Origin of the sequence: Curtobacterium pusillum (assembly GCF_007680845.1) — a bacterium.
In the GTDB taxonomy this organism is placed as follows: Bacteria; Actinomycetota; Actinomycetes; order Actinomycetales; family Microbacteriaceae; genus Curtobacterium; species Curtobacterium pusillum_B.
The window spans coordinates 1-56390 of the sequence record NZ_VEIY01000003.1; the positions used below are offsets into that span (position 1 = coordinate 1).

Annotated in this window: 56 protein-coding genes and 1 tRNA gene (1 of these 57 running past the window's edge); 26 read left to right on the plus strand and 31 right to left on the minus strand. The window is 72.0% G+C overall.

Annotation, left to right across the window (positions count from 1 at the left end):
* On the minus strand, nucleotides 1-272 hold a 272-nt coding region (gene cydB, locus FS825_RS07640), incomplete at its 3' end, for a cytochrome d ubiquinol oxidase subunit II (protein ID WP_144711892.1).
* Between the two features lies 1 nt (nucleotide 273).
* Entirely contained in the window at nucleotides 274-1686 is a 1413-nt protein-coding gene (locus tag FS825_RS07645) for a cytochrome ubiquinol oxidase subunit I (RefSeq protein WP_144711893.1), read from the minus strand.
* Nucleotides 1687-2030: 344 nt separating this feature from the next.
* Between FS825_RS07645 and FS825_RS07650 the strand changes: the two genes are divergently transcribed.
* From FS825_RS07650 to FS825_RS07670, 5 genes are all read left to right on the plus strand, one after another.
* Nucleotides 2031-4574, plus strand: coding sequence for a phosphoketolase family protein (locus FS825_RS07650; protein ID WP_144711894.1), 2544 nt, complete (start codon nucleotides 2031-2033; stop codon nucleotides 4572-4574).
* Nucleotides 4575-4606: 32 nt separating this feature from the next.
* Nucleotides 4607-5662 carry a 2,3-butanediol dehydrogenase gene (locus FS825_RS07655; RefSeq protein WP_144711895.1) on the plus strand — a complete coding sequence of 352 codons (1056 nt, stop codon included), beginning with the start codon at nucleotides 4607-4609 and terminating at the stop codon, nucleotides 5660-5662.
* 184 nt (nucleotides 5663-5846) lie between these two features.
* Nucleotides 5847-8138 (plus strand): formate C-acetyltransferase, encoded by a 2292-nt coding sequence (pflB, locus tag FS825_RS07660; RefSeq protein WP_144711896.1) that lies wholly within the window; start codon nucleotides 5847-5849, stop codon nucleotides 8136-8138.
* Nucleotides 8131-8925 (plus strand): pyruvate formate-lyase-activating protein, encoded by a 795-nt coding sequence (gene pflA / locus FS825_RS07665; RefSeq protein WP_144711897.1) that lies wholly within the window; start codon nucleotides 8131-8133, stop codon nucleotides 8923-8925. Before pflB ends, pflA begins: the two co-directional genes overlap by 8 nt.
* A 117-nt stretch (nucleotides 8926-9042) precedes the next feature.
* A complete protein-coding gene (locus FS825_RS07670) occupies nucleotides 9043-9636 on the plus strand; it encodes a DoxX family protein (RefSeq protein ID WP_260981087.1) in 594 nt (197 codons plus the stop codon).
* 64 nt (nucleotides 9637-9700) lie between these two features.
* Here FS825_RS07670 and FS825_RS07675 read toward each other — a convergent pair whose 3' ends face one another.
* The 4 genes from FS825_RS07675 to FS825_RS07690 all read right to left on the minus strand — a co-directional run bounded on the left by FS825_RS07675 (nucleotide 9701) and on the right by FS825_RS07690 (nucleotide 14015).
* Nucleotides 9701-10342, minus strand: a complete 642-nt coding sequence (locus FS825_RS07675) for a response regulator (protein ID WP_144711898.1) — start codon at nucleotides 10340-10342, stop codon at nucleotides 9701-9703.
* Nucleotides 10339-12051 carry a sensor histidine kinase gene (locus tag FS825_RS07680; protein ID WP_144711899.1) on the minus strand — a complete coding sequence of 571 codons (1713 nt, stop codon included), beginning with the start codon at nucleotides 12049-12051 and terminating at the stop codon, nucleotides 10339-10341. The genes FS825_RS07675 and FS825_RS07680 overlap by 4 nt, the downstream gene beginning before the upstream one ends.
* Nucleotides 12052-12280: 229 nt before the next feature.
* On the minus strand, nucleotides 12281-13141 hold the full coding sequence (locus FS825_RS07685) for a universal stress protein (RefSeq protein ID WP_186377127.1): 861 nt from the start codon (nucleotides 13139-13141) through the stop codon (nucleotides 12281-12283).
* Nucleotide 13142: 1 nt separating this feature from the next.
* Complete coding sequence (locus FS825_RS07690; protein WP_144711901.1) at nucleotides 13143-14015, minus strand: universal stress protein; 873 nt, start codon at nucleotides 14013-14015, stop codon at nucleotides 13143-13145.
* A gap of 258 nt (nucleotides 14016-14273) precedes the next feature.
* Here FS825_RS07690 and FS825_RS07695 point away from each other — a divergent pair, with 258 nt between their 5' ends.
* The 3 genes from FS825_RS07695 (at nucleotide 14274) to FS825_RS18920 (ending at nucleotide 16514) form a co-directional block, all read left to right on the plus strand.
* Nucleotides 14274-15065 (plus strand): universal stress protein, encoded by a 792-nt coding sequence (locus FS825_RS07695; protein ID WP_144711902.1) that lies wholly within the window; start codon nucleotides 14274-14276, stop codon nucleotides 15063-15065.
* A 342-nt stretch (nucleotides 15066-15407) separates the two neighbouring features.
* Nucleotides 15408-16259 carry a universal stress protein gene (locus FS825_RS07700; protein WP_186377128.1) on the plus strand — a complete coding sequence of 284 codons (852 nt, stop codon included), beginning with the start codon at nucleotides 15408-15410 and terminating at the stop codon, nucleotides 16257-16259.
* Nucleotides 16260-16388: 129 nt separating this feature from the next.
* Nucleotides 16389-16514 (plus strand): hypothetical protein, encoded by a 126-nt coding sequence (locus FS825_RS18920; RefSeq protein ID WP_260981088.1) that lies wholly within the window; start codon nucleotides 16389-16391, stop codon nucleotides 16512-16514.
* 17 nt (nucleotides 16515-16531) lie between these two features.
* On the opposite strand, the gene FS825_RS07705 is transcribed toward FS825_RS18920, so the two are convergent.
* The gene (locus FS825_RS07705; protein WP_144711904.1) at nucleotides 16532-17242 is read right to left on the minus strand and encodes a hypothetical protein; all 711 of its coding nucleotides are present in this window, start codon (nucleotides 17240-17242) and stop codon (nucleotides 16532-16534) included.
* 394 nt (nucleotides 17243-17636) lie between these two features.
* Between FS825_RS07705 and FS825_RS07710 the strand changes: the two genes are divergently transcribed.
* The 5 genes from FS825_RS07710 to FS825_RS07730 all read left to right on the plus strand — a co-directional run bounded on the left by FS825_RS07710 (nucleotide 17637) and on the right by FS825_RS07730 (nucleotide 22084).
* On the plus strand, nucleotides 17637-18203 hold the full coding sequence (locus tag FS825_RS07710; RefSeq protein ID WP_144711905.1) for a hypothetical protein: 567 nt from the start codon (nucleotides 17637-17639) through the stop codon (nucleotides 18201-18203).
* Between the two features lie 83 nt (nucleotides 18204-18286).
* Nucleotides 18287-18802: a hypothetical protein gene (locus FS825_RS07715; RefSeq protein WP_144711906.1), complete on the plus strand. Its 516-nt coding sequence runs from the start codon at nucleotides 18287-18289 to the stop codon at nucleotides 18800-18802.
* Nucleotides 18803-19132: 330 nt separating this feature from the next.
* Nucleotides 19133-20044, plus strand: coding sequence for a beta-1,6-N-acetylglucosaminyltransferase (locus FS825_RS07720; RefSeq protein WP_186377129.1), 912 nt, complete (start codon nucleotides 19133-19135; stop codon nucleotides 20042-20044).
* A gap of 121 nt (nucleotides 20045-20165) precedes the next feature.
* Entirely contained in the window at nucleotides 20166-21485 is a 1320-nt protein-coding gene (locus tag FS825_RS07725) for a metal-dependent hydrolase family protein (protein WP_144711908.1), read from the plus strand.
* Nucleotides 21486-21496: 11 nt separating this feature from the next.
* Entirely contained in the window at nucleotides 21497-22084 is a 588-nt protein-coding gene (locus FS825_RS07730; protein ID WP_144711909.1) for a carboxymuconolactone decarboxylase family protein, read from the plus strand.
* Nucleotides 22085-22091: 7 nt separating this feature from the next.
* Here the strand turns inward: FS825_RS07730 and FS825_RS07735 are convergent, their stop codons facing one another.
* On the minus strand, nucleotides 22092-22544 hold the full coding sequence (locus FS825_RS07735; protein WP_144711910.1) for a DinB family protein: 453 nt from the start codon (nucleotides 22542-22544) through the stop codon (nucleotides 22092-22094).
* Entirely contained in the window at nucleotides 22541-22762 is a 222-nt protein-coding gene (locus FS825_RS07740; RefSeq protein ID WP_144711911.1) for a hypothetical protein, read from the minus strand. The genes FS825_RS07735 and FS825_RS07740 overlap by 4 nt, the downstream gene beginning before the upstream one ends.
* A 42-nt stretch (nucleotides 22763-22804) precedes the next feature.
* On the opposite strand from FS825_RS07740, the gene FS825_RS07745 reads away from it, so the two are divergent.
* A tRNA-Gly gene (locus FS825_RS07745) sits at nucleotides 22805-22876 on the plus strand.
* 240 nt (nucleotides 22877-23116) lie between these two features.
* Here the strand turns inward: FS825_RS07745 and FS825_RS07750 are convergent.
* The 3 genes from FS825_RS07750 to FS825_RS07760 are packed head-to-tail and all read right to left on the minus strand — an operon-like array spanning nucleotide 23117 to nucleotide 24764.
* Nucleotides 23117-23371 (minus strand): DUF6510 family protein, encoded by a 255-nt coding sequence (locus tag FS825_RS07750; protein WP_144711912.1) that lies wholly within the window; start codon nucleotides 23369-23371, stop codon nucleotides 23117-23119.
* Complete coding sequence (locus tag FS825_RS07755; protein ID WP_144711913.1) at nucleotides 23368-24174, minus strand: FAD-binding oxidoreductase; 807 nt, start codon at nucleotides 24172-24174, stop codon at nucleotides 23368-23370. The genes FS825_RS07750 and FS825_RS07755 overlap by 4 nt, the downstream gene beginning before the upstream one ends.
* The gene (locus FS825_RS07760; RefSeq protein ID WP_144711914.1) at nucleotides 24171-24764 is read right to left on the minus strand and encodes a molybdopterin-dependent oxidoreductase; all 594 of its coding nucleotides are present in this window, start codon (nucleotides 24762-24764) and stop codon (nucleotides 24171-24173) included. Before FS825_RS07760 ends, FS825_RS07755 begins: the two co-directional genes overlap by 4 nt.
* A gap of 123 nt (nucleotides 24765-24887) precedes the next feature.
* Between FS825_RS07760 and FS825_RS07765 the strand changes: the two genes are divergently transcribed.
* The 3 genes from FS825_RS07765 (at nucleotide 24888) to phoA (ending at nucleotide 27781) form a co-directional block, all read left to right on the plus strand.
* A complete protein-coding gene (locus FS825_RS07765; RefSeq protein ID WP_144711915.1) occupies nucleotides 24888-25310 on the plus strand; it encodes an SIP domain-containing protein in 423 nt (140 codons plus the stop codon).
* An 80-nt stretch (nucleotides 25311-25390) separates the two neighbouring features.
* On the plus strand, nucleotides 25391-25894 hold the full coding sequence (locus FS825_RS07770) for a Dps family protein (protein WP_144711916.1): 504 nt from the start codon (nucleotides 25391-25393) through the stop codon (nucleotides 25892-25894).
* Nucleotides 25895-26089: 195 nt separating this feature from the next.
* On the plus strand, nucleotides 26090-27781 hold the full coding sequence (gene phoA, locus FS825_RS07775) for an alkaline phosphatase (RefSeq protein WP_144711917.1): 1692 nt from the start codon (nucleotides 26090-26092) through the stop codon (nucleotides 27779-27781).
* A gap of 42 nt (nucleotides 27782-27823) precedes the next feature.
* Here phoA and FS825_RS07780 read toward each other — a convergent pair whose 3' ends face one another.
* The 6 genes from FS825_RS07780 to FS825_RS07805 all read right to left on the minus strand — a co-directional run bounded on the left by FS825_RS07780 (nucleotide 27824) and on the right by FS825_RS07805 (nucleotide 34340).
* On the minus strand, nucleotides 27824-28486 hold the full coding sequence (locus tag FS825_RS07780; protein ID WP_144711918.1) for a response regulator: 663 nt from the start codon (nucleotides 28484-28486) through the stop codon (nucleotides 27824-27826).
* Entirely contained in the window at nucleotides 28483-29691 is a 1209-nt protein-coding gene (locus tag FS825_RS07785) for a sensor histidine kinase (protein WP_144711919.1), read from the minus strand. The genes FS825_RS07780 and FS825_RS07785 overlap by 4 nt, the downstream gene beginning before the upstream one ends.
* Nucleotides 29688-30398, minus strand: a complete 711-nt coding sequence (locus FS825_RS07790) for a DedA family protein (RefSeq protein ID WP_186377130.1) — start codon at nucleotides 30396-30398, stop codon at nucleotides 29688-29690. Before FS825_RS07790 ends, FS825_RS07785 begins: the two co-directional genes overlap by 4 nt.
* A gap of 92 nt (nucleotides 30399-30490) precedes the next feature.
* Nucleotides 30491-31303: a glycosyltransferase family 2 protein gene (locus FS825_RS07795; protein WP_260981089.1), complete on the minus strand. Its 813-nt coding sequence runs from the start codon at nucleotides 31301-31303 to the stop codon at nucleotides 30491-30493.
* A gap of 71 nt (nucleotides 31304-31374) precedes the next feature.
* A complete protein-coding gene (rfaE2, locus tag FS825_RS07800) occupies nucleotides 31375-32868 on the minus strand; it encodes a D-glycero-beta-D-manno-heptose 1-phosphate adenylyltransferase (RefSeq protein WP_144711922.1) in 1494 nt (497 codons plus the stop codon).
* A complete protein-coding gene (locus tag FS825_RS07805) occupies nucleotides 32865-34340 on the minus strand; it encodes an aldehyde dehydrogenase family protein (protein WP_144712488.1) in 1476 nt (491 codons plus the stop codon). The genes rfaE2 and FS825_RS07805 overlap by 4 nt, the downstream gene beginning before the upstream one ends.
* Nucleotides 34341-34475: 135 nt before the next feature.
* Here FS825_RS07805 and FS825_RS07810 point away from each other — a divergent pair, with 135 nt between their 5' ends.
* Nucleotides 34476-35564 carry a glycosyltransferase family 9 protein gene (locus FS825_RS07810; RefSeq protein ID WP_144711924.1) on the plus strand — a complete coding sequence of 363 codons (1089 nt, stop codon included), beginning with the start codon at nucleotides 34476-34478 and terminating at the stop codon, nucleotides 35562-35564.
* Between the two features lie 95 nt (nucleotides 35565-35659).
* Here FS825_RS07810 and FS825_RS07815 read toward each other — a convergent pair whose 3' ends face one another.
* The 7 genes from FS825_RS07815 to FS825_RS18590 all read right to left on the minus strand — a co-directional run bounded on the left by FS825_RS07815 (nucleotide 35660) and on the right by FS825_RS18590 (nucleotide 42618).
* Nucleotides 35660-36364, minus strand: coding sequence for an SDR family oxidoreductase (locus FS825_RS07815; RefSeq protein WP_144711926.1), 705 nt, complete (start codon nucleotides 36362-36364; stop codon nucleotides 35660-35662).
* A gap of 44 nt (nucleotides 36365-36408) precedes the next feature.
* The gene (locus tag FS825_RS07820) at nucleotides 36409-37905 is read right to left on the minus strand and encodes a PfkB family carbohydrate kinase (RefSeq protein WP_144711928.1); all 1497 of its coding nucleotides are present in this window, start codon (nucleotides 37903-37905) and stop codon (nucleotides 36409-36411) included.
* Nucleotides 37902-38534 (minus strand): D-sedoheptulose-7-phosphate isomerase, encoded by a 633-nt coding sequence (locus tag FS825_RS07825; RefSeq protein ID WP_144711930.1) that lies wholly within the window; start codon nucleotides 38532-38534, stop codon nucleotides 37902-37904. The genes FS825_RS07820 and FS825_RS07825 overlap by 4 nt, the downstream gene beginning before the upstream one ends.
* Complete coding sequence (locus FS825_RS07830; RefSeq protein ID WP_144711932.1) at nucleotides 38531-39919, minus strand: glycosyltransferase; 1389 nt, start codon at nucleotides 39917-39919, stop codon at nucleotides 38531-38533. The genes FS825_RS07825 and FS825_RS07830 overlap by 4 nt, the downstream gene beginning before the upstream one ends.
* Nucleotides 39916-40917, minus strand: coding sequence for a glycosyltransferase (locus tag FS825_RS07835; RefSeq protein ID WP_144711934.1), 1002 nt, complete (start codon nucleotides 40915-40917; stop codon nucleotides 39916-39918). Before FS825_RS07835 ends, FS825_RS07830 begins: the two co-directional genes overlap by 4 nt.
* A 67-nt stretch (nucleotides 40918-40984) precedes the next feature.
* Nucleotides 40985-42055, minus strand: coding sequence for a glycosyltransferase family 9 protein (locus tag FS825_RS07840; RefSeq protein ID WP_186377131.1), 1071 nt, complete (start codon nucleotides 42053-42055; stop codon nucleotides 40985-40987).
* A gap of 11 nt (nucleotides 42056-42066) precedes the next feature.
* Entirely contained in the window at nucleotides 42067-42618 is a 552-nt protein-coding gene (locus FS825_RS18590; RefSeq protein ID WP_186377132.1) for an HAD-IIIA family hydrolase, read from the minus strand.
* Between the two features lie 100 nt (nucleotides 42619-42718).
* Here FS825_RS18590 and FS825_RS07845 point away from each other — a divergent pair, with 100 nt between their 5' ends.
* The 3 genes from FS825_RS07845 (at nucleotide 42719) to FS825_RS07855 (ending at nucleotide 45266) form a co-directional block, all read left to right on the plus strand.
* Nucleotides 42719-43741, plus strand: a complete 1023-nt coding sequence (locus FS825_RS07845) for a glycosyltransferase family 9 protein (RefSeq protein WP_144711936.1) — start codon at nucleotides 42719-42721, stop codon at nucleotides 43739-43741.
* Between the two features lie 50 nt (nucleotides 43742-43791).
* Nucleotides 43792-44148, plus strand: coding sequence for a PRC-barrel domain-containing protein (locus tag FS825_RS07850; protein WP_144711938.1), 357 nt, complete (start codon nucleotides 43792-43794; stop codon nucleotides 44146-44148).
* 101 nt (nucleotides 44149-44249) lie between these two features.
* Entirely contained in the window at nucleotides 44250-45266 is a 1017-nt protein-coding gene (locus tag FS825_RS07855; protein WP_144711940.1) for an SGNH/GDSL hydrolase family protein, read from the plus strand.
* A gap of 18 nt (nucleotides 45267-45284) precedes the next feature.
* On the opposite strand, the gene FS825_RS07860 is transcribed toward FS825_RS07855, so the two are convergent.
* Together FS825_RS07860 and FS825_RS07865 are read right to left on the minus strand one after the other, a co-directional pair.
* Nucleotides 45285-46127, minus strand: coding sequence for a universal stress protein (locus FS825_RS07860; protein WP_144711942.1), 843 nt, complete (start codon nucleotides 46125-46127; stop codon nucleotides 45285-45287).
* Nucleotides 46128-46191: 64 nt separating this feature from the next.
* Nucleotides 46192-47034, minus strand: coding sequence for an alpha/beta fold hydrolase (locus FS825_RS07865; protein WP_144711944.1), 843 nt, complete (start codon nucleotides 47032-47034; stop codon nucleotides 46192-46194).
* A gap of 22 nt (nucleotides 47035-47056) precedes the next feature.
* On the opposite strand from FS825_RS07865, the gene FS825_RS07870 reads away from it, so the two are divergent.
* On the plus strand, nucleotides 47057-47518 hold the full coding sequence (locus tag FS825_RS07870; protein ID WP_144711946.1) for an NUDIX hydrolase: 462 nt from the start codon (nucleotides 47057-47059) through the stop codon (nucleotides 47516-47518).
* A gap of 115 nt (nucleotides 47519-47633) precedes the next feature.
* On the plus strand, nucleotides 47634-49688 hold the full coding sequence (locus tag FS825_RS07875) for a carboxypeptidase-like regulatory domain-containing protein (RefSeq protein ID WP_144711948.1): 2055 nt from the start codon (nucleotides 47634-47636) through the stop codon (nucleotides 49686-49688).
* A 644-nt stretch (nucleotides 49689-50332) separates the two neighbouring features.
* Here FS825_RS07875 and FS825_RS07880 read toward each other — a convergent pair.
* Together FS825_RS07880 and FS825_RS07885 are read right to left on the minus strand one after the other, a co-directional pair.
* On the minus strand, nucleotides 50333-51697 hold the full coding sequence (locus FS825_RS07880; RefSeq protein ID WP_144711950.1) for an MFS transporter: 1365 nt from the start codon (nucleotides 51695-51697) through the stop codon (nucleotides 50333-50335).
* Between the two features lie 235 nt (nucleotides 51698-51932).
* A complete protein-coding gene (locus tag FS825_RS07885) occupies nucleotides 51933-52898 on the minus strand; it encodes a hypothetical protein (protein ID WP_144711952.1) in 966 nt (321 codons plus the stop codon).
* 90 nt (nucleotides 52899-52988) lie between these two features.
* On the opposite strand from FS825_RS07885, the gene FS825_RS07890 reads away from it, so the two are divergent.
* Complete coding sequence (locus FS825_RS07890; RefSeq protein WP_144711954.1) at nucleotides 52989-53192, plus strand: hypothetical protein; 204 nt, start codon at nucleotides 52989-52991, stop codon at nucleotides 53190-53192.
* Here the strand turns inward: FS825_RS07890 and FS825_RS07895 are convergent.
* Together FS825_RS07895 and FS825_RS07900 are read right to left on the minus strand one after the other, a co-directional pair.
* The gene (locus FS825_RS07895; RefSeq protein ID WP_144711956.1) at nucleotides 53189-53938 is read right to left on the minus strand and encodes a YidC/Oxa1 family membrane protein insertase; all 750 of its coding nucleotides are present in this window, start codon (nucleotides 53936-53938) and stop codon (nucleotides 53189-53191) included. The two genes, FS825_RS07890 and FS825_RS07895, sit on opposite strands and share 4 nt — an antisense overlap.
* Before the next feature lie 67 nt (nucleotides 53939-54005).
* Nucleotides 54006-54284 (minus strand): hypothetical protein, encoded by a 279-nt coding sequence (locus FS825_RS07900; RefSeq protein WP_144711958.1) that lies wholly within the window; start codon nucleotides 54282-54284, stop codon nucleotides 54006-54008.
* A 67-nt stretch (nucleotides 54285-54351) separates the two neighbouring features.
* Here FS825_RS07900 and ybaK point away from each other — a divergent pair, with 67 nt between their 5' ends.
* Nucleotides 54352-54837 (plus strand): Cys-tRNA(Pro) deacylase, encoded by a 486-nt coding sequence (gene ybaK / locus FS825_RS07905; protein ID WP_144711960.1) that lies wholly within the window; start codon nucleotides 54352-54354, stop codon nucleotides 54835-54837.
* Between the two features lie 105 nt (nucleotides 54838-54942).
* Nucleotides 54943-56390: the 5' portion of an ATP-dependent Clp protease ATP-binding subunit gene (locus tag FS825_RS07910; protein WP_144711962.1), read on the plus strand. It continues 1147 nt past the right edge of the window; only the first 1448 of its 2595 coding nucleotides appear in the window; the start codon lies at nucleotides 54943-54945; its stop codon lies beyond the right edge, outside the window.

The following is a 56390-nucleotide window of genomic DNA, read 5'->3' on the forward strand; positions in this document are numbered from 1 at the left end:
GCGAGGATGAGCAGCAGCGCGAGGTAGAACCCGGAGAACATCGTCGCGTACCACTCCGGGAAGGCCGCGAACAGGCAGGCTCCCGCGACGATGACCCATGTCTCGTTGAGGTCCCACACGGGGCCGATCGTGTTGATGAGCACGCGGCGGTCGGTGTCGTCCTTGCCGAGGAACGGCAGGGACATGCCGACCCCGAAGTCGAACCCGTCGAGGACGAAGTAGCCGACGAAGAAGACGCCGACGATCGCGAACCAGAGGACAGGGAGATCCATCTCAGTACACCGTCACGATCGTCTCGGGCGCATCCTGTGCGGGGTCTTCGGGAGTGCTCAGCTCGTCGGCGCGTTGGGCGGCGCCGCGGAGCAGGCGAAACTCCACGACGGCAAGTGCGCCGTAGAGCAGCGTGAACACGACGAGTGAGACCAGGACCTCGATGCCCGTGACGTTCGGCGAAACGCCATCACTCGTCTTCAGCAACCCGAACACGAGCCACGGCTGCCGGCCCATCTCCGTGAAGATCCAGCCGACGGTCATGGCGGCCATCGGCAGCGGGGCCGACCATACCGCCACGCGCCAGATCCAGCGTCGCTGCGGCACGCGCCCGCGACGGAGCAGAACGAGACCGGCGATCGCGAGCAGGACGGAGACGGCGCCGAACCCGATCATCCAGCGGAAGGCCCAGTACGTCACCCAGATGGTGGGGGAGTAGTCGCCCGGTCCGTACGCCTGGACGTACTGCGCTTGGAGTTCACGGATGCCCTCGACCGTGCCGTGGGTGGTGTGCGTCGACAGGAAGGACAAGAGGTAGGGCACGCGGATCGAGAAGAGCTCGTGGACGCCGTCGGGGGTGCCGAGCGTGAAGATCGAGAACGACGCGTCTTTGCCGGACGCCGTGTTGTAGAGCGCCTCGGCAGCGGCCATCTTCATCGGCTGAGTATCGACCATGACGAGGCCGAGCTGGTCTCCCGTGAGCACCGTCACGGCACCGGCGGCAACCATCGTCCAGAGCCCGAACTTGATCGCGGGCAGCATCGTCTCGAGGTGCTGGTTCCGGGCGAGGTGCCAGCCGGCGACCGCGATGACGACGGCCGCAGCGACCATGAACGACGCGGCGATCGTGTGCGGCAACGCAGCGAGCGCGACCTTGTTCGTCACGACCGCCCAGATGTCCGTGAGTTCCGCGCGGCCGCGCGACTCGTCGAGCTTGAAGCCCACCGGATGTTGCATGAACGCGTTCGCGGCGATGATGAAGTACGCGGAGAGCAGGGTCCCGACCGCGGTGAGCCAGATGCTGGCAAGGTGCACGCGCTTCGGTAGGCGGTCCCAGCCGAAGATCCAGATGCCGATGAACGCCGCCTCGAGGAAGAACGCGAGGATCCCCTCGAGCGCGAGCGGCGCCCCGAACACGTCGCCGACGAACCGCGAGTAGGTGGACCAGTTCATGCCGAACTGGAACTCCTGCACGATCCCCGTCACGACGCCCATTGCGAAGTTGATGAGGAAGATGCGCCCGAAGAACCGCGTCAGCCGCAGGTAGTGCGCGCGGCCGGTGCGGACCCAGGCGGTCTGGAACACGGCGACGACGAACACCATGCCGATGGTGATGGGGACGAAGAGGAAGTGGTAGATCGTCGTCAGACCGAACTGCCACCGGGACAGCACCAGAGTGCTGAGCAAGTCGTTCATGCGGTTGACTCTGCTGCCCCCGGCGATGGCTGACCAGGGACCTTCGTCCCGCCGGCGTCACTCGCTCGGTTCACTGTCCCGGCACGCCGGCGCCTCCGCCTCGGTTTGCCGCCGGGCGCGGTCGCGGGCTTCTCGCTTGAGGCGCTCCCATTCGGCCTCGGGGACACGGTGGTGATGGTCGATTGCGTGCACGCACCCCAGACTCGTCCGCAACCGCGGCACCATCTAGTGCCGAAGGTCCCGCCTCGGCCGCGGGACCTTCGGCCCTCGCGACGCCGTCCGACTCCGTCCAGGATCGGGCTGTGCGCGACCGGTCGGTCGCGACAGGGACCGAGGAAGACGGTATGAGCGACACGAGCACGACGAACAGCAGCACGCCCGCGCACCCAGAAGCAACCGCGTTCCGACGCGGCTCGGGCGGGCCCGTGGATGACCGGATGCTCGATCAGCTCGACACCTGGTGGCGGACGGCGAATTACCTGTCCGTCGGGCAAATCTACCTGCTCGACAACCCGCTCCTCCGTCGTCCGCTCACTCGCGAGGACGTCAAACCTCGCCTGCTCGGGCACTGGGGCACGACCCCCGGGCTCAACTTCGTGTACGCGCACCTCAACCGCGTCATCCAGGATCGGGACCTTGACACGCTCTACGTCACCGGTCCGGGACACGGTGGCCCGGGCATGGTCGCGAACGCCTACCTGGACGGCACCTACAGCGAGGTGTACCCGGGGATCCCGCAGACCGAGGACGGCGTCCGGAAACTGTTCCGGCAGTTCTCGTTCCCTGGCGGTATCCCCTCCCACGCGGCACCGGAGACGCCGGGCTCGATCCACGAGGGCGGAGAACTGGGGTACGCGCTCTCCCACGCGTACGGTGCCGCTTTCGACAACCCGGACCTTCTCGTTGCGGCGGTCGTCGGCGACGGGGAGGCCGAGACCGGGCCGCTCGCCACGAGCTGGCACTCGAACAAGTTCATTGACCCGCTTCACGACGGTGTCGTCCTGCCAATCCTGCACCTCAATGGGTACAAGATCGCGAACCCGACTGTCCTCGCCCGCATCCCCGAAGACGAACTCCTCGCTCTGATGCGTGGCTACGGACACACGCCGTACATCGTCTCCGGCGGCTTCGACGGCGAGGACCCCCGGGCCGTGCACGCCCGGATGGCGTCGACCCTCGACCAGGTCCTCGACCAGATCGCCGACATCAAGGAACAGGCCGCCGCGGCCACGCTCGATGGTCGACCAGCTTGGCCGATGATCATCCTCCGGACGCCGAAGGGCTGGACGTGCCCTTCGGAGATCGACGGCAAGCCGGCCGAGGGCAACTGGCGTGCCCACCAGGTGCCCCTCGCGAGCGCCCGCGACACCGAGGAGCATCTCCACGTGCTCGACGGCTGGCTCCGTTCCTACCGTCCCGAGGAACTGTTCGACGAGACAGGCGCACCCGTGACGCTCGCGACCGCGCTCGCGCCCGAGGGGGACCGCCGCATGAGCGCGAACCCGGTGGCGAACGGGGGACTCCTCAAGCGCGACCTGGTGCTCCCGGACTTCCGTGACCACGCGGTCGAAGTGCCGACCCACGGCGGCTCGGTCAACGAATCGACGCGGGTGCTCGGCGAGTGGCTGGCCGAGGTCGTGCGCCTGAACCCGAACAACTTCAGGATCTTCGGCCCGGACGAGACCGCGTCGAACCGCCTGGGCGCCGTGCTCGAGGTCACCGACAAGCAGTGGGACGGGGAGTACCGCCCGTCGGACGAGCACCTCGCCCGAGCCGGGCGCGTCATGGAGATGCTCAGCGAACACCAGTGCCAGGGCTGGCTCGAGGGGTACCTGTTGACCGGTCGGCACGGCCTCTTCACCAGCTACGAGGCGTTCATCCACGTCGTCGACTCGATGCTGAACCAGCACGCCAAGTGGTTGAAGGTCAGCAAGACGATCCCGTGGCGGCGCCCGATCGCCTCGCTCAACTACCTGCTCTCGTCGCACGTCTGGCGGCAGGACCACAACGGACTCTCACACCAGGACCCCGGCTTCATCGACCACGTCGTCAACAAGAAGCCCGACGTGGTGCGGGTCTACCTGCCCTTCGACGCGAACACGCTGCTGTCGACCTACGACCACTGCCTGCGCTCCGTCGACTACGTCAACGTCGTCGTCGCCGGCAAACAGCCCACGTTCAACTGGTTGTCGATGGACGAGGCGATCAAGCACATGACCCGCGGCCTCGGCATCTTCGAATGGGCGGGCAACGAGGTCCCCGGCGAGGAACCCGACGTGGTGCTCGCATGCGCCGGTGACGTGCCGACGCTCGAGACCCTCGCGGCCGTGTCGATCCTGCAGGACGAGGTACCGGACCTGCGCGTCCGCGTTGTGAACGTCGTCGACCTGATGCGCCTCGTCTCCGAGGGTGAACACCCGCACGGGCTCTCCGACGCGGAGTACGACGCGGTCTTCACCACCGACAAGCCCGTCATCTTCGCCTACCACGGGTACCCGTGGCTCATCCACCGGCTGACCTACCGCCGCAACGGCCACGCGAACCTGCACGTGCGCGGCTACAAGGAGGAGGGCACCACGACGACGCCGTTCGACATGGTGATGCTCAACGACATGGACCGGTTCCACCTCGTGATCGACGTCCTCGACCGCGTACCCGGTTTCGGATCCCGCTACGCCGGACTCCGCCAACGGATGCAAGACGCCCGAGTAGCGGCCCGGGCCTACACGCGAGCGCACGGCGAAGACGCGCCGGAGGTCGCCGACTGGACGTGGACCGAGTCGTCGAACAGCGCACACCCGGCCGCGGTGCGCGCGGCCAATGTCGGCGTCGGCGCGTCGGGACCGGCCGTCTCGGCCGCCGCTTCTACCGGCGGCGACAACGAATGACCACCCACCCACGAGGAGAGGACACGATCACCATGAAGGCAGCTCGATACCACGACCGCGGCGACATCCGGATCGAGGAGGTCCCGGCGCCCGAGGCGGCCCCCGGGACGGTCCTCATCGACGTCGCCTGGTGCGGCATCTGCGGCACCGACCTGCACGAGTACCTCGACGGCCCGATCTTCGTGCCGCCAGCGGGGCACCCACACCCCATCTCGGGCGAAGCAGCTCCCGTCACGCTCGGGCACGAGATGTCCGGCACGGTCGCGGCACTCGGCGAAGGCATCACCGACCTGCAGATCGGCGAGCACGTCGTCGTCGAGCCGTACATCATCCGCGACGACGTGCCGGTCGGGCCTGGCACCGAGTACCAGCTGTCGCCCGACATGAACTTCATCGGCCTCGCCGGCCGAGGCGGCGGACTCGCCGAGCGGATCGCGGTCGAGCGGCGATGGGTCCACCCGGTGGGCGACCTGCCGCTCGACCAGGCGGCGCTCATCGAACCACTCTCGGTGGGCCACCATGCCTTCGTCCGCAGCGGGGCGCGCTCCGGCGACGTCGCGCTCGTGGGCGGCGGCGGACCGATCGGCCTGCTGACCGCGGCCATCTGCAAGGCGGAAGGGCTCACCGTCATCCTCAGCGAGGTCAGCGCTGCCCGCAAGGCGATGGGCACCCGCACCGGAGTCGCCGACCACGTCCTCGACCCGACCGAGGTCGACGTCCCCGAGCAGGTCCGCGCCCTCACCGGCGGCCGCGGCGCCGACGTCGCCTTCGAGTGCGCGGGGGTCGACGTCGTCCTCGACACGCTGCTCAGCGGGGTCCGTCCCGGGGCGGTCATCGTGAACGTGTCGATCTGGGGGCACCGGCCCGTGGTCGATCTCGAGAAGCTCGTGGTCAAGGAGATCGACCTGCGCGGCACCATCGCCTACGCCAACGACCACGCCGCGACTATCGAACTCGTCCGATCCGGCAAGCTCGACCTCGCGCCGTTCATCACCGGTCGAATTGCACTCGACGACCTTGTCGAGCAGGGCTTCGACCAGCTCATCCACCACAACGAGGACCACGTCAAGATCCTCGTGCACCCCTGATCCCCACCATTGGAGTGCAAGGGACCCGTCCGGCGACGACCGGCTGGTCCCTTGCACTTCGCCGTTCCTCAGGGCGATGTGGGCCGGGACCAACGACTCTGTCCCAGCGCGGCCGTGCACTGCACGATCGACTCGTCGGCATCAGACCGACGCGCCGCCAGCGACCGGGACCGAGGAGAAGACGATGACCATCCAGGAGACCTTCCAACCCACTGCTACCCCGAACCCCGACAATGCGCTGGGCACGCCCGAGGGGGCCTGGGCGGGTTTCGCTCCGGGCGACTGGTGCGGACGGATCGACGTTCGCGACTTCGTTCAGCGCAACGTGACACCCTACGAGGGTGACGAGGCGTTCCTCGCCGGGCCGACCGCGCGCACACTCCGGGTCTGGTCGAAGCTCACTGCGATGTTCCCGACGGAGCGGGAGCGCGGCGTGTACGACATCGACGCGACCACGCCGGCATCGATCACGGCGCACGAACCGGGCTACATCGATCAGGACGACGAGCTTATCGTGGGGCTGCAGACCGACGCCCCGTTGAAGCGCGCGATCATGCCCTTCGGCGGTTGGAGGATGGTCGCCGGTGCGCTGCAAACCTACGGGTACCCGGTGTCGACCGAACTGGAGACCATCTTCACGAAGTATCGCAAGACGCACAACGACGGAGTGTTCGACGTCTACCCGCCTTCCGTCAAGCGGGCACGACACAGCCACCTGATCACCGGTCTGCCGGACGCCTACGGTCGCGGTCGCATCATCGGCGATTACCGTCGCGTCTCGCTCTACGGGGTGGACGCGCTCATTGCCGCGAAACGTGCCGAACGCGCCGAACTCGACAGCTGGTTGTCCACCGAAACCGTCATCCGCGACCGCGAGGAAAACGCCGAACAGGTCCGGGCGCTCCGGGAGCTCGTGACGATGGCCGACTCGTACGGGTTCGACATCCGGCGCCCGGCCCGCACCGCGCAAGAGGCCGTGCAGTGGTTGTACTTCGCCTACCTCGGTGCTGTGAAGGAGCAGAACGGCGCGGCTATGTCGATCGGCCGGAACACGGGGTTCCTCGACGTGTACTTCGAGCGGGACATCGCTGCCGGGGTGCTTGACGAGGAGCAGGCACAGGAACTCGTCGACGACTTGGTCATCAAGCTCCGGATCGTGCGGTTCCTGCGCACGCCTGAGTACGACGCGCTGTTCTCCGGCGACCCGACCTGGGTGACGGAGACGATCGGCGGGATCGGTGAAGACGGCCGGACGCTCGTGACGAAGACGGCGTTCCGGTTCCTGCAAACGCTGTACAACCTGGGGCCGGCGCCGGAGCCGAACTTGACCGTGCTGTGGAGCGCCGACCTGCCCGCGGGCTTCAAACGGTTCTGCGCCCGGGTGTCAATTGACACGTCTGCGATCCAGTACGAGTCCGACGACCTGATCCGAAACGCATGGGGCGACGACGCCGCGATCGCGTGCTGCGTGTCCCCGATGCGGATCGGCAAGCAAATGCAGTTCTTTGGTGCGCGGGTGAACGTGGCCAAGGCGCTGCTGTACGCGGTCAACGGCGGCCGCGACGAGGTGACCGGGGAACAGATCGCCCCGGCTTCTGCCCCGATCGACGACGAGGTGCTCGATTTCGAGACGGTCTGGGCAAGGTACGACGATCTGCTCGGCTGGCTCGCCGAGACGTACGTCGACGCCCTGAACTGCATCCACTTCATGCACGACAAGTACGCGTACGAGCGGCTCGAGATGGCGTTGCACGATCGCGAGGTCCTGCGCACCATGGCGTGCGGCATCGCGGGCCTGAGTGTGGCCGCCGACTCGCTGTCGGCGATCCGGTACGCCACCGTGCGGCCCGTTCGCGACGACAGCGGGCTCGTCGTCGATTACGAGGTCGAGGGCGAGTTCCCCACGTACGGCAACGACGACGACCGGGCCGACCTGATCGCGGCCCGGATCATCGAGCGGTTCATGGACCTGGTGCGCCGGCACCCGACCTACCGGAACGCCGTGCACACCCAGTCGGTGCTCACCATCACCTCGAACGTCGTCTACGGCAAGGCCACCGGAAACACCCCGGACGGCCGTCGTGCAGGAGCTCCGTTCGCCCCCGGTGCGAACCCGATGAACGGGCGGGACACGCACGGCATGCTCGCGGCGGCGCTCAGCGTCGCGAAGCTACCGTACGAGTCGGCGCAGGACGGCATCTCGCTCACGACGACGGTGATCCCGAGCGGACTCGGCCAGACCGCGGACGAACGAGTCGACAACCTCGTCGGACTGCTCGACGCCTACACGGCGTCCGGCGGCTACCACCTCAACGTCAACGTGCTCTCCCGTGAGACGCTGCTGGACGCGATGGAGCGGCCGGAGGAGTACCCCCAGCTGACCATCCGGGTGTCCGGATACGCCGTCAACTTCGTCCGCCTGACCAGAGAGCAACAGCTCGACGTGATCAGCCGGACGTTCCACACCGGTGTCTGACGCCGAGGAGCTGCGCAGCACGCAGCAGCGTCCCCACGAGCTCGTCGCACTGCGCACCGGGGCCGTCGGAAGTGTCCATTCCTGGGAGTTGGTCACGGCCGTCGACGGCCCCGGCACCCGGCTCACCGTGTTCCTATCCGGTTGTCCGCTCCGCTGCCAGTACTGCCACAACCCGGACACGTGGCGCATGCGCGACGGCACGATCATGCCCCTGCAGGACGTGCTGGCAGTGATCCGACGGTACCGAACGGTGTTCGCCACCACCGGGGGCGGGGTCACCCTGAGCGGCGGGGAACCGCTCATGCAGTCAGCGTTTGTCGCACGTATCTTCGCCGAGTGTCGAGCGCTCGGAGTGCACACGGCTCTGGACACTTCGGGGTACCTCGGACGGCACGCGACGGACGCTCTGCTCACCGATACCGACCTTGTGCTGCTCGACGTAAAGTCCGGCCTCCCGGAGACCTACCGGGAGGTCACGAGCCGTCGACTCGGCCCAACGATCGAGTTCGGTGATCGGCTCGCGGCCTCGGAGGTGCGAACGTGGGTCCGATTCGTGCTCGTCCCCGGTCTGACCGACGCTCCCGACAATGTGGACGCCGTGGCCGAGATAGTCGCCCGCTGGTCGAACGTCGAGCGCGTCGAGGTCTTGCCATTCCACCAGATGGGCGAGAGTAAATGGGAACGGCTCGGCCGGCGGTACGCGCTGCACGGCGTGCAGCCCCCGGAGCAGCCGTTGCTTGAACGTGTGCGGAATCAGTTCCGGGCCCGTGCACTGACCGTCTTCTGACCGACGTGGAGGGATTTTCGCGGGACCTTCGGCCCTGCTTTTGCCGTCTGGTCCGGAGAAGGATGACATCAGCGGGGCAGAAGGAGCCCCGATGAAGTCCGAAGGGACATGAGCACCATGACCACCACGACGCACCGCATCCACCACACCCCGCGGCCGACCACGACGGACCGTCACGAGCAGACTCGCGCCGAACGGACCCTCGTGACCACCTCGGCTGGTCGACGCACGCTCAGCGGGCTGCGGCTCGCCACCGGATTCATCTTCCTCTGGGCGTTCCTCGACAAGACGTTCGGCCTGGGGTTCTCGACGCCGTCGGCGGGGGCATGGATCCACGGCGGGAAGCCGAGCCAGGGCTTCCTCATGAGCGATGCGGTCAGCGGGCCGCTCAAGGGCTTCTTCGCATCGATCGCGAGCCCGACCACGGACGTCCTGTTCATGGCGGGCATGCTCGGGATCGGCGTCGCAGTGATGGCGGGCGTTGGACTGCGCATCAGCGCTGTCGTCGGGACGGTCCTCATGCTGCTCATGTACCTCGCTGAGTGGCCGTTCGCAGCGAACGCAGCATCGACGAACCCGCTCGTCGACTACCACATCGTGTACGCGCTGGCGCTGATCGTGGTCGCCACGCTCTCGGGTGGGGACACCTGGGGATTCGGTGCCTGGTGGAAGCGCCTCCCGGTCGTCCGCAAGGCCCCCTGGCTGATCTGAACGGGGTAGGAGCCACCCGATCGCGGAGCCCGAGGACGGAACACCGTCCTCGGGCTCCGCTGCGTCACCGGCCGCCGGGTCCGCGCATACCGTGGTCCGCGCCGTACAGTGCAGCCTGTGTCCGGCGCTCGAGACCAAGCTTCGCGAGCAGCCCGGACACGTAGTTCTTCACCGTCTTCTCGGCGAGCTCCAGCCGTTCGCCGATCTGGCGGTTCGTCATGCCTACCGCGATCAGCTCGAGAACTTGGCGTTCCCGCAGCGTGAGATCCGGCAGGTCATCCTCCGATCGCCTCGTGATGCGTTCCACGACCTGCGCCACCGGAACGGCCGGCAGGAGACGATGTCCCGCCGCAACCCGACGGATGTCCTCGACGAGGTTCTGCCCGCGGATGTCCTTCACCACGTACCCAGCCGCGCCAGCAAGCAAAGCGGCTTGCATCGCCGACTCGTCGTCGTACGCCGTCAGCATCAGGCACGCGATCTCCGGATGGTCGGAACGGACCGCGCGGCACGCGTCCACGCCACTGCCGTCCGGCAGCCGAACATCGAGCACGACCACGTCCGGTCGGGTCGCCGCCACTCGGCCAGGTGTGTCGCGCACAGTGCCCGCTTCTCCCACGACCTCGAGGTCGGGTTGCGCGTCGATGAGGTCCGCGACGCCCCGTCGCACGATCTCGTGGTCGTCGACGAGGAACACCCTGATCATCGTGTTGTCCGTTCTTCGGTTCGTTGTAGGGGAACGGTCCAGACGACGGTGGTCCCGCCGTCGCGCCCCGGGCCGAGCTCGTATCGGCCGCCGCGCATCGTTGCGCGAGCGGCCAGGTTCGCGGTGCCGCTCCGACGCTCGCTCGCTCCAGGCCCTGGCCCATCGTCTTCTACGACCACCTGCACTGCATCGTCGGTGACGGCGACCTCGACGGTGCACTCCGCGCCGGGAGCGTGCCGTGCAACGTTGGCGACGGATTCCCGGACCGCGGCCACGACATCACGGGCGAGCGCACCCGTAACGTCGATGTCAACCGGTCCGCTGAAGGTGATGCGAGGCGGCCGGGCGAGCGCTGGGCGGAGTTCGGTGACCACGTCGAGGAGGCGATCCCTGGTGCTCCGAGCGACGGGTCGATCCGAGCTGCCGAGCGCGAAGACCGCGGTCCGGACCTCCGCGATCGCCGCGTCGATTGCGCTGACCTGCTCTTCGAGATGGTCGCGCAGGTCTTCCGGGACCCGCTGGGCGGTCGCCTGGAGCGCCAGACCCGACCCAAACAGGCGTTGGATGACGTGATCGTGCAGATCCCTGGCGATCCGGCTGCGGTCCTCAGCGAGTTCCAGGCGTCGCCGGTCTCGGCGCCCCCGCGCCACTGCGAGCGCGACGCTCGTCTGCCGGCCGAACTCGTCCGCCATCCCGAGTTCAGCGTCGGCGAACACCGGCCCGCCGGGTGCACGGGCCACGACGAGCGCGCCGAGCGCATCGCCAGCCACACGGAGCGGAATCGCGATCGTCGGCCCAAGGGCAGGCGTCCAATCGAACCCGGCGACCACGGCCCCGGTCGTGTCCGCGACGACGCTTCCCGTATCGATAGCGCGACCCGCCAGTGATCCCGACACCAGGTACCGGCGATCGCGGACCCGGTCAGCGACCGGGCCGACTGCGATCGCAACCTGCAAGTAGTCGGCGTCAGTATCAGGCAGAACGACGGTGACCAGGTGCGCGTCGACGAACGCGAGTACACGATCCGCGATGATCGTGAGGACGTCCTCGATAGACTCGTCGGTGACGAGCGCGGAACTGACGTCGGCAGTCGCGGTCGCCCAGCGTTCACGAATGCGGCTCTCCTCGAACAGGCGTGCGTTGTCGATGGCGACGCCGGCGGTCGCGCCAAGGGCCTCGACGAGTTCCTGGTCCTCCTGGGTGAAGTGCCCGCGGCGCGGATTCGTCAGGTAGAGGTTCCCGTAGACCTTGTCGCGCACCCGCAGCGGTACGCCGAGGAACCCCTCCATCGGCGGGTGACCCTCCGGGAATCCCGCGGACCGTGGATCCGCTCCAAGGTGCTCCAGCCGAATCGGCTGCGCGTCCTGCACGACGGCTCCGAGCACGCCCTTGCCGTGCGGCAAGTGTCCGATACGCCGGACGTGTTCCTCGTCCAGTCCGACGTGAATGAATCGTTCGAGTTCCTTGCCGTCCGGCGCGATCACGCCGAGCGCCCCATACTCCGCATCAACGAGTTCCACGGCCGCAGATACGACTGCGTAGAGGGTGTCCTCGAGCTCGAGGTGCTCGACGATTCGACGATTTGCGGCGAGGAGGTTTCGGAGTCTGCCCTGTGTGCGCAGGACCGCCTGCGCACGGTCGACGAGCTCGTCGATCGTGCGCTCGAGAGCGGAACGTGGAGCGTCCGGGAATGCAAGCGGTTCAGCCATCAGATCCCTTCGAGCGCGGACCTTCAGATACTAGGACTGCTGCTCGAACAGCGTCCACAGTCCTACCGTCTCGCATTGCTGCCGCTGACCGCTCCGCTTCAGCGAGCGGGGTGTCCGATCCGCTTCGGGTTCGGATCGGACACCTCGTGGGGGCAATGTAGGGGATTGCCGAAGGACTGAACTAGGGACCAAGGTCCCCAGGCCTTGTCTGCCCTCGATCGCTCATCGCTCATCGGTCTACGAGTCCGCGACGCCGCTGTGGCACCACTGCCACGGGCGTGCGCCCCTGGGTGATCAGGCCGTGGGCGGTGGAACCGGTGAACACGCCGCCGAGGGTTGTGCGGTGCCGGCGGCCGACGACGACGAGTGAGGCGAACGGCGCATGTGCGAGGAGCCGCGCCGCGGGGTCGCCTTCCTCAAGCAAGGGGCGGTGTCGCAGTCCGGGGTAGCGGAGGTGCAGGAGCCGCTCGCTGTCGGCGAGGACGGCACGGTTGTGGTCCTCGTACAACTGCGGGTCCTCGAGCACGCTCAGCGCCCCGGTCGCCGTGGCAACCGGGAGCTTCCACGCACGGAGCGCACTGAGCCGGCGTCGGCTCCGGAGCGCCTCCTCGGCTGCGAAGCGGAGAGCTGCGTCTCCGGTTGCGGTGTCGACGCCGAGGAGGACATCGCCGTTCACTGGCTCCCAGTCCTCGGGGACGACCACAACCGGGAGGTCGGCGACCGTCGGCACGCGTTCGGGCATCCACCCGTCGAGCGCTGTCCGGAGCCGGTGCTGGCGGCGGTTGCCGATCACCAGGAGGTCCGCGTCGGTCGCGGCTTCGATCAGCGTGCGGTCCGGCGCGCCGAATCGCACCTGGGATTCGACGTCCACGCCGTTCCGGGCGGCGAACCGTGCCGCGGCTGATTCCACCCGGGCTCGATCAGTCAGGGGGTCGGTTGCCCACCCGTTCGTCACCGTGACGATGTCGACTCGGCTCCCCGGTGGGAGGTCTCGTCCGGCCACCCAATCGATCGCGCGGAGGCTCGCTTCGTGCTCGTCGATCCCGACCACGAGGTGCTGCGGGACGGTAGCCACTGCACCGTGGAGCATCTCAGGCCACCTCCGCCGGCGCGGGTACGGCTGATGGAGTCGCGGGGACGGCTGCGGCCGGTTGGGGGACGATGCAGACCGGTGCATGGGAGCGGTGCATCAGGGCCTCACCCACGGAACCTCCGAGGAAGGCCCCGATCGCGGTGCGGTGTCGTCGCCCGGTGACGATGAGCGAAGCGTCATTCCCGGCCTCTTCGAGGAGCGCACCCGCGGTCTGGCCGTGTCGACGAACGCCTCGGATGACGAGGTCCGGGTGGCGGCTCGCCACGGCGCGAGTCGCGGCCTGGAGTTCGAGCGTGCTCTCGTGCTCCCAGAGTTCCCGGTCGTCCGCGAGGTAGATGTTCGCGTACGGCGACATCGTCAGGGGTATGTCCCATGCTCGGACCAGGACGAGTTCGCTGCCGCGGGCGGCGGCCTCGTCCGCGGCGAACGCGAGCGCCGCGGAAGCAGTCCGTCCGTCGACGCCGACCACGACCGGGCCCCCGCCGTGGTGCCAGTGCTCGGGGACAGCGATGACGGGCACGGTCGTGCGCGCGACGACGCGTTCGGCGATCCGGCCACCGAGGGTCGCGAGCACGATGTGCGCCTGCCGGGCACCGAGTAGGAGGACGTCGCTGTCCTCGGAGTCCAGCAGCAGCCGTTCGACCGTCGGCCCCTCTGGCACGGACTGCTCGACCACCAGTCCCGGATGGCTCCGACGCAAGCGCGATTCTGCCTGCTCGAGCCGTTGCTCAGTCCGCAGGACCGTTTCCGAGTAGAGCTCGCTGACAGTGAGGAGCCGGACGTGGTCTCCTGGACGGAGGTTCTCGTCGATCCAATCGACGGTCCGCGAGCCGGCATCGGTGTCGTCGACCGCGACGGTGTACCTGGTCATGGTTGCTCCTCAGCAGGTTCTTCCGGTCCTGTCCCCGGCTGACGACCATTGCGGTCGCCGGAGCCGACGGTAGGTCGGCCACGGCGAGCCGAGGAGGGCCAAACGTCCCACCAGCCTGCGAAAGACGCGAATCGTCCACTGCAAGGCTGCAGCCAGACCGACTGGTCGGCCCCGGGACCTTCGACACTGTTCCCGCCCCGTCTGAACGAGCAATCTCGTGGCGGAGGGTTATCAACTCCCTCCGGGAAGGGGTCAGTGATGACCAGACGATTCGTCGTCGGCTGGGACGGCTCCACCGCGGCTCGCGGCGCACTCGCGTGGGCACTGGATCGCGTTGACGGTGGGCCGAACCGCCTCATCGTCGTTCACGCTGTTCCAGATGACGCTGCCGCGCCGTCCCTGTCGACCGCGGACTTCTCGGTGCGGGCGGCCGTCAACGCCGTCATCGACGTCGACCACGCCGTTCGGGTGGACGTCGAGGTGCACCGCGGGCACCCGACCGCGGTGCTGCTCGCCTCTGTGGACGCAGACTCTGTCCTCGTCGTCGGCCGGGACGGGGTGCCAGCAGCGCGTGGCTCGCGACCCTCGCTCGCGGACCGCCTCGTGGACGTGGCGCCCTGCACAGTGGTGGTCGTTCCGGTCGCGCCCGGGGCACGTCTGGATGGGATCGTCGTCGCGGTCGGCCCGGGCGCTTCGCCGCGTCCTTCGCTGCGCTTCGCCATTCAGGAGGCGCGGCGCATGGGACAGGTGATCGTGGCGGTCAGCGCGTGGTCGCGTCGGAAGGGCGACGGTGCTGATGCGCCGGACGACGCGGAGCGGACCCACCGGTTGCGCATTCTTGAAGAGCAGGTCGAGGAGTCGCTCGCTGATGCGCCGGATGTCGACGTCGTTCGTCGCCTTGTCGCGGGGCCACCAGCGCAGCGGATCGTGGAATGCGCCGAGGGGGCATCGCTGCTCGTGGTCGGAGCGGGCCAGCGGCGTGCGAAAGCAGGATCAGTGACGGAGCAGGTCGTGCGAGCATCCGGGACACCTGTCGCGGTCGTCCGATGATCAGGGCGTCGACCGGATCGACGGGGTCTGCGGCCGTCCGGGCGCGCGGGCTGGGGGAGCGGCACGGAACGGTGCCGGCCGTCGACGGACTCGACCTCGAGATCGCCGTACGGGACGTGCACGGGTTCCTCGGGCCGAATGGCGCGGGCGATACCACGACGATGCGGATCCTCATCGGTCTCACCAAGGCAACCCACGGAGCCAGCCGCACGGCGTCATGCTCGCCGTGTCTGCGCTCGTCGTCGGCACTCGGGAGGCGGCTCAGGGACACGGACCGAGACCATCGACGAGCGGGCGGAGCGCAAGGAAGCCGACCTGCGAGGAACGAGAAAGGAACCGACCATGCCGAAGCAGGTGCGTTGGAGCGTCGCGATCGATGAGACCGCGGCGGGCTGGAACACGCTCCAGTGGATCACGCACAACGTTGCGGATGGTGACGTCGTACGGCTGGTCACCGTCCATGAGCGATTCGGTGAGGCAACGGAGCGTTCCACAGGTCGTCTGACGATCGCACGGCATCTGCTCTCCGAGCGGCATCCTGAACTCAGGATCGAGCACGACATCATCGACGGCCCGACGGTCGGGCGTCTCTTGGACGAGACCGAAGAAGCCGACGTCCTGGTGATCGGGGGACGCCGCAGCGACCGGATCTGGGCGGCCATGACCGGTCGTGTCGCGGAACGAGTCATCGCTGGAGTGAGCAACCCAGTGGTCGTCGTGCCGGAACGGTGGCAACCCACTCCTGCTGATTCCATCGTGGTCGGTGTTGATGGGCACACCGCCACGAATGCGCTCCAGTTCGCTGCGGGAAGAGTTGGGCAATGCGGCGGTGGCCTCGTCCTCGTCCGGGCCTGGGAGCCCCCGACGAACGTGTCTCCGATCGGTCGGGTGTACCTCGCGCGGGATGCGCCACGCTGGGAACACGAGGGACAGCTCGAACTGGACGCAGCCATCCGCAGAGTAAGCCGGGAACTCCCAGACCTGCGCATGCGAGCGGAGCTCCGCCAGGGGCGCCCGGCCGCAGTCCTGCAGCGCTGCGAAGAGGCCGCGGCGCTCATCGTCATCGGACGACGCCACCGGTCGGCCGTCGCCGGTAGCCTCCTCGGGTCCGTAGGAGAACACCTTCTGCACCACGGTCGCGTTCCATTCTGCGTGGTGCCCCAGCAGCTCGACAGACCCTCGGCAGACCTGTGACGCCGACGATGCCACCCCGGAACGACCAGCCTCCGCGCATACGTCTTCCGTACCGATGAACGGTTCGAGGATGGAGACGACATGTTGCAGGCCGGTGCTCTGGTGGTTGCCGTGCAGGACCACGGCGGTGTGAGCCGATCGTTCGTCCGAAGTGGCGAGCAGGGCGTGGTCACCCAGGGCGGGTGGTGGCCGGTGCAGGTGCGGTGGCAGGGACGGTCCTACAGTCAGCCTGCTTACGTCGACGAGATCGCCTGACCAGAAGCGCGTCGTGGTCACTGCGCCGAGGATGAGGGCGTCTCGAGCGCTCGCTCCCACACCCTGCGCGTCCGGCGTGCGGTCGGCGTGTCCTCGCCCAGGCCGTCGCAGAACACTCGGACCCAGCTCTCGGCGTCCTGCCTGGGGACTCGGAACTCGTTGCCGACGTAGTACGCAGAGTCCGGCAGCGGCACGACGTTGATGATGTAGTACAGAGTTCGGCGCGGCACGCCGATCTCGTCCGCGATCCACCCCAGGCCGACGGAAGAACGGTCTGGTCGACGGTGACGGGGGAACGGTCGGCGGCGGGTGGTGCGACGTTCCTCGACGAACTGGCGGGCGTCGTCGATGGGGATCTGGATCGAGTTGCCGATGCGGCGGGCAGAGTCGGGGAGGGCACCCTCGGAGCTGAGCACCCAGACGCGTCGCTGGGTGACGTTCAGCTGCGCAGCGATCCACGCGAGGTCCACGGTTTCGACGTCGTCCGGGAAGGGCTCGATGCCGTACCCGTAGAACCGGCGCTTGTCGGACCGACGTTCCTCGATGAACGGCTCGGCGCTGGTGCGGGGGATGCGCAGCTGCCCGGTCTCGTCCCGGTAGGTACCGTCGGGCAGCTTGCCCTTCGACGACCATGCGTAGGCGCTCCCCATGGCCACACCAACAGCGTCAGCGAGCTCGCGGAGGGTCATGGTCTCGGCCACGGGGACGTTCTTCGTGCTGGTGGTCATCTGGAGCTCCTGGTGGTCTGGGCCGACCTGTTGACGACCTCACCGACATGTATGCGGCGAAACCAAGCGGAGCTGTTGGTGCCGGTGTCCGTCAGTCGGTCAGCGGGCCCGACTTCCCCGCCGGCTCCACGTCCGGAAGTCGGACGCATCCGCACAGGCGTGCGGATCGACGGGGGTTCAGGCGTCCGGATCTCGTCCCTCCCCGAGGGGGGTAAGAGCTGTAGAGAGGTGAACGGTATGTATGGAGGGTGGGGGAGGGGAAAAGTACCCCTTCTTCTTCAGATCTATTCCTCTGTTCAAGTAGTTAAGAAGAAGAAGAAAGAAGGCCCTACTTCCGCAACAGGCTGCGGATGTGGCTGACTTGCCAGACCGCTCAACCCGTTGAGCGTCAGCCGTGATCTTCGCAAGCCAGGGGCTGGATCAACACGGGTTTCGCCGCATCGTGTTGAGCATGGCCAGAGCACGACCCACTTCTCTCGGTTCACATCAGGACTCTCGCGCTGCCCGGAAGCCGCTCGCAACCGAACCCATCGACCTCATGACCGCGGTCGAAGTCCCGGTGACCACGATCATCATTAGCTGCGGCAGAGACTGCGCGGTCGTGGACGATGCGACGACCGCAGTGCAGTGGATGTTCCCGGGCGCGACCACTCGGGCAGACTTCGCCGCCCGGACTGCTGAGGCCGCTCAGGCCGCGGAGCGAGCGCACTACGAGCAGATCCGGCGGTGCGTCGCTGCCCACAGGATGTCCGCTTCGCAGCACCGGCTCTACGCAGCGCCGAAGGACACCCACTTCGACGGGTCGCTTCCATCGCGGTGGCTAGGAGCCCCGCCGCTGTACCTGACGGAAATACAGCTCGGCAACCGACCGCTCCCGAGCGGTCTCACCGAGCGGGTGTGCGGAGCGCCTGATGCGTGCTTGCGGCTGCTCGCTGACGCAGGCGTCATCGAGTTGTGGTGAATCGACGTGGGCTGCCTTGCTCCGCGCATAGGTGCTCCGAGGACGACGTCCGTCAAGGACGGATCCGGGACGGAGAAGACACGTTGACCGAGGTACACCCCGAAAGGACGATCGACCACTGCGGTGGTGTCCTCGTCACCTTGGACGGCGCGTCGGGCACTGAATGGCGCGAGTTGCCGTGGTCCCTCCTGCGCGAGGCGCTCCGTGCGCACTCGCTCGGTCCGGGCGGGGAACTGCTCGTCATCGAGTGCCGTGACACCGACGCCGAAGTCGCCGCGGTACGCGGGCGGGCGCAGGTGCTCTCCCTCGGAGCCGGGTACGGCGTCATCGTGGAACTCCGGGACGACACCAAGGACGTGTCGCTGTACGAGCGCGTTGCACTGCGCGACGAGCCTCGGGACGTCCTCCGACTGACGCTCTCATCGACCTGGACCGCCGTCGTGCGCCAGGCTGAGATCCTCTCGCCGTGGCAAGCTGCCTCGGTCCTCGGGTGGATGCTGCCCTGCGACGCGCCCTTGCTCCGCGAATACTGGACGCTGGAGCAGGCGCTCGACTTCTGGCAGGATGTCCGCGCAGGTCGCCGCCGTCCACCCGCCTGACGGGGGAGAGGACCATGGCACGAGTCAGATCTGGCACGCTTCTTGGCACGAATCTGCACGCATCGCCGTTCATCGTGGTTGATGTCGACTGGTCTCACAACGTCGTACTTCCGCGGATCCGCGGCGCGATGCCCGGAACGACGGGCTGGTCCTCAGGCGGCGGATTTCCCTGACACGGAAGAGGTCACTGGTTCGATCCCAGTATCGCCCACCATCACGAAACCCCCGGGAAACCGGGGGTTTTCGCGTTTCCGGTGCTTCTCCTCGCCGACGTGTAAATTCGCTACGACACCCGTCGGTCACGTCTCCCCGAGCAAGAAGGCAACCACCATGGCCGAAGACGCCTCCCCTGAGCTCGCGTGCGTCATCCTCGCTCACAGCGACCCGGACCACTTGCACCGGCTCGTCGAAGCGCTCGACCCGTTCCCGGTCTACATCCACGTCGACGCGCGAGCGACGGACGACATGTTCGCCGCCATCACGGCCGACCTCCCCGCACGGGCGACCGTCCTCCCGCGGCGACCGACCGCGTGGGCGACGTGGGGCGCCGTCGAGGCCGAGATCGAAGGGTACCGAGCAGCACTCGCCGACGGCGGCACCACCCACATCGCGCTCCTGTCCGGCGCCGACTACCCGACGGCGTCCATCGCTGAGATCCGCGGACTCCTCCGGGACCACCCCACGGACTCGTTCTCGGTCTCCGCGAAGCTCCCGTACGCGCAATGGGGGAGGACGGGCGGCTTCGACCGGCTCCGGTACCGGCACTGGGCCCGGGGCAAGCGGATGCTCCGACTGCCCGTGCCCCGTCGACTGCCTCGGGACGTCGTCTTCGCGGGCGGCCCGTCGTCGAAGATCCTGGCGGTGGAACACGCCCGCGCGGTCGTCGACACGTACGACACGCAGCCGGAGCTGGTCAGGTTCTGGCGCCGGACCTGGTCGTCGGACGAGACCTTCGTCAACTCCGTCCTCAACACCCCGCGGTTCGTCCCGGGCTGGCAGGACCACCACGTCGGTGACGTCTTCCTGTGGTGGATCGACTGGGGCGGTCCACGCAAGAAGAGCCCGCCGTGGATCGACACGGAGGCGCTGCCGCGGGTCCTGGCGAGGCGCTGGGCGCCGGAGCAGGCCATCCCGTGGATGTTCGCGCGCAAGTTCTCGACCGCCGCCAGCTCGGCCGTCCTCGACGAACTGGACAAGACCTACGGCCTCCGACAGGGCGCCGTCGCCACCGAAGCGTCCTGACCGGCGGCGCGGACGGACACCGTCCGCGGTGGACACGACGCCGACCGCGGGTGTACACCGGACGTGCGACCGCGGCGTTCCGCGCCGGGAGCACGCGGGTGTCGCTCGAAGGAGGCGCCTCGTGCCCGCACCGCTCGCGCTCACGGGCGCCGACGTCGTCGTCGGGGACGCCGAGGGCTCGATCCTCCGGGGCCGCACCGTGCTCGTGGACCAGGGCGGACGCATCGAGGCCGTCACGGACGGGTCGGTCGCCGTCGCGCCCGGGTCGCGGCGGGTCGTCGACGGCCGCGGCGCGTGGGTCGTGCCGGGGCTCATCAACGCGCACGCCCACCTGTTCTCGGACGGTCGACCGCTCCCGGCGATCCTCACGAGCGAACGCGCCGAACGGGTGGTCTCGGCGGTCTTCCACAGCCCGGTCGGCGCGGCCGTCGCGCGACGACGCACCAGGACCAACGTCACGACGCAGCTGCACTCGGGCGTCACGACGCTCCGGAGTCTCGGCGACGTCCGGTACGAAGCGGTGCAGGTCCGTGACGCGGTCGAGGCCGGTCGGTACCCCGGCCCGCGGATGCTCGTGTCCGGACCGTTGATGGCCGTCAGCGGCGGGCACGGCGCACCGACGATCGCGCTCGTCGGCGACTCGCCGTGGGACTTCCGCAAGCACGTCCGCGTGAGTCTGCGCCACGGTGTCACCGCGATCAAGATCGCCGCGACCGGTGGTGTCACGGACGCTCGGGCCGTCGGCGAGGCCGGTCGTCCGCAGATGACCGTCGAGGAGATGACGGCGATCTGCGACGAGGCCCACAACGCCGGCGTGCTGGTCGCGGCGCACGCGCAGAGCCCCGAGGGCGTCCTCGCCGCGCTGCAGGCCGGCGTCGACACGATCGAGCACGGCAGTGCGCTGACGAACGAGATCGTCGACCTCTTCCACGAGAACCCGAAGGCACTCGCGGGCCGGTCGGCGCTCGTCCCGACCCTGCAGGCAGCCCTCCCGCTGGTGCGGCTCGACCGTGCGGTGACCGGCGTCAGCGCGATCGTTCACGCCAACGCGGAGATGATCCTGGACGCGATGCTCGCCGGGATCCGGACCGCGCTGGAGAACGACGTCCTCCTCGGGATGGGGACCGACTCCGCGCTCACCTACGTCACGCACTACAACACGTGGCGCGAGCTGGACCTCCTCAACCGCTACGGAGGACTGACCATCGCGCAGGCCGTGCACGCGGCCACGCAGACGAACGCGCGGATCCTCGGGCTCGGCGAGCGGACCGGCCGCATCGAACCCGGGTTCGACGCCGACCTGCTCGTCGTCGACGGCAACCCGCTCGAGGACCTCCGTGCGCTCTCGCGGCCGCGGATGGTCGTCGCGCGCGGTGTCCTCATCGACGCGCCGACGGTGCAGCGGTTCGACGACATCGACGAGCGACTCGACACACTCTGACAGGAGGCCCCATGTCCACCATCCAGACCATCGACCCCGCGGACGCGACCGGCACCGTCGCCGAGCTCTACGCGGACGACCAGGACGACCTCGGGTACGTCGCCGAGTACACCCGCGTCATGGCCCTCAACCCCGAGGCGTACCTCGCGTGGGAAGCGCTCGCACGGGCCGTCGCCGCGCCGCTCGGCACCCGGCGGTACGAGCTCGTCACGCTCGCGGCGGCACGGGGCGTCCACTCGGCCCACTGCCGCCTGGCCCACGGCCGGAAGACCCTCGGGATCATCGACGAGGACCAGCTCGTGGCGATCGCCCGCGACCCGGCGACGGCGGGGATCAGCCCGGCCGAGGTCGCGATGATGGAGTACGCGGAACGGGTCAGCACCGACCCCGGTGGGATGGGGGACGCCGACACCGAACGGCTCCGGGCGGTCGGGTTCAGCGACCGTGAGATCGTCGACATCACCCTCGCTGCCGCCGCGCGCAACTACTTCAGTCGGGCGATCCAGGCACTCGGTGTCGAGGTGCGCGTGCCGCCCGGGGTGAGCGACGAGCTGCGGGACGCTCTCTTGACGTTCGACGCGCCGGACCCGTCCCGCTGAGCAGGCGTCAGGACCGCGCCGCCCAGAGGTCGCGGAGGAGCGCTGCTTCGGCCGCGTGGTGCACGAGTTCGTCGACGACGTGCAGCACGAGCGACAACCGGCTGTCCGCCGCGTAGGGCCCCGCGACGGAGCCGAGGGGGTCGGCCGCGTCCGCGCCCAGTCCGCGAGCGAGTGCGGCGAAGCGCGCCGCCGCCGCGCCCACGGCTCGCACCGCCTCGTCGGCGGAAACCGCCGGTGCCGGCCCCGCCGCTGGGTCCGGGTCGGCACCGAACCACTCGCGGTTGCGCGGCTCGTCGAGCGTCTCGGCGAGGTGGTCGAGCCGCCACCGGATGGTCACCCGGTCGTCGCCGTCGACGGGGCGCCAGGACCACTCGTCGTCCGTCAGCCCGACCATGCGGTCCTGGAGGCGCGTGGCCGCGTACTCCAGGAGGGCCACGACGTCCTCGACCGCGGTGCTCACGACGTGGGCGCCTGGACCGGCCGGTAGACCGCGATCGGTGGGGCGTCCGGGTCGCCGTCGTCGTGGCTCTCGCCGGTCGAGAGCCAGGTCCGGCCCTCGTGCTCCACGGTGGTCGGCAGGTCGCCGTGGACCAGGATGCGGATCGCGGGATCGTCGCCGTCGACCAGGTCGACCCCGTGGGCCTCGGTACCGCCAGGGTTGTCGTGCACGTAGCTCATGGTCCGATCGAACTCCCGCAGCCTGGTAGGCTGCTCTCGTACGCGGATGTGGCGCAGTGGTAGCGCATCACCTTGCCAAGGTGAGGGTCGCGAGTTCGAATCTCGTCATCCGCTCGACAGGAACCCCCGACAACGGTCGGGGGTTTCGTCGTTCCCGGGACGCTCCGTCGTCGGGTGCGTCCGAGGGGCGCAGGCTTCGGGTGCCCGCGCCCCGTCGGACGCTGAGGCGGCACTGCCCCGTGGACCGCCGCCGGGTGGGTGGCCCGGCGATGTCCCCGAGAGCATCCGGAGCCGGGACGGGTTCGGATCGGACCGCCGACCGATGTTGCGGGAAACCGCAGACTTCCCGCACGATCACTCGAGCAGGGGTGCGACTGCCCGGATCCCGGGGAAGGCGATCCAGGTCCGCTGTCCTGCGTCCACGATCGTGACGAGGACCGCATCGCACCCGCGGCACCGGGCGACGGAACCCATGGCGGTGCGGAACACCCGGCTGCCCGCGAGTTCCCCGGTCTCCCCGCACGCGGCGCACCGGACGACGGCGCGCGTCGCATCGTCGCCGATCACGTCCGTGAGGTCCCCGGCGAGGGCGTTCCCGTCGACGATCACGACGCACCTCCGAAACGCTCGGCTCGGACGTCGGTGGTGTCGTGCCCGAGCTCGCCGAGCCACCGGAGGACCTGTTCGACGAACGGGGTCGACCCGCACACGTAGACGAGTGCGCCGGCCTCGGGCGGGAAGACCGCGCGGGCGAGCGACTCGCGGGTGAGCCGGCCGGCCGGGGACGCGGCGCCGGGCGGCGCGACACGGCTGTAGACGATCGTCGTCTCGAGGGGTGCGCCAGCAGCGGCGGCGCGGTCGAGCTCCGGTCGGAAGAAGACGTCCTCCGGGGTCCGGACGGCGTACAGCAGGCGGAACGGCGCGGGGTCGGCGGCCTCGGCGTGCGCCGTGGCGATCGCGACGAGCGGGACGATCCCGGATCCGCCGGCGATGAGCTGCACCGGTCGCTCGGACGCACCGGGCCGCCAGACGAACCAGCCGCCGAGGGGACCGTGGACCTCGAGCGCGTCACCGACCTCGACCGCGTCGACGAGGAACGGGGAGACCTCGCCGTCGACGACCCGGTCGACCGCGAGCACGACCTGAGGGGCCTCCCCGGAGGAGGCGATCGAGTACGAGCGGGACGCCTGGTAGCCGTCCTCCGCCGTGAGCCGGAGGTCGAGGTGCTGCCCGGGGTCGTTGCCCGGCCACGTCGGGACGTCGAGGACGAGGCGGCGCGCGTTCGGGGACTCGGGGGAGACGGCGGCGACCGTCGCGGCGTGCCAGGCCGGCCGCCTGTGGGCGGTGACCCTGGTGGCGGGGGTGGGGCGCGCCTCCAGGCCGTCGACGGAGGTGGGGGCGGAGGCGGTCACCAGTACCGCTCTTCCTTCCACGGGTCGCCGTGCATGTTGTAGCCCGCGTTCTCCCAGAAGCCGGGCTCGTCCTCCGGCTGCATGACGATCCCGCTCACCCACTTCGCGCTCTTCCAGAAGTAGAGGTGCGGGACGAGCAGGCGAGCGGGGCCGCCGTGCTCCGGGTCCAGCGGTTCGCCGTCCGCCTCGAAGGCGATCCAGGACTTCCCGTCGAGGAGTTCGTCGAGCGGGACGTTCGTCGTGTAGCCGCCGGTGCTGTGCACCATGCAGTAGTCGAGGGTGGTGTCGACGTCCGCGAACAACCGGTCGAGGGGCACGCCGCGCCACGGCATCTCGAGCTTCGTCCAGTGCGTCACGCAGTGGATGTCGACCGTGACGTCCTCGACGCCGAGTGCGTGGACCTCGTCCCACGTCCAGGTGTGCACACCGCTCTCGGTGCGGATCGTGAACGTCCAGTCCGCGGGGTCGATGTCGGGCGTCGCCCCGGCGGAGAGCACGGGCCAGTCCCGCACGAGCGTCTGGCCGGGTGGGATGCGGGCGTCGTCGCGGTCGCCACGTCGACCGCCGAACCCTCGGGTGAACGTCGCCATCGGTGCTCCTCGCTCGAAACGGTTGGTCCGATCATCCCGCGTGCCCGCTGGTACCCGTGTAACGGCTCGGTAAACGTTCCGGGCCCCTTGTGATGAGGTAAGGCTTCCCTTACCGTTGCTCCCATGGCACGGACCCGGCGACAGCCCAGCGAACGCATCCTCATCGCCGGTGGCGTCGACGACCTCCCCGAGATCACCCGCATGCTCGAGGACCTCCCCGTGAACGCCTACGGCCAGGTCTACGTCGAGGCGGCGCTCCAGGACCAGGTCCGCGTCCTGCCGGCACCCGCGCGTGTCACCGTGATCTGGCTGCTCCGGAGCGCCCGCACCTCCGCCGTGTCGCCCCTCGTCTTCGCGGACCACGGCGAAGCACTCGCGCACGCCGTCACGGGGTGGGCCGCGGAGTGGTGCCTCGCCGACTGCGACCCGCGCACGAGCGTCTGGATCGGGTGCGCGGACAGTCCGTGGGTCGAGCGGGCTCGTGCCGCCGTCCAGATCGAACTCGCCGACGCCGGCCAGCAGGTCCAGGTGGAGTACGGCGGGTAAGGCCAGCCTCTCTTTCCTTGCGGCATACAAGAGAAGCGGGCATGGTTGGGCCCAGTGACCGTTCGAGCGAAGGAAACGACATGACCGACACCAGCACCACCACGAACACGTCCACCACGTCGCCCTTCTCGACGACGCCCGAGCTCGCCGCCGGTGTGGCGCAGTTCCTCGCCCCCGTCGTGATCGACCTCGAGGCACTCGTCGTCAACGGCAAGCAGGCGCACTGGCACGTCCGCGGCCGGAACTTCGTCGGCGTGCACGAACTCCTCGACACCATCGTCGAGCACGCCCAGGAGTGGGCCGACCTCGCCGCGGAGCGCATCGTCGCCCTCGGCCTGCCGGTCGACTCGCGCATCGCCACCGTCGCCGCCAAGACCACGATCCCGCCGCTGTCCGAGGGGTTCCAGAACTCCGACGTGACCATCACCGAGGTCATCGCCGAGATCGACGCCGCCCTGCTCCAGGTGCGCCGCGCGGTCGAGGGGCTCGACGAGGTCGACCTCAACAGCCAGGACGTCGTCATCGAGATCGAGCGCGGCCTCACGAAGGACCGCTGGTTCCTGCAGGCGCACCTGGCCGCGTAGTCGCAACCACCGTCGGACGGGAGGCGCGGTGCCAGCTGGCACCGCGCCTCCCGTCCGTCCGTGGTCGCGTCGCAGGCCGCGCGTGCGTCGAACCGAGGCGTTCACGCGATCGCCGCCGCCGGTTCACCCGCCTGTACCTCCGCACAGCCATCCTCGGATGGCACCCGTTCGGGGCACAGACGAGGGGAACACGCAATGCAGCAGAACCCGAAGCGCCGCCGTCGCGCGGCGATCGCACTCGGCGCCGCGGTCGTCGCCGGCGCCATCGCGATCCCGGGCACGGCCGAGGCCGTCGCTCACCTGGCCCTGAGCCAGCAGGGCGGCGCCGCGCGTCACCAGGGCGACCAGACCCGCTCGATCCAGCAGGCGATCAAGAAGGCCGGCGCGAGGAACGTCATCCTGCTCATCGGCGACGGGATGGGTGACTCCGAGATCACGATCGCGCGGAACTACCAGTACGGCGCGGCCGGACGGCTCCCGGGCCTCGACGCCCTGCCGCTCACCGGCTCGTACACGACGTACTCGGTGGTCAAGGACGGCGCCGACAAGGGCAAGCCGGACTACGTCACCGACTCGGCGGCGTCCGGCAGCGCCTGGTCCACCGGCACGAAGACGTACGACGGCGCGATCTCGGTGGACGTCGACGGGAAGCCCCAGCAGACGCTGCTCGAGCTCGCGAAGGCCAACGGACTCCGCACCGGCGACGTCTCGACCGCCGAGATCCAGGACGCCACCCCGGCCGTCCAGGTCGCGCACGTCGGCGCTCGCTCCTGCTACGGCCCTGACACGGCGTCGTGCGGCACGGATGCCCTGCAGAACGGCGGCCTCGGCTCGATCAGCGAGCAGCTGCTGGGCGCGCGTCCGGACGTCACCCTCGGCGGCGGCTCGGCGAGCTTCCAGCAGACCGCGAAGGCCGGCCAGTGGCAGGGTTCGACGCTGTTCGACCAGGCGGCGGACCGCGGGTACCAGGTGGTGTCCGACGCCGACGGGCTCGCTGCCGTCCGTCGTGCCGACCAGGCGAAGCCGCTCCTCGGGCTGTTCACACCGGGCAACTTCCCGACCCGCTACGCACCCACCACCGCGACCGTCGGCGGTGCCGACCAGACACCAGTGCAGTGCACGCCGAACCCGGCGCGGCTCTCGACGGGCCTGTCGCTGCAGTCGCTCACGAACAAGTCGATCGACCTGCTGGACCGCGATCGCGCGAAGTCCGGCAAGGGCTTCTTCCTCCAGGTCGAGGGCGCGAGCATCGACAAGCAGGACCACGCCGCCGACGCCTGCGGCCAGATCGGCGAGACGATCGACTTCGACGAGGCCGTCCAGTCCGCCCTCGCCTTCGCGAAGAAGGACGGCAACACGCTGGTCATCGCGACCGCCGACCACGCACACTCGAGCCAGATCGTGGACAGCACGCCGCCGACGTCGCTGTCGACCGCGCTCCGCACCGCCGACGGCACGACGATGAAGGTCTCCTACGGCACCGCCGGAGCGGGCAGCTCCCAGCAGCACACCGGCACGCAGGTCCGGATCGCCGCGTACGGGCCCGGTGCGGCGAACGTCGTGGGTCTCTCCGACCAGACGGACACGTTCTTCACGATCCGCGACGGGCTCCGGCTGGACGACGACCTCGCGGCGCTGTCCCGCGGTGCACGCGTCGACCTGTCGGTCGGTGCGCCGCGCCCGGACCAGCGCGTGACCGTCACGGCCTCACGCTTCGCCGGGGACCGGCAGGTGCGGGTGCAGGTGGGGTCCACGGACCTCGGGACGGTCGACGTGATCGACGGGACCGCTCGGGTCACGTGGAAGGCGACCTCCGGGAAGTCGACCGTCACGGTCACGGGCGTGCAGTCCGGCAAGCAGGCGTCGAAGCAGGTGCGCGTCCGCTAGTGCGCTGCGGACGGTGACCCCGACCGGCCGCGCGAGCGCGGGTCAGCCGGTCGGGGTCACCAGGCCCGTCTCGTAGGCCAGCACCACCACGTGCACGCGGTCCCGCAACTGCAGCTTCGCGAGGATCCGGCCGACGTGCGTCTTCACGGTCTGCTCCGCGATGAAGAGGTCCGCCGCGATCTCCCCGTTCGACCGCCCCCGCGCCACGAGCAGGAACACGTCCCGCTCCCGTTCGGTGAGCACCGAGAGCACCTCGGTCCGCGGCGCGGCCGGCGGGGGACCGGCCACGAAGGCCTCGACGAGGTGCCGGGTCACCCGCGGCGCGAGCAGCGAGTCGCCCTCCGCCACCGTCCGGACCGCCTGCACGAGCTCGTCCGCGCTCGCGTCCTTGAGCAGGAAGCCGCTCGCCCCGGCACGGAGGGCGTCGAACACGTAGTCGTCGATGTCGAACGTCGTCAGCATCACGACCCGGACGGGCCGGTCGGACGGCGCCGCGGTGATCCGCCGGGTCGCCTCGATCCCGTCCAGCTCCGGCATGCGGACGTCCATGAGGATGACGTCGGGCTGCAGGCGCAGCGCCTCGACCACCGCCTCGGCTCCGTCGACGGCCTCACCGACGACCTCGACGTCGTCCTGGGCCTGGAGGATCGCCCGCAGTCCGACACGGAACATCTGCTGGTCGTCCACCACCATCACACGCGTCATCGGGTTCCTCCGCCGGTCGCGGTGGGCAGGGTCACGGCGACGCGGAAGCCGCCGTCGGGGTCCGGCCCGTGGTCGATCGTGCCGCCGAGGGCGTGCACGCGTTCGCGCATGCCCGCGAGACCGAACCCGCCGTCGTCGGGCGGTGCGCCAGGGACGGAGCCAGCGGGTGGCGCGGCGTTGGCGACCTCGACCGTGAGGGCCGCGCCGCGCCTCCCGACCGTCACGACGCAGGACGCGCCGGGCGCGTGCCGGGCCACGTTGCCGAGCGCTTCCTGCACGACCCGGTACGCGGTGAGCTGGACGAGCCGGTCGACGTCGTCGTCGGCGTCGAGCCGGAGTTCGACGGGGATCCCGGCGGCGCGCGTGGCCCGCACGAGGGCGTCGAGGTCGTCGAGCCGCGGCTGGGGTGCACGCTCCGCGTCGGCGTCCCCGCGGAGCGTGCCGAGCAGCTGCCGCATCTCGCGGAGCGCGGTGCGCGAGGTCTCGGCGATCGCGGCGAACTCGGCGCGGGCCTCCGGCGGCAGGTCGGCCACGCGGTACGGGGCGGACTCGGCCTGCATGTGCACGACCGACATGCTGTGCGCGACGACGTCGTGCAGCTCACGGGCGATGCGGGAGCGTTCCTCGACGGCGCGGCGGCGGGTCTGCTCGAGTTCGGCGTCCCGGCGGGCGGCGGCGAGCTCCTCGCGGATCGAGCGGCGCTGCCCGATGACGATCGCCGCGGCCGCGAGGACGAGCGTGTCACCCGCCGTCACCACGAAGCTCGTCGCCCAGACGTCCGCCTGACCCCACCGACCGGGTGTGACGGCGACGAGCACGAGCGTCAGCACGGCGGCCGCGACCCACACCGTCGCGGTGAGTCGCCAGGTCGAGCGCACGCCGAGCACGACGAGGAGGACGCTCAGGCCGATGATCCCGGTCACGGGGACGGGCCACGGCGCGGCCGCGCTCCCCGCGGTCACGAGGCCGAGCGTGGCGAGTCCGGCGAGGTGCGCGATCGACGACGCCCGGGGAAACAGGGGAGCGAGCCCGACGCTCAGGCTGAGCACCGCGGAGACGAGCATCGCGAGGGGGACCGGCACGTCGTAGTGGACGGCGGTGACGGGGGCGGCGACGGCGAAGAGCGACACCGCGATGACGACGAGGCCGATCCGGACCGCGAGCAGCAGCCAGGAGGGCCTCGGCGGCTTCGGCGTGCTGGTCACGGTCGGGCGGTCTCTCCGGTGGGGACGATGCGGGGCGTGGGACGGGCGGCCGCGTCCGCCGTGCGGGCGGCCGCGTCCGCCGTGCGGGCGGCCGCGTCCGCCGTGCGGGCGTCCCGCCTGCGGGTGACTCTACCGAGCACCCGGTCGACGACGATCCCGAGGCCGGCGGCGACGACCATCGACACCGCGGCGGCGACGAGCGGCTCGTGCAGGACGCTCGACGCCGCGAGCGCGATCCCCACCGAGGTCGTCGACCACGCCAGCCCGGCGATCGAGCTGATGGCGAGGAACCGGCGGTAGGGCAACCGCGTCGCTCCGGCGGTCATGTTCACGGCGACGCGACCGACCGGGACGTACCGGCCGATGAGGATGAGGCTCGCGGACCGACGGCGCATCTGCCGCTCGGCGAACCCGAACGCGGCGGCGATCCGGGGCCGCCGCGACCGGGCGAGGCGCGCGAGCCCGAGCCGCCGGCCGATCCAGTAGGCGACGGAGTCGCCCGCGATCGCGCCGAGGGCCGCGGCCCCGAGGACCCCGCCGAGCACCGGCTGCCCCGAGGTCGCGGCGACGGCGGCGATCGCGACGAGGGCGGACTCGCTCGGCACGGGCGGGAAGAACCCGTCGACGAGGCACAGGGCGAAGAGGACGACGAAGACGAGCGGGCTCGCGGCCAGCCCGAGGACGAGCGGGGTGATCTGGTCGAACACGGGTGGCTCCCTCCGTCGACGAACCTCGTCGACGGTTCCGACGCTACGGACCACGGACGCTCTAGCCATCCCGCCCGGGTCTCGACCACCCCCTACCGCGGTATGACTTCTCCCCGACCGAACACCACGTCGTGCGCTTCGACCCGACGGTCGGTGACGGTCGTCGGCGACTCGAGGTGCACGGCTCCGGACGGGAGGATCCCGGCGCCGCCGAAGCGTTCCATGACCCGCCACTGCGCGACGACGTCCTCGCCGGCGTGCTCCGGGGGCAGCGTCGGCCAGAAGCCGAAGCCGCCGACGGTCTCCAGCGCCTCCCGGTCGTAGAGGACGCACGCGCCGACCCAGGCGACCCGGTAGGGGACCCAGCCGCCGGGTTCGACGTCGAGCTCCGCCGCGAGGTGGGTCGGGTTCGCGGCGTTGTGCAGCGACCACCGGTCGAAGGCCGGGGTGCCGCGTCGGACCTCCTCGGGGACGACGGGGCCGTCCCACCGTTCGAACACCGCCGTCTCGTGAGGTCGGCGGTCGTCCAGGTAGGACAGGCCCTGCACGGCGCTGCCGACGAAGCCGCAGCCCAGGGAGCGGAGCGCGTCGAGCATCCGACCGACGGAGCCCGGTTCGAGCCAGACGTCGTCGTCGAGGAAGAGCACCGCGGGGGTGGTGGCGTGCTCGAGCAGGAACTGTCGATGTTCCGCCAGTCCGCGGCGCTCCGGGTGCGCGAGGACGACGACCTCACGGCCCTGGGCGCGGAGGACCCGGAGCATCGCGGCCACGGCCGGTTCGTCGGCGGCGCGGCCGAGGCGCGACTGGTCGCTGAGCACGAGCCGGAGGTCGACGTCCGTCTGGGACGCCAGGCCGGCGAGCGTGGTGGCGAGTTCCGCGGGGCGGTCGACGGTCGGGACGAGCACGTCGACCGTCGCCGCGGGGGCGGTGTCCGCTGGTCCGGGCGCAGTTGCCCAGGATCCGGACCAGCGGGCGGTCACGGTGCCGGGTCCGGTTCCGGGCGCGCTGCCGCTTCGCGGATGCGACGGACGACCGCGGTCGTGGAGTGCTCCGGCACGTAGTCGACCATCACGACCTCGCCGCCGTACTGGCGGACGACCGCGGTCTCGCTGAGCATCTCGGGGGAGTAGTCGCCGCCCTTGACGTAGACCTCGGGTCGGAGTCGCTCGATGAGCGGGATGGGGGTGTCGGTGGCGAACACCGTGACGAGGTCGACGCAGGCGAGGGCGGCGAGCACGCCGGCACGGTCCTCGGCCGGGTTGATCGGCCGCTCCGGACCCTTGAGCCGGCGCACGGAGTCGTCGTCGTTGAGGGCGACGACGAGCAGGTCTCCGAGGTCACGGGCCTGCCGGAGGTAGGTGGTGTGCCCGCGGTGGACCACGTCGAAGCAGCCGTTCGTGAACACGATCCGGCGGCCCGCCTGCCGCGCACGGTCGACGGCGTCGGCGAGTTCGTCGTGGTCGACGACGGCCGCGGCGGGAGCCGTGACCGACTCGACGAGCGCGGCCGCACTGCACACCGAGGTGCCGGCCTCGCGGACGACGACGTCCGCCGCGGCCTGCGCGATGGTCACCGCGTCCCGGACCGGGGCGCGGACGGCGAGGGCGACGGCCGCCGCGGCGCAGAAGGTGTCGCCGGCGCCGGACGCCTGCTGCTCGGACGCCGGCGTCGCCCGGGTCCGGAAGCCCTGGTCGGACCCGGTCTCGAGCAGGACCGTGCCGTCGCGGTCGAGCGTGACGACGGCCGCGCGCGCACCGGTCCGCGCGAGCACGTCGCTGCGGGCGCCGACGACGGCCGTGGCCCGCTCGGAGCCCGAGCCGAGTTCCCGTCCGAGGAGCGCCGCGGTCTCGCCGGCGTTCGGCGTCACGAGGTCCGGGTGGAGAGCCTCCCAGCGGGTGAGGTCGTGCGCGTCGACGACCACGGCGCCGGGCCGGTCGACGTCGAGCACCGGGACGACGTCGGACGCCTGCACCCCGAGCCCGTAGTCGCACACGACGGCGGCGTCGGCACAGCGGATCGCCCGTGCGACGGCCTTGGCCAAGCGCGCGCCGTGTTCCGCGGTGGGCGTCGCGGCGAGCTCGTCGACGCGGACGACCACACGGTCCCCGCCGACGACGCGGGACTTCGTGGTCGTGCGGGTACCCGGGACGACGACCATGAACGACGTGTCCACCCCCGCGGCGTCGAGGCGTTCGCGCAGCACCCGGCCGGACTCGTCGTCGCCGAGGAGTCCGACCATCCGGACGCGGGCGCCGAGCGCGCGGGCGTTCACGGCGGTGTTCGCAGCGCCGCCGGGGACGGCCACGGTCTCGGTGACCCGGACGACCGGGGCCGGCGCCTCGCGGGAGACACGCTCGGCCTCGCCCACGGTCCAGCGGTCGAGGATGCAGTCGCCGATCACGACGACGAGCGGTTCGCGGTCGTCGACCGTCGCGACGAAGTCCCGGACGAGCCGGACGTCGGCGGTCACTTCGCACCGCCGGCGTCGACGGCGGGCGCGGTGTCCGGGACGGCAGCCGGGGACGCGTCGCCCGGAGCCGGGGCCGCCTCCAGGTGCACCACGGTCGTGGTCGTCATCTCGTCGAGCAGGTGCGGGCCGTAGCCGAAGCCGGCGCCCGACGCCCCGCGGGGCTGGGCGCTGCCGCCGGGCGCACCACCGAAGACGGCGTTGACCTTGACGGTCCCCACCGGCAGTTCGGCGGCGGCACGGAGCGCGTTCCCGGTGTCCCGCGTCAGGACGGTGGCGGCCAGGCCGTACCGGTCGGCGGCTGCGAGCCGGAGGCCCTCGTCGAAGTCGTCGACGACGCGGACGGGCGCGATCGGGCCGAAGGTCTCCTCGGTCATCACGGTCATGTCGTCGGTGACGTCGGTGAGCACCGTCGCGGGGTAGAACACGCCGACGCCGTCCGGGGTGACCCCACCGGTGCGGGCGGTCGCGCCGCGCTCGAGGGCCTCGTCGACGTGCGCCTGCACGGTCCGACGGAGCCGGTCGTCGACGAGGGGGCCGTACTCGGCGGCCGGGGCGGCCGTGCGGCGTTCGGCCTCGGCGACGAGTGCGGTGACGAACGGTCCGGCGACGGCCCGGTGGACGTAGACCCGTTCGACGCTCGTGCAGATCTGGCCGGTGTTGGCGAACGCCCCGAGGGCGACCTGTGCCGCGGCCCACTCCGGGTCGACGTCGGCGTCCACGACGACGGCGTCGTTCCCGCCGTTCTCACGGATGACGTGCGCGCGGGTCGTCGTGGCGGCCTCGGCGAGTCGGTCGCCGGTCGCGGTGGACCCGACGTGGGCGTACACGTCGATGCCGTCCTGGGCGAGCAGCAGCTCACCGGTGGCCGCGTCGCCGTCGACGCCCACGAGGACGCCGTCCGGCAGCGCCTCGGCGATGAGGGCGTTGAGGAGGGCGATCGTGGCGGGGGAGCGCTCGCTGCCCTTGTGCACGACGGTGTTGCCGGTGACGATCGCGGCGCCGAGGATCCCGCACGCGACGGCGACCGGGTCGTTCCACGGGGTCAGCGCGAGGACCACGCCACGGGGGTGCGGGACCGCCCAGTCGGCCGCGCCGAACTGCCCGCGGAGGGCTTCACCACGGTGGACCGGACCGAGCTCGGCGTACTGCACGAGCGTGCCGACGCCGGCCTCGACCCCGCCGAGCGCGTCCCCGGGGACCTTGCCGGTCTCGCGCGTGTTGAGGTCGGCGAGCTCCTGCGCGTGCGCGCGGACGTTCGCGGCGGCGGCGTGGAGGAGCGCCCCGCGTTCCGCCGGTGCCGTGCGTGCCCAGGCCCCCGCGGCCGCACGGGCGCGCGCGACGGCGTCCCGGACGTCCTCCTCGGAGGCGCGACGGACGGTCGACGCGACCGATCCGTCGACGGGGTCGGTCACGACGATGTCGTCGGCGGCGGGAGCGACGCGGTCGTCGGTGGCGGGAGGTGCGATCGTCATGGGGTCCTTCCGGAGCACGGGCGGGAGGTCCGACGGTCCTCGCCGGTCGCTGGGCGCGCACTCGGGGTCGCGCTTCTCGTCCATCGGGCGCTCCTGCTGGGCGCCTCCGGCAGCGCCGTCCGGTAGACGTGAGGGGTGCGACTCATCGGCAAGGGTGGAGAACGGTTCGACGACGTCCGCGAGATCGCGGTGCTGCGCGGGGGCGGACTGGGGGACCTGATGTTCGCGATGCCGGCCCTCGACGCCCTGGCCGCCGCGTACCCCGACGCACGGATCACGCTGCTGTCCAACCCGGCGGCTCCGGCGGTGCTCCGCGGCCGGACGGACGCCGTGCACGCGTTCGAGGAACTGCCGGTGGTGCCCGGGGTCCGGGACGCCGGCGACGGTGCGCCGACGCTCGACGACTTCGAGGACCGGCTCGCGGGCCGCTTCGACCTCGCGGTGCAGCTGCACGGGGGCGGCCGGAACTCGAACCCGTTCCTGCTCCGGCTCCGCGCCCGGCACACCGTCGGCACCGCGACCGAGGACGCCGAGGTCCTCGAGCGCTGGGTCCGCTACGTCTACTACCAGCACGAGGTCGTGCGCGGCCTCGAGGTCGTCTCGCTCGCCGGGGCCGCCCCGGTCACCCTCGACCCGGTCGTGCGCGTCGACGACGGCGAACGCGCCGCCGCCCGCGAGCGCCTCGGTGTCACGGGCCGACTGGTCGCGATCCACCCCGGCGCGACCGACCCGCGTCGGCGCTGGAGCCCGGACCGGTTCGCGGCGGTCGCCCGCGCGCGGCTCGAGGCCGGCGACGACGTCGTCCTGGTCGGCGACCACTCCGACGTCCCCGCGGCGGCGGCGATCGTCGCGGCCGTCCCCGACGGACTCCGCGACCGCCTGCACGACCGCACCGGCGCGCTGCCGCTCGCCGACCTCCCGGCGGTCCTCGCCGCCGCGGACGTCATGGTCGGCGACGACTCCGGCCCGCGGCACCTCGCCGTGGCGGTCGGGACGCCGACCGTCGGCGTGTTCTGGTTCGGCAACGTGGTCAACGCCGGTCCGGTGGACCGCGGGCGGCACCGCGTGCACATGTCGTTCGTGACGCGGTGCCCGGTCTGCGGCATCGACGTCACCCAGGTCGGGTGGACGGCCGAGCGGTGCGAGCACGACCCGTCGTACGTCGACGAGGTGCAGCCCGACGCCGTCCTGGCGGACGTCGAGGACCTGCTCGCGACCACCTGACCGGCGAGCGCGGCCGGGCGAGGCGCGACCGCAGGACGGACGGGAGGCGCGGTGCCAGCCGGCACCGCGCCTCCAGTCCGTCAGACGGTGACGGTCTACGGCCAGCTCGGCTCCGTCGCCGGCATGATCGAGAGCTCGCGGATCTCGCAGCCTGCCGGCTGCGACAGCGCGAACAGGATCGCGTTCGCGACGTACTCGGGCTCGATGAGCTGCGCGTCCGGGCCGGGCTTGTACTGCTCGGTGCGGTCGGCGAAGAAGTTCGTCCGCATGCCCGCCGGGATCACGTTCGTGACCCCGACCCGGCCGCCGGTCTCGGCCGCGAGGGCCTGTGAGAACCCGCGCACGCCGAACTTCGACGCCGAGTACGCGGTGCCGTCGCCGACGCCGCGGAGGGCGAGCGACGACGAGATGGTGACGACGCGACCGTGCACGGCCTCGAGCGCGGGGAGCGCCGCGCGGACGACGGCCGCCGTGCCGAGCAGGTTCACGGCGACGATGCGCTCCCAGTCGCCGGACGAGATGCCACCGATCGGGGCCGGCTTGTCGATGCCCGCGGCGGTGACCACGGCGTCGAGACCGCCGTGGCGCTCCGCTGCCTCGCGCACGGCCCGCTCGGTCGCCTCGGTGTCGGTGACGTCGACCGCGACGGCGTCGACGCCCTCGGCCACCGCGTCGACCCGGAGGTCGAGGACGATCGGGGTGCCGCCGGCCTCGGTGACCGCCTGGACGACCGCGGCGCCGAGTCCGGACGCGCCGCCGGTGACGAGGACACGGCCGATGGGGGTGGTGGGGACGGGCATGGACTTCCTTCCGTAGGGGATCTGTGGAGCGCGCGGGCGCGGGGTCAGCCGACGGCCGCGAGTGCTGCGGCGAGGCGGGTGGTGGACCGACCAGGGTGGAACGGCACCGTGACGACACGGCCGCCCCACTCGGCGAGGGTGGCGGACTCGGGGAGCTCGCTCGCGGTGTAGTCGCCGCCCTTCGCCCACACGTCGGGGCGGAACCGGCGCAGGGCCTCGTCGGGGGTGTGCTCGTCGAACACGACGACGGCGTCGACGCAGTCCAGCGCGAGGAGGAGCTCGACGCGGTCGTCCTGGCTCATGATCGGCCGGTCGGGACCCTTGAGCGCGCGCACGGAGTCGTCCGAGTTGAGGCAGACCACCAGGCAGTCACCGAGCGCGCGGGCTGCCGACAGCGTCCGGGCGTGCCCGGCGTGCAGGAGGTCGAAGCAGCCGCCGGTGGCGACGACGGTCCCGCCGGCGCTCCGGACCTCGTGCACGACGCGCAGTGCGTCCCGGTCGGCGCCGGGCACCTGCACGGGTGCGGGTCCGTCGTCGGCGAAGAGCGCAGTGACGCCACCGGCGGCGAGGTACTCGGAGGCGGCGGTCACCCCGGCGGCGACGGCGTCGGCGAGTTCGACCCCGGAGGCCAGTGCCACGGCAACGCCGGCCGCCAACCGGTCGCCGGCGCCGCAGGGGTCGCCGGCGGTGACGGACGGTGCGGGGACGAAGCGGCTGTCCAGCGCGACGGACGCGCCGTCAGGCACGCCGCCTGCGCTGCCGGTCCGGCCGCGGGTGCTCGCGACGAGTGCGCCGCGGTCGCCCAGCGTCACGGCGACGGCCTCGACGCCCCACGCCTCGACGAGGGCTGCGGCGGCCTCGGCGGCGAACGGGACGCCCTCGCCGGTGATCTCGGTGAAGCGCCGGGCCTCGGCGGAGTTCGGGGTCGCCACGGCGATGCCGGGTACCGGTGCGGCGCCCTTGGGGTGCGGGTCCCACACGACGGGCACCGTCTCGGCGACCCGGGCGAGCACCTCGCGCAGGGCCGGCGCGGCGGCGACGCCGCGGCCGTAGTCGGCGACGACGACCGCGTCGACGTCCTCGAACGCGGCGAGCATGGCGTCGGTGGCCTCGGGGACGGGCGGGGTCGCGCAGCCCTCGTCGATGCGGACGAGCGCGTGCTCGGCGACCCGCACCCGCGTCTTCACCGGGGTCGCGACGCCGGAGGGGCCGGCGACGACGCGGACGCCGGGCAGCAGGTCCCGGATCTCGGTCGCGCGGTCGTCGTCGCTCAGGACGGTGACGAGGGTGACGTCGTGCCCGTCCCGGGTGAGCATCGTGGCGACCAGGCCCGCGCCACCGGCACGGCGGTCGTCGGTCCGGACGTCGACGACGGGGACCGGGGCGTCCGGGCTGAGCCGTTCGCTGGTGCCGGACACGTCCACGTCGAGCAGGGTGTCACCGACCACGGCGATCCGGAGCGGAGCAGCACCCGCGGCGCGACCCGCGGCGGCGCGACCCGCGCCCGCGGCGCGACCCGCTGCGGCGCGACCGGCGCTCATCGGCGTCCGCCCCGGCGGAGGGCGGGCTCCATGGCCCGGCACAGGGCGTGCACGAGGACGAGCTGCGCCTCCTGCACGTTCGCGGACGGACCGTCGATGCAGATCGCGTCGTCGACCGCCTCGGCGAGGGGATTGGGTCGGGGCCCGGTCATCGCGATCGCACGGGCACCCACGGCACGCGCGGCCTCGGCGGCGCGGAGCAGGTTCGGGCTCTTCCCACTCGTGCTGAGGAGCACGACGACGTCACCGGCGCGGGCGTGTGCCGACACCTGCCGCGCGAACACCTGGTCGTAGCCGTAGTCGTTCCCGATCGCCGTGACGGCGGAGGACTCCGCGTGCAGGGAGATCGCGGAGTACGCGGGACGGTCGCCGTCGAAGCGTCCGGTCAGCTCGCTCGTGAGGTGCTGCGCCTCGGCTGCCGATCCGCCGTTGCCCGCGGCGAGGAGACGTCGTCCGGCGACGAGTCGCGCGGCGATGTCGTCGGCCCAGTCGGCGATCCGGTCCCGGTGGTCGACGAGGGACGCGATCACCGGGACGGAGGCGGCGACGTGGTCGAGCACGACCCGCACGCTCGCGGACTCCGTGGCGGTGTCCCCGCCGACGGTCCCGGTCTGCTGCTCGATGGTCATCGTGCGGTCCTCTCGGTCGACTGGCCGGCGCGGACGGTCCGCCCCGATCGGGTGCTGCGGGTGCCGGCTGCCGCGGCGGACCCGGCGCCGGATCCGGCGCTGACCGCACCGGCACTGCCGGCTCCGGCGGTGCCCGCGATGAGTCGGTCGTAGACCCGCTCGCTGTCCGCGGCGACCTTCTGCCACGTGTAGCGGGTCTCGGCGCGTTCGCGTCCGGCCCGGCCGTAGGCCTCCCGGCGCTCCGGGTCGTCGAGGAGTCCACCGACGGCGGCCGCGACGGCCGCTTCGTCCCGCGGTGGGACGTGCAGGCCGGTGGCGTCCTCGACCACGGTGTCGATCAGGCCGCCGACGCTCGACGCGACGACGGGTCGCCCGCAGGCCATCGCCTCGAGCGGCACGATCCCGAACGGCTCGTACCATGGGGCGCACACGACGACGTCGGCGCTCCGGTAGACGGCGGGCATCTCGTGCTGGGCGAGCTGCCCGCGGAAGGTGACGTGGTCGCGGACCCCGAGGGAGCGTGCGAGGGCGTCGAGCCGCTGGTACTCCGGGTCGTCAGCGAGGTCGGAGCCGGCGGTCCCGGCGCCGCCGACGACCACGAGTTCGACGTCGCGGCCCTCGGCCACGAGTGCGGCGAGCGCGGCGATGGTCGTCCCGACGCCCTTGCGGCGGACGAGGCGCGACGCGGTGAGGACCCGGTGGGTCCGGCCGCGCTCCTCGACGGGCAGGTCCGCACCCGGCTCACCCGATGCGTCCGGTCCGGCCGGCTGGAAGAGCGCCACGTCGACGCCGCACGGCACGACCGAGATCCGGTGGAGGGGGACCCCGAGTGTCTTCAGTTCGAACGCCTCGTCCGAGCAGGTGGCGACGACCTGGTCGACGCTCCGGCCGACGGCGGGTTCGACCCACTCGCGTTCCGCGGGGCTCGTGTCGGCGGCGCCCTGGTGCCGCCGCTTCACCACGCCGAGCGCGTGGAAGGTCTGGACGACCGGGATCCGGACGCCCCCGGTGCGCGCCTGGACCTGTGCCACGGCGTCGAGCGCCGCGTGCCCGGACATCCAGAAGTGGGCGTGCACGACGTCCGGCCGCTCGACGAACCACTCCGCCGCGAGCACCGACGCGAACGTGCCCATGTACGGGAACAGCTCGTCCTTCGGGACGGCGCGGGCGGGCCCGGCGTCGACGTGCACGACCTCGACACCCGGTCGCAGCAGCACGCGGACCGGCTGCGCGGCGTCGTCGCGCCGCGTGTACACGGTCACCTGGTGCCCGCGGTCTGCGAGCGCTCCGGAGAGCTCGGCCACGTGCACGTTCTGCCCGCCGGCGTCCACTCCGCCGAGCACGGCGAGCGGACTCGCGTGCTCGGACACCATCGCGATCCTCATCGCACACTCCCTTCCAGCGCGGCTGCCGCCGCACGGTTCCGACGCGCACCCCGTGTGACGGCGTCGTCGAGCAGGTCGTCCCAGTCGGCGGTGAAGCGGCCGAGCGCGTGCCGCGCCAGCGCGGCCTCACGGGCGACGGCTCCGCGCCTGCGGGCCTCCTCCGGGTCTCCCAGGAGCGTCCTGGAGGCGCGGACCAACTCCTCGACGTCCGTCGCGATCGCGCCGGCGTCGGCCGGGACCGTCCGGGGCGCGTCCGTCGTCGCGAGCACCAGCACCGGCATCGCCATGTGCATCGCCTCGATGAGGGACAGTCCGAGGGACGTCCAGCGGTTCGGGTGCACGTACGCGCGGCGTTCGGCGAGCGCACGGTGCATCGGGTCGGCGGGGACGTCGCCCTGCGCCACGACCCGGTCGCCGAAGCCGAGCTCGGGCAGCCGGTCGGTGCCCATGCCCCAGAGGTCGACCGGCATCACCTCGGCGAAGCGGGGGAGCAGGTCGGTGCCGACGACGCGGTTCCGCCGGACGGGTTCGTTGATGACGACGCCCAGCCGCTCGAGCGACCCGGTGTACAGCGGCCCGGGGTCGACGACGCCGTGCTCGACGACGGTCGTCCTGGTGGAGCCGCAGTCCCACATCAGCGCGTTCCAGTGCGTCACGTGCGCGATCGTCAGGTCGTCCCGGTCGCGCATCGGGTGCAGGCTGTTCGGCACGTCGACGCGCGGGGCGTTGTGCTCGACGAAGACCATCGGGACGTCCCGGCCGCCGAGCAGTCGTCGGGCCTCGTCGAGCTCGTCCGTGCGCTGCAGCACGACCACGTCCACCTCGGCGTCGGCGACGTCGGCGGGGTCGATCTCGATCGCGCTGTCCGGCCAGTCGCGACCGGCTCGACCGAGCCCCCAGGCGTCGCGTGCCGGGGTGGTGGGGATGAGGTACTCGTGCGGGCCGCGGACGAAGGCGTCCATCCAGCCGCCGTGCACGTGCCACACGAGGATCCGCATGCTGGGCCTTCCGGTCGGGTGCGAGGAGGAGCAGGAGGAGGAGAAGAAGGAGGAGCAGTCGGGCACGCTACGCAGCGCCGTCTGGGGCTCCCCGCAGACTTCTCCCCGCCATCCGGGAAGCGCGGTCCAGCAGGCGTTCGTGCGCAGTGAGGACGTCCTCGACGCGCACCGTGGACAGGCACGGGTGCCCGGGCACGGGGCACTCACGGGCCCGACTGAGCCGGCACGCGGCGCTCTGGTCGCCGAGCAGTTCGACGAGCGGCGCGTACGGCGCCCACTTCACGGCAGGGACCACGGGGGAGAACAGGCTGACGATCGGCACGCCGACCGCGGCGGCGAGGTGCGCGGGGCCGGTGTTGCCGACGACGACGACCTCGGCACCGGCGAGGACGGCCGCGAGCTCGGCGGGGCTGGTGCGGCCGCCGAGGTCGATCCCGGTGTCACCCGCGACGGACGCGGTGAGCGCGGCCTCGCCCGGCGAGCCGGTGACGACGACCGGGGTACCGCGTTCGGCGTACGCGGCGACGAGCGCGCGGTGGTGGTCCTCGGGCCACGAACGGGCCGGGACGCTCGCACCGGGGTGCACGACCACGTACCGGTCCAACGCGGCGATCTCGGGGAGGAGGTCGGCGTCCTGACGCACACCGAGCCTCCCGTCGTCGCCCGGCGGCAGCCGGAACCCGGCCGCTTCCGCGATCCGGAGCGCGCGCTCCGGCTCCGGCACGTCCTCGGGCAGGTCCTCGCCGGGACGGAGCCGCACGTCCAGCAGCGACCCGGGGTGGTCGACGCTCGCCCCGCTCACCCGCCGTACCCCGGCGAGCCGGAGGAGCAGGGCGACCGGCAGCGGCGACTGGTGGAAGGAGGTCAGGACGACGGCCTCGTCCGGTTGCACCTCGGTGACGAGGGCACGGAACTCGCCGAGCAGCGTGTCGTCGATGGGTCGTGCCGTCTCGGTGACCCACGGCGCCGCCCAGACCCGCACCTGGTCGATGCCGGGCAGGAGGCCGGCGGCGGGGGCGCCCTGCGGTCCGCAGAGCATCGTGACGTGCGAGGCACCCGCCGCGACGGCCCGGACGGCTGGTCCCGCGACGAGCACGTCGCCGAAGGAGTCGAGCCGGACGACGAGGACGCGCGGCAACGCCCCACCGCTCACGGACGCACCGCGGGCACGTGGGCGAGGACGAGTCCGACCGCCTCGTCGAGGGAGCCGGCGACGGTCGGCGCCGCGTCGACCTCCTCCTGCCGGGTCCTGGGCGTGGGCACGAGCACGGCCTGGGCGCCCGCGGCGAGTGCCGCACCGACGTCGGCGCCGATGTCCCCGATGACGACGAGCTCGCCGGCCGGTACGCCGAGTCGCTCCGCCGCTTCGAGGACCATGCCCGGCCGCGGCTTCCGGCAGGCGCAGTCGTCCTCGGCGTCGTGCGGGCACACGCACCACACGTCGAACGGTCCGACGAGCTCGTCGACGCGCGCGTTCGTGGCGTCGACCTGCTCGCGGGTGGCCAGGCCCTTGTCGATCACGGACTGGTTGGTCACGACGCCGAGCACGAGCCCGGCAGCCCGGGCCCGCTCGACCGCACGGCGAGCCCCCGGGACCGGCACGACACGGTGCGGGTCGGCGTTGTACGGAACGTCGATCACCAGGGTGTCGTCACGGTCGAAGAGGAGACCGCGGACGGTGCGGTCGGGTGCGAGGGCCATGCTCCCCGAGTACTGGTCGGCGGCCGGGCGTCGCCTCAGGAACAGCCGGGGAGCGCGCTCCCGCGTCCGCGCACGGTGGCGTGCGACTACCGTCTCGGCGGTGACCGCCGTCGACACCCTCCCTCCGTCCGACGGGCGCCCCGAGCTGCTCGTGCTCCGTGCCATCAAGCTCGGCGACCTCCTCGTCGCCGTCCCGGCCCTGCACGCCCTCCGCCGCGCCTTCCCCGACCACCGCATCACGCTCGCGACGACCGCGTGGCTCGCGCCGGTCGTCGAGTTGGTGCCCGTCGACGTGCACCTCGCCCAGCACGGGCTGGACCACCCGATCGGCGTCCCGGCCGGAGCGGTCGACGTCGCCGTGAACCTGCACGGCGCCGGTCCGGAGTCCTCCGACCTCGTCGCCGCGCTCGGAGCCCGTCGGGTGATCGGCCATGCAGACCCCTCCAACGGCTTCGCCGGGCCGGAGTGGCCGGACGCGGTGCACGAGCGGGAGCGCTGGGCGCGGCTGCTCGAGTGGCACGGCATCCCCGCCGACCCGGACGATGTCGGCATCGCCCGTCCCGCGGCTCCGCCGGCGGTCGCCGGTGCGGCCGTCGTGCACGTCGGTGCCTTCCACGGTGCACGGCACTGGCCGACGGACCGCTTCGCCGAGGTGGTGCGCGGGCTGCGGGAGCGCGGTCTCGACGTGGTGCTGACGGGAGGCGCGGACGACGTCGAGCGCGCCGCCGCCGTCGCGCAGGCGGCCGGGCTCGCGCCGGAGGCGGTCCTGGCCGACCGCCTGGCCCTGCAGGAGTTCGCGGGGGTCATCGCCGCCGCCCGCCTCGTCGTGACCGTCGACACCGGGGCGGCGCACCTCGCGTCCGCCTACGGGATCCCGTCGGTCGTCGTGTTCGGTCCGGCGCCGCCCGAGGCCTGGGGGCCGCCGGCGTCCGGGCCGCACGTCGTGCTCACCGACGCGTCGGTGCGTCGGGGCGACGTCTTCGCCGACGACCCCGACCCCGCACTGCTCGCGATCGGACCGGAGGACGTGCTCGCCGCCGTCGACCGCCTCGGGGTCGTGGCCGCCGGCGACGCGCCCGAGCGGCCCGCGGAGGCCGTGACCGGTCCCACCGCCGGCCGGTAGCGTCGGCGTCGAGCGACCCGGACGTGCCGGGTCCTCGCGAGGAGGCACACGTGTTCGAAGCTGCGAACATCCGGGACTGGATCGGTCTGCCGGTCGTGGACGAGGCCGACGACAAGGTCGGGACGCTGGAGAGCATCTACTACGACACCGCGACGTCGGAGCCCGCGTTCGGCGCGGTGACGACCGGCCTTGTCGGGTTCCAGAAGCTCGTGTTCGTGCCCCTCGCCGGCGCGCTCGTCGCACCGAAGCACCTGCGCGTCGCGTACGCGAAGAAGGTCGTCAAGGACGCCCCGACGATCGCGACCGACGGCGAGCTCGACGCGGCCCTCGAGCCGGAGCTGTTCCAGCACTACGGCCTGGAGTACCGCACCGGGAGCGGGGGCGAGCGCCGACTCGGTCGTCGCTGAGCACCGGCGGCCGTCAGGAGGGCTGCGTTAGCCTGGTCCGTCCGACCCAACCCTGGAGGCCGACCCTGCTCCGACCCGTCCGCTCGACGCTGCTCGCCGCGGTGGCGGTGCTCGTCGTGCTCGCGGGCTCGATCGCCGGCGGCGGGGCCGCGTCGGCCGCCCCGATGTGGCCGGTGCCGGCGCCGTACCCGTCGACCTCGGCGCCGGCCGAGGTCCTCGCCGACGTCCCGGTCGGCAGCGAGTACGTCGCGCTCGGCGACTCCTACTCGGCCGGGTACGGGCTCGCCGACCCCACCCGACTGCCGACCGCAGCGTGCGGCCAGTCCGCGCAGGACTACCCGCACCGGATCGCGGCGCGGTTCGGCCTCGCCCTGACCGACGTCACCTGCGCCGGGGCGACCAGCAAGGTCGTGACGACGGGGTTCCAGTTCCGGGGCGTGCCGCCGCAGGTCCGGGCGCTGTCGGAGCGCACGCGGCTCGTGACCCTGACGATCGGCGGGAACGACGCCGACCTGTTCGGGACGGCAGCGTCGTGCCTGGCGCTGTCGGCGAAGGGTCCGGTCTTCTCCGGCCGGGACGCGCCGTCGTGCCGGAGCACCCTGGTGTCCGACGGCGTGGACCAGCTGGGCGCGAAGATCCAGTCGCGGGTGGCGCTCGGCATCGCGGAGACCCTGGCCGACGTCAAGGCCGCGGCACCGAACGCCGTCATCGTGTTCCTCGGGTACCCGGCCATCTTCCCGGACGCCGACCACACACCGAAGGGTGGCTGCTTCCGTTCGGCGCTCGACCTCGGCACGCTCACCGGGTCCTTCCCGACGGACTCGTACCCGTTCACGAACACCGACGTCCGGTACCTGCACGGCGTCCAGGCGGCGCTGAACGACGTGTCGGAGTCCGCAGCGCGCGCGGCCGGGGTGCGGTTCGTCGACGTGTTCGACAGCACCCAGGCGCACTCGGCGTGCGCGACGAAGCGTCCCTACGTCTCGGGCGTCTCGCTCGACGGCACCGGTGACCTCCGACGGATCGACCTCGAACCCGGCGCCCTGCACCCGAACCAGCGCGGCGTCGCGTACCTCACGAAGCGTGTGGCGGCGGCGACGCGCGCCCTCGCCGGGTAGCGCCGGGCCCTGCCCCGGTCAGGCGCTGACGCCGACGGGTTCCGTGTGCGCGGCCGGCGGGACGACGCACACCGGCGACACGCTCTCGCGCAGGACGTCGTGCAGCAACGAGCCCGACAGCGCCCGCACGTGTCCGAGTCCGAGGACGACGAGCGAGGCGTGACGGGTGTGCGACGCGATCGCGTGCCCCGGGTGCCCCTCGACGAGCAGCGGGTGGAAGCGGACGTCCGGGTACCGCGCCGTGAGGTCGGCCGTCACGCGCTGCAGCAGCTCGGCGTTCCTGCTCCGCCACCGCAGCGGGTCCTCGGCGAAGTCGGTCAGTCCCGTGCGCGTGAGGACCGGCATCTCCCACGCGCGGAGCAGGGTCACGCGGCGGTTCCGTCGGTGGGCCTCGTGCACGGCGATCGCGACCGCCCGGTCGTCGACGGGTTCCTCGACCGCGAGGACGACGTCGCCGTCGATCGGGTGCGGACCGTCGGGCACGACCACCGTCGGGACGGCCGCGCGTTCCGCCACGCGCGCCGGGTCGCCGCCAGCCGTGGAACCCCGGCGGCTCCGGAACGTCCCGATGACGAGGAGGTCCCCGTCGTCGGACTCCTCGACGAGTGCCGCCGCGAAGGGGCCGGCGTGCCGTCGGATCTCCACGCGGGCGTCCGGCAGGGCGTCGTGCACGGCTTCGGCCAGGGCATCGGCGACCCGTTTGCCGTCCGGGCCGACCCGTCGCTCGATCGCCGGGTCCACCCCGATCACCCGGACACGTTCCACGTCCGTGCCGAGCCGGCTCGTCACCCAGTGCAGGGCTTCCTCGTGCGGCTTCGCCGCGTCGGCAGCCAGGGTGACCGTCGTCCACCGTTCGTCCATCCCGATCGACCTCCTCGTCCGGGGTCCTCCGGGGGCGTCGCCATGGCGCTCCTTGCGACGCAAACTACTCCCGCGCGGCGGCCACGAGCCGGTCCATCGCCTGGGGAACGCCCGAGAGCACCGACACGTGCCCGTCCGCGCGCCGCTCGTCGAGCGTCGCCGTCGGCAGGGCGTCCGCGAGCAGCTGGCCGTGGGCAGCGGGGACGACGCGATCGCGGCCGCCCTGGACGACGAGGACCGGGCACCGCACGTCGGCCAGGCGGAAGCCCCAGTCCGTCACGAACGCCACGTCGTCGTCGGCAGCACCCAGGAGGCCCGGCTCGGCCGCCGCCGACGCGTCCCGACCCAGCGCGGCCCAGTCCCCGTCGAGCGCCGTCCAGTCAGCGTCGACGAACTGCGCGGGGTCGAACGCGGCCGACGCGCCCCAGGCGATCCGCGCCTCCCGTCCGGCACGTGCCGACCGCAGGCCGCCGTCGTCCGCCATCCCGTCCCACCAGGCCGGCGTGTCCGCGAACGGTGCCGGCGACGCGAACACGGCCGCGGCGGCGACCCGGTCCGGCAGGAGCGCGGCGGCCGCGAGGGCGTGCGGACCCCCGCCGGAACCGCCGAGCACGACCGCCCGGTTGGTGCCGCGGGCGGTCCCGCGGCCGTCGAGGACCTCGGCGAGGTCCCGTGCTCCGGCAGCCACGTCGCGGCCGGGGAGGGGATCCGCGCCGCCGAAGCCGGGCCGGGTCAGCGCGATGACCCGCAATCCGCGCGCGTCGGCCGCCGCACGGATCGGGTCGAGGATCCGGCCGGTGTGCGGGGTCTCGTGGTGCCAGACGAGCACGGGCCGGTCGTCGTCGGGGCCGACGGCGGTGTCGTCGACGAGGACCGTCCGGCCGTCGCGGAGGACGAGGTGCTCCATGCGGCGAGCGTAGCCTCGGGGCGTGGTGACGAGCGCGGGACTGCTGCTGTACCGGTCCGGGGAGGCCGGGCCCGAGGTGTTCGTCGCGCACATGGGCGGCCCGTTCTGGCGCGGTCGGCCACGGGCGTGGTCGATCCCGAAGGGACTGGTCGAGGGGGCCGAGGAGCCGCTCGACACGGCACGCCGCGAGTTCGCCGAGGAGATCGGCGTGCCCGCGCCGGACGGCGAGGTGACCGACCTGGGGGAGCACCGGCAGGCGTCGGGCAAACGTGTGCGGGTCTTCGCTCTCGCAGCGCCGTCGTTCGCGGTCGACGCCGTGCGGTCGAACACCGTGCGGCTCGAACTGCCGCGGGGGTCCGGCCGGTTCGTCGAGGTGCCCGAGGTCGACGACGCGCGCTGGGTGCCGATCGACGAGGCCCGGACCCTGCTCGTCGCGGGGCAGGTTCCTGCGCTCGACCGGTTGCTCGAGCACCTGTCGTCGTGATCCGCCGTACGACGGTGTCGGTCACGAACGCGTACCGGTCTGGACGGGCTCCGCGCTCCGTGGCTAGCCTGAGCGGACGTCGTGGTGTGGCGGCGTCGGAGCAGGGGAGTTTCGCATGCGGCGTCGACGCACGCTCATCGCAGGGGCGATGGGCTTGGTCCTCGGAGCGGGTCTGGCGATCGGGGGCGCCACGAGCGCGTCGGCCGCGCCGGCCGGGCACTGGGGCACCTTCACCCTCAGCGGTTCGAGCAAGGCCTACACCGGGACGATGACCCTGCCCGGGTTCCCGGAGACGACGTTCACCTCGAACTCCCGGCAGTCCACCGTGATCAGCGGTGCGTCGACGTGGCAGGGACCGTCGACGGGTCCGGGTGGGGCCTACGGGTCGAGCAAGGGCAGCACGTACATGAACCAGCGGCCGACCGCCGACTCGGCGAACCCGGCCGCGGCGTCCACGACCACGTACACGTTCGCCGAACCCACGCCGGGCAACGGCAGCTGGTCGTTCGTGCTCGGTGACATCGACGCCGACCAGGCGACGATCGCCGCGACGGTGCAGGGCGGCGCTCCGGCGACCGCAGCCCAGCTCGGCTACCAGAGCTCGTACAACTCGTGCTCGTCGGTGTCGCCCGGCGGATGGTCGTGCCCGGCGGACCCGGGAGGCGTTCCCGCCGGACAGGACACCCCGACCTGGAACGAGGCCACGCGGACCCTCACGGGCAACGCCGCAGCGAACGACACCTCGGGTGCGACCGCCTGGTTCACGCCGACCGTGCCGCTCGACTCCCTGACGATCACGTACCAGCAGCGCAGCGGGTTCCCCGTTTACCAGACCTGGTTCGCGAACCGCACCGCCGAGCTCCGCGGCACCGCGACGCTCGACGGGACGCCGATCCCCGGCGCGACCGTCACCGTCACCGCGCCGCGCGGCACGGTGTACACGACGACCACGGCGGCCGACGGCACGTACTCGTTCCCGCAGCTGCCGGTGATCGGCGGCTACACCGTCGAGGTCACGGCGCCGCCGAACGCCGACGGCACCGCGTCCGGGACTGCTTCGCTCAACACGGTCGCCGGTGGAGCAGACGCCGTCGTCGACTTCCCGTTCACCTCCCCGCCCGCGACGGTGGCCGTGATCGGTACCGTCACCGACGAGGACGGCACACCGGTGTCGAACGTCCCGGTGGTCATCACCGACGACGACGGCACCACCCTCGTGGACACCGTGACCAACACCGACGGCGTCTACACCGGCGCCGACCTGCCCCCGGACACCGACCTCGGCGTCGCGGTCGGCGGCGAGGACCCCACCCCCATCACCACCGGTGCCGCCGACGCCCCGCCCGCAGCGATCACGCCGATCGTCGCGCCGCCCGCGGTCATCGCGACCGTCACCGGCGTGGTCACCCTCGACGGCGAACCGGTGGGAGCCGGTCAGGTGGTCGAACTCCTCGACGGGACGACGGTCGTCGGCTCCACCACGACGGACGCCGCCGGTCGCTACACGTTCGCCACGGTCGGAGGGACGTACACGGTCCGCACGACCGTCCCCGCGACGGGAGCGACCGGCCCGACCGAGAACACCGGGGTCGTCGTCACTGCCGGCGCGAGCGCCGAGTCCGATCTGCCGTTCGTCACCCCGGCCGCTCCGGCGGTCATCACGACCTCCCAGGCCGGCACGGTGACGGACACGAACGGGGACCCGGTCGCGGGCGCTGCCGTCGTCGCGACCCCGACCGACCCGGACGCAGGCGCTCCGGTGCGGACGACCACGGGGACCGACGGGACGTTCGACCTCACCGGACTCGCACCCACGTCCGAGTACACGGTCGCCGTCGACGGAGCGGACCCGCAGACGATCACCACGCCGGAGAGCGGTGCGGCCCCCGCGGCCCTCTCGTTCACCGTGCCGGCCGCCGTGGTCCCGCCGGCGCAGACGCCGACGCCCACCCCGTCGGCTCCCGCGCCGACGCCGCCTGGAGGGGGCGGTACCGGGACGACCCCGGTCTCCTCGGACGGCGGATCGACGACGGGAGGGGCACTGGCGTACACCGGCGCCGACCTGACGCCGGGGCTCATCGCCGCGGGCGTGCTCGTGCTCGTCGGCGCGGGGCTGCTGGTCTTCCGATCGGTCCGCAACCGCCGCCGCACTTCCCACCTGCAGGACTGACCCGCCCCGCCCGCCGCCCGCCGCCCGCGGCGCCGAACGGGCACAACACGCCGCCCGCGAGCCGCCGAACGGGCACAACACGCCGTCCGCACGCCCCGACCGGGCCACAAATCGCCCGCTCGCCGACCCCCCCCCCCCCCCGGGGGCCCCGCGCGCGGGCCCGGGTTCGGCCCGAGGTGGTCCCCGCCCGTCGGCCTTCCCGCGGCGCCGAACGGGCACAACACGCCGCCTGCACGGCGCCGAGCGGGCAGAACCCGCCGCCCGCACGCCCCGACCTGGCCACAAATCGCCCGCTCGGCCACCTCCTCGGACCCGGACCCGGACCCGGGCGCGGGCCCGAGGTCCGCCCCGCCGGCCCGCCGAACGGGCACAACACGCCGCCTGCACGGCGCCGAGCGGGCAGAACTTATCGCCCGCACGCCCCGACCGGGCCACAAATCGCCCGCTCGCCGAACCTCCTTTGACCCGGGCGCGAGCGCGGGAGCGGGTCCGGGCCAGCCCCGCCGGCCCGCCGAGCGGGCACAACACGCCGCCTGCACGGCGCCGAACGGGCAGAACCTGCCGTGCGGGCGCGCCGAGCGGGACGGAAATTGCCCGCTCGGCGAAGCCCCCGCCGGACCCCGGCCGCGCGCCGGCCCGCGGCCTCAGCGCCGCCGGCGCGCCGGCACGGACCCTGTCGACACGGCCACCGACCCGGTCAGCGTCTGGATCGCCCGCGACACCACGGGCACCGAGGTCGTGACCACCGCCAACGACGACGTGATCGCCTCGATCGACGACGTCGACAGGTGCTCCTGCACGTGCGAGTGCACCGGGAAGCCCCGCCGCGCCACGACGACCACCCCGAGCGACCCGAGCAGCACCGCCGCCCCGGCGAGCGGCATCCACTGCAGCCCGACGAGCCCGAGCGCCTGCCCGCCGATGGCCGCACCGCCCGCGATGCCGATGTTCGACGCCCCGTTGACGAGCGCTCCCGCGATGTCGGGGGAGACGCCGCCGGTCCGGATCGCCGCGGCCATGAAGAGCGTCCCCGTGGTCCCGTTGGCCGCCATCCACACCCCGGCGACGACCATCGTGCCGAGCAGGGAGCCGTGCACGAACGGCAGCGTGGCGATCGCTGCGGCCATCGCTGCGACGGCGGTGATGAGCGTCTGCCGGGGAGCCCGGTCGACGAACATCCCGGCGAGCCAGAGTCCGACGACCCCGGTCGCACCGAGGACGAGCAGCGCCCCGCTCACCATGCCCGCGTCGAGGCCGGCGTCGATCGCGTACGGGCCGATGTACGTGTAGACGATGTAGTGCCCGGCGAACAGCAGCAGGTCCGCCACGACGACGGAGAGCAAGCCGGTCCGTGCCCAGGCCTTCGGCGAGCCGATGTGCGGGGACGCGGCGCCGCGGACGCTCGGCAGGAACAGCAGCGCCACGACCGCGAGCACGGCCGCCGCCACGGCCACGGCACCCACCGCCGGCCGCCAGCCGATCGACTGCCCGACCCAGGTGGCGACGGGCACGCCGATGACGAACCCGAGCGAGCTGCCGGAGTACACGAACGCGATCGCCCGGCCGGCCAGTCGCGGCGGCACGATCCGGGTGGCGTAGGCGGACGCGACCGAGAAGAACAGCGCGTGCGCCACACCCCCGACGACCCGGCCGGCGCAGACCACCGCGAAGGACGGCGCGAGCGCGATCATCACGTTCGACACCGTGTACCCGACGAGGGTCGACACGAGGACGGTCTTGCGGGGGAGTCGGGCCGTGAGCGACGTCAGCGGCAGGGCGAGCAGCGCGACGGCCGCGGCGTACACCGTGATGACGATGCCCATGGTCGACTCGGTCACGCCGAGGTCGGCACTCATGGTGCCGAGCAACCCGACCGGCATGAGCTCGGTGGTGATGGCGAAGAACGTGGCCAGCCCGAGCACGGCGATGCCGACGACGGACTGACTGGTGACGGTGATCGGCCGCGTGTTCGTCGACACGGCCGAGGTGGTGATGGTGTTGGTGGACACGCTGCTGACCTCCTCCGGGGAACGGCGGAGCGCGCGTCGGTGCCGACGGGACGTCGAGGATCCGGACGGGGCCGGTCGGCGGGGCGCGCTCGCTGTGGTGTGTGGTGTTGTTCGGGTACGACTCCACGGCGAGTGCGCTCTCCCAGTGTTGCACGGGCGACCGGAGCAACGCACGGGGCGCAGCCGTGAAAGTCCTCGGAGCGCTCCAACGCCTCCGGCGCCGAACGATTCCCGATCAGTTCTCGTTCGTGACCGTGCCCTGCACGCCGCCACCACGGAGGGTCAGCGTCAACGTCCCGCTCATCGACTGCGCGGACAGCGACACCGACCCGTGCAGGGCGTCGGTTCGCGGGTAGCAGGCCGACGACGACTCGATCCGGTTCGCCGTCGCCACCAGGCAGATCGTCGACCGGTCCGTCCCGACCCCCGCCCACACGCTCCACGGCGTCTGCAGGGATCCGCCGTCCAGCTCCCGGTTCGAGAAGATGAGCCGCGTCGTCCGCAGGCTCACCGGCGCCTCGACCGGCCCGGGCAGCTGGTCCGCGTAGGTCTGCGGCGCGTCGAGCAGGTCCTCGAGCGTGATGGTCCCCGCCGTCGGCGTCACGCTCGGTGCGGCCGCCGGGTCCGGCCGCGAGGTCCCGACCACCGTCCCCGCCGCGAACGCCACCCCGACCGCCGCGGCCACGCCGAGCGCGATCCAGACCCGCGGGCGCGTCGTGGAGAGGGAGCGCACGACCCGCGTCCGCCAGCTGTCGTCCTGGAGGCGCGGCGCACCCCCGTCGTCCTCCCTCCAGTCCGCCTCGTGCGAGCGCTCCGCCGCGTCCCCCGCCTCCGCGCCGTGGCGCACGTCGTCGACGTCCCCGTCCGCCGCGGCGGACTCGGGCGCAGCCCCCGACCCTGCGGCCGGGACCGACGCAGCGGTCTCGGGCGCAGCTCCCGACCCTGCGGCACCGACCGACGGAACCGGCGCGCTCGACCCGGCCAACGGCGGTCGACCGGACCGTCTCGAGGGCCGGGCCGGCGGGGCGGGCGGGGTCGCGCCTCCCGGCCGGACCACCGGAGCCGGAACCGGACGCCTCCGTCCGCGCCCGAGCTGCTCGAGGGCCGCACGTGCCGCGGCAGCCTCGGAGTCGGACGCCGATCCGCCCCACGCGATCGCCTCGAGCCGTGCTCGCTCCGCTGCCACGTCGTCGTCGCGCATGTGCACTCCTGGTCCGGTCGCACTGATCCCTCATCGTCCCACCGCCACGGTGGAGGCGCTCACCCAGTTCACGGGGCGTAGACGGGGACCATGACCGAGAAGCGCGATCCCGATCCCGAGACCCTCGAGCCGCTGAGCCATGACACGCAGTCCGGCGAGGCCGACTACGTCGCGACGAGCCCCGGTGGTGCCGGGACGGAACGGCACGTCCCGCTGCCCGAGGAGGAGCAGGGCCGCGGCACCGAGTACGACCCGGTCGACCAGGGCCCGCAGCAGGAGGGCCAGGGCGGCTAGGCCAGTGCCCGCCGCAGGACGGCCCGTTCGCCGAGGGTCCACGCGGCGCTCGTGACCACGTACAGCGCGGCGGGGAGCGGTGCGATCGCGGCGAACACGACCGTGACGAACGGCGCGAACCGGGCCACGGCGGCCGCGGCACCAGGGGCTGCCGTCCCCGCAGCCGGCTTGCCGGCGGCGGGCACCACCGGGTTCCACCGCGCGTTCGCCCGCCGGCTGGCCTCGACGACCACGGCGAGCACCGCCAGCAGCAGCACGACGACCCAGGCGTGCACCCACAGCGGCGACGTCACGGTGACCAGCAGGGAGTGCCCGAGCGGGACGCCGAGCAGCGTCGCCGACAGGAGGGTGTTCGCCGTCCCGCCGATCGACGCGTGCGTGAAGAGCGCGTAGACGAGCGAGAGCACCGGCGCCTGGGCGAGCACGGGCAGGCACCCCGCGAGCGGCGACACCTTCTCGTTCGTGTACAGCTCCTGCAGCGCCCGCTGCAGCCGCTCGGTGTCCTTCGCGTACCGGGCGCGCAGCGCGGCGACCCGGGGAGCGAGCCGCCGACGGTCCCGTTCGGCCCGGACCTGCAGGACGGACAGGGGCACGAGCGCCGCCCGGACCACGAGGGTGAGCAGGACGACGGCGATCGCGGCGGCGTACTCGCCGGCGACGGGGGAGAGGGCTGCGGCGGTCTGGGCGAGGAGGTCGGCGCCCGCGTGCAGCAGGGGCCCGACGAGGGGCAGGGTGGTGATGTCCATGACGTTCCGATCGGTTCGGTGGGAGGGGTCGCGTGTGCGGCCCGGCCACCGGTCGGTGGTCAGGGCCTCAGGCGACGACTCCCGGTGCCCGCTCGCGCGCGTGCCCGTCGGCGTCAGGGTGACTCCACGCGATCCGCGTGACGAGGTCGGCCGGGGCCCGGTCCGACGATGCCGGTCGGGGCAGGACGAGCCCGAGCACGACCGCGAGCACCGCGGCGACGAGGACGGCGACGGCCACCGCGGAGAGCCCGAGGGCCGCGACGACGACGAGCGGCACGGCACCGACGGCGGGGTCGCCGAGCACCAGCGCGGCGGTGACGCGCAGGAACAGCTCGACGACGGTCATGGTCCGTTCACAGTAACGCCCGCGCGCCGTCGGTGGGGAAGTGGCTGGTCAGGGCAGGATCGTGCCCATGACCGCAGGTTCGCCGAGCACCCCAGCGACCGCCGCCCTCGAGCGGGCGGGGATCCCGTACACGCCGCACGTGTACGAGCACCACGAGACCGCCACGAACTTCGGGGAAGAGGCAGCGGCGGCCCTCGGACTCCGCGAGGAGCAGGTCTTCAAGACCCTCGTGGTCTCGGTCGACGGCGCCCTCGCGGTGGCGATCGTCCCGGTGGCGAACCGGCTCGACCTCAAGGCCATCGCCGCGGCGTGCGGCGGCAAGAAGGCGACCCTGGCGGACCCGGCGCTGGCCGAGCGTCGCACCGGCTACGTCGTCGGCGGGATCAGCCCGGTCGGCCAGAAGACGGCGCTGCGCACGGTCGTCGACGAGTCGGCCCTGTCCTACGCGAGCATCTTCGTGTCCGGCGGCCGGCGCGGGTTCGACATCGAGGTGGCCCCGGCCGACCTCGTCCGGGTGACCGGAGCGACCGCGGCGCCGATCGCACGCGCGTAACTCGACCTGAGTCGGGTCGCCGCAAGTTTCTGCCGCGACCGGGAATGACCCGATCCCTCCTGCGTTGCATTGAGTCAAAGGCACTCAAGTTCCCAGGAGGTCCCTTTGCCAGCAACGTTCGGTCCGACCGGCGGCAACGACTCGTTCGACGAGTTCCTCGCACGCCTGCTCGCGGCCAAGGAGACCGGCGCCCAGCGATCCGTACCGCTGGGACGCCCGGTCGACATCACGCGACTGCTCAGCCGTCGCACCCACGAGATGCTGCAGCACACGGCGGAGTACGCCGTCGAGCAGGGTCAGCACGAGATCGACGCCCTGCACATCCTGCACGTGCTCGTCCGGACCGACCCGTTCACGGCGGTCATCCGCCAGGCCGGGGTCGACCCCGAGCAGCTCGCCGACGAGATCGAGCAGCGCCTCCCGCTGGCCCGCGAGCGGGTCGAGGGCACCGGCCGACCGGCGCTCACCGGCACCGCGCAGCGCATCCTCGTCGAGGCCACCCAGGCCGCGCGCGGATTCGGCAGCACGTACACCGACCCCGAGCACGTCTTCTTCGCGCTCGTCATGGACCAGGACACCGTCACCGGGCAGCTGCTCGCGAGTGCCGGCGTCACCCCGCAGGTCATGCAGGACTACGCGGCGCAGGCTGCTGCCGCGGCACGAGAGGGGCGCCCCATGCCGGGTACCGACGAGGCCACCGCGACGAACGCGACGGAGTCCGACACCCCGACGCTCGACCAGTTCGGCACCGACCTCACCGAGCGCGCCCGTGACGGGCACGTGGACCCGGTGATCGGCCGTGCCGACGAGATCGAGCAGACCGTCGAGATCCTGCTCCGCCGCACCAAGAACAACCCCGTCCTCATCGGCGAGCCCGGCGTCGGCAAGACCGCGATCGCCGAGGGCCTCGCCCAGCGCATCGCCGACGGTGACGTGCCCGTGCTGCTCCAGGGCAAGCGGGTCGTCTCGCTCGACCTCGCGGGCATGCTCTCCGGCACCCGCTACCGCGGCGACTTCGAGGAGCGGCTGACGAAGGCGATGGACGAGATCGCGGCGCACGCCGACGAGCTCATCGTGTTCGTCGACGAGCTCCACACCGTCGTCGGCGCCGGTGGCGGCGGCGAGGGCGGCTCGATGGACGCCGGCAACATCCTCAAGCCCCGCCTGGCCCGCGGCGACCTGCACATGATCGGCGCGACCACGCTGAACGAGTACCGCCGGATCGAGAAGGACGCCGCACTCGAGCGCCGCTTCCAGCCGGTCACCGTGGGGGAGCCGAGCGTCGAGGACGCTGTCGCGATCCTCACCGGGCTCGCCCCGCGCTACGAGGTGCACCACGACGTCGTCTACACGCCGGAGGCCCTCCGCGCTGCCGTCGAGCTCTCGCACCGGTACGTGACCGACCGGCACCTGCCGGACAAGGCCATCGACCTCATCGACCAGGCCGGTGCACGCCGTCGGCTCGCCCGGTCGGGTGACGTCGACGTGGCCGCGCTGCGGACCGAGGTCGAGTCGCTCACGGCGTCGAAGGACGCCGCGGTCGCCGAGGAGCA

Excerpts from the sequence above, each read along its gene's own strand:
- FS825_RS07815 (WP_144711926.1), bottom strand. The coding sequence starts at position 36,364 with ATGCCCGTCCCCACCACCCCCATCGGCCGTGTCCTCGTCACCGGCGGC.
- FS825_RS07895 (WP_144711956.1), bottom strand. The coding sequence starts at position 53,938 with ATGGACATCACCACCCTGCCCCTCGTCGGGCCCCTGCTGCACGCGGGC.
- FS825_RS07645 (WP_144711893.1), bottom strand. The coding sequence starts at position 1,686 with ATGAACGACTTGCTCAGCACTCTGGTGCTGTCCCGGTGGCAGTTCGGT.
- FS825_RS07695 (WP_144711902.1), top strand. The coding sequence starts at position 14,274 with ATGACCAGACGATTCGTCGTCGGCTGGGACGGCTCCACCGCGGCTCGC.
- FS825_RS07675 (WP_144711898.1), bottom strand. The coding sequence starts at position 10,342 with ATGATCAGGGTGTTCCTCGTCGACGACCACGAGATCGTGCGACGGGGC.
- FS825_RS07720 (WP_186377129.1), top strand. The coding sequence starts at position 19,133 with ATGGCCGAAGACGCCTCCCCTGAGCTCGCGTGCGTCATCCTCGCTCAC.
- FS825_RS07860 (WP_144711942.1), bottom strand. The coding sequence starts at position 46,127 with ATGGACGAACGGTGGACGACGGTCACCCTGGCTGCCGACGCGGCGAAG.
- FS825_RS07805 (WP_144712488.1), bottom strand. The coding sequence starts at position 34,340 with ATGACGATCGCACCTCCCGCCACCGACGACCGCGTCGCTCCCGCCGCC.
- phoA (WP_144711917.1), top strand. The coding sequence starts at position 26,090 with ATGCAGCAGAACCCGAAGCGCCGCCGTCGCGCGGCGATCGCACTCGGC.
- FS825_RS07885 (WP_144711952.1), bottom strand. The coding sequence starts at position 52,898 with ATGCGCGACGACGACGTGGCAGCGGAGCGAGCACGGCTCGAGGCGATC.
- FS825_RS07820 (WP_144711928.1), bottom strand. The coding sequence starts at position 37,905 with ATGAGCGCCGGTCGCGCCGCAGCGGGTCGCGCCGCGGGCGCGGGTCGC.
- ybaK (WP_144711960.1), top strand. The coding sequence starts at position 54,352 with ATGACCGCAGGTTCGCCGAGCACCCCAGCGACCGCCGCCCTCGAGCGG.
- FS825_RS07670 (WP_260981087.1), top strand. The coding sequence starts at position 9,043 with ATGACCACCACGACGCACCGCATCCACCACACCCCGCGGCCGACCACG.
- FS825_RS07760 (WP_144711914.1), bottom strand. The coding sequence starts at position 24,764 with ATGGCGACGTTCACCCGAGGGTTCGGCGGTCGACGTGGCGACCGCGAC.
- FS825_RS07780 (WP_144711918.1), bottom strand. The coding sequence starts at position 28,486 with ATGACGCGTGTGATGGTGGTGGACGACCAGCAGATGTTCCGTGTCGGA.
- FS825_RS07700 (WP_186377128.1), top strand. The coding sequence starts at position 15,408 with ATGCCGAAGCAGGTGCGTTGGAGCGTCGCGATCGATGAGACCGCGGCG.
- FS825_RS07650 (WP_144711894.1), top strand. The coding sequence starts at position 2,031 with ATGAGCGACACGAGCACGACGAACAGCAGCACGCCCGCGCACCCAGAA.
- FS825_RS07680 (WP_144711899.1), bottom strand. The coding sequence starts at position 12,051 with ATGGCTGAACCGCTTGCATTCCCGGACGCTCCACGTTCCGCTCTCGAG.
- FS825_RS07740 (WP_144711911.1), bottom strand. The coding sequence starts at position 22,762 with ATGAGCTACGTGCACGACAACCCTGGCGGTACCGAGGCCCACGGGGTC.
- FS825_RS07890 (WP_144711954.1), top strand. The coding sequence starts at position 52,989 with ATGACCGAGAAGCGCGATCCCGATCCCGAGACCCTCGAGCCGCTGAGC.
- FS825_RS07900 (WP_144711958.1), bottom strand. The coding sequence starts at position 54,284 with ATGACCGTCGTCGAGCTGTTCCTGCGCGTCACCGCCGCGCTGGTGCTC.
- FS825_RS18590 (WP_186377132.1), bottom strand. The coding sequence starts at position 42,618 with ATGGCCCTCGCACCCGACCGCACCGTCCGCGGTCTCCTCTTCGACCGT.
- FS825_RS07765 (WP_144711915.1), top strand. The coding sequence starts at position 24,888 with ATGGCACGGACCCGGCGACAGCCCAGCGAACGCATCCTCATCGCCGGT.
- FS825_RS07875 (WP_144711948.1), top strand. The coding sequence starts at position 47,634 with ATGCGGCGTCGACGCACGCTCATCGCAGGGGCGATGGGCTTGGTCCTC.
- FS825_RS07690 (WP_144711901.1), bottom strand. The coding sequence starts at position 14,015 with ATGACCAGGTACACCGTCGCGGTCGACGACACCGATGCCGGCTCGCGG.
- FS825_RS07770 (WP_144711916.1), top strand. The coding sequence starts at position 25,391 with ATGACCGACACCAGCACCACCACGAACACGTCCACCACGTCGCCCTTC.
- FS825_RS07655 (WP_144711895.1), top strand. The coding sequence starts at position 4,607 with ATGAAGGCAGCTCGATACCACGACCGCGGCGACATCCGGATCGAGGAG.
- FS825_RS07865 (WP_144711944.1), bottom strand. The coding sequence starts at position 47,034 with ATGGAGCACCTCGTCCTCCGCGACGGCCGGACGGTCCTCGTCGACGAC.
- pflB (WP_144711896.1), top strand. The coding sequence starts at position 5,847 with ATGACCATCCAGGAGACCTTCCAACCCACTGCTACCCCGAACCCCGAC.
- FS825_RS07730 (WP_144711909.1), top strand. The coding sequence starts at position 21,497 with ATGTCCACCATCCAGACCATCGACCCCGCGGACGCGACCGGCACCGTC.
- FS825_RS07825 (WP_144711930.1), bottom strand. The coding sequence starts at position 38,534 with ATGACCATCGAGCAGCAGACCGGGACCGTCGGCGGGGACACCGCCACG.
- FS825_RS07830 (WP_144711932.1), bottom strand. The coding sequence starts at position 39,919 with ATGAGGATCGCGATGGTGTCCGAGCACGCGAGTCCGCTCGCCGTGCTC.
- FS825_RS07705 (WP_144711904.1), bottom strand. The coding sequence starts at position 17,242 with ATGACCACCAGCACGAAGAACGTCCCCGTGGCCGAGACCATGACCCTC.
- FS825_RS07835 (WP_144711934.1), bottom strand. The coding sequence starts at position 40,917 with ATGCGGATCCTCGTGTGGCACGTGCACGGCGGCTGGATGGACGCCTTC.
- FS825_RS07685 (WP_186377127.1), bottom strand. The coding sequence starts at position 13,141 with ATGCTCCACGGTGCAGTGGCTACCGTCCCGCAGCACCTCGTGGTCGGG.